At 60.0% G+C, this 53,908-nt stretch carries 56 protein-coding genes (1 of these 56 running past the window's edge); 30 read left to right on the top strand and 26 right to left on the bottom strand.

Annotated features, from left to right (window positions below):
- The 7 genes from rplO to rplQ all read left to right on the top strand — a co-directional run.
- Positions 1–114: the 3' portion of a 50S ribosomal protein L15 gene (gene rplO / locus AC2YI2_RS09905; protein WP_487386292.1), read on the top strand. 369 nt of this gene lie to the left of the window's left edge; only the last 114 of its 483 coding nucleotides appear in the window; its start codon lies off the left edge, out of view; the stop codon is at positions 112–114.
- A gap of 223 nt (positions 115–337) precedes the next feature.
- Positions 338–1,675 (top strand): preprotein translocase subunit SecY, encoded by a 1,338-nt coding sequence (secY, locus tag AC2YI2_RS09910; protein ID WP_487386293.1) that lies wholly within the window; start codon positions 338–340, stop codon positions 1,673–1,675.
- The gene (locus AC2YI2_RS09915; RefSeq protein WP_487386294.1) at positions 1,675–2,331 is read left to right on the top strand and encodes an adenylate kinase; all 657 of its coding nucleotides are present in this window, start codon (positions 1,675–1,677) and stop codon (positions 2,329–2,331) included. Before secY ends, AC2YI2_RS09915 begins: the two co-directional genes overlap by 1 nt.
- A 232-nt stretch (positions 2,332–2,563) precedes the next feature.
- Entirely contained in the window at positions 2,564–2,932 is a 369-nt protein-coding gene (rpsM, locus tag AC2YI2_RS09920; protein ID WP_487386295.1) for a 30S ribosomal protein S13, read from the top strand.
- A gap of 191 nt (positions 2,933–3,123) precedes the next feature.
- Positions 3,124–3,513 carry a 30S ribosomal protein S11 gene (gene rpsK, locus AC2YI2_RS09925; protein ID WP_487386296.1) on the top strand — a complete coding sequence of 130 codons (390 nt, stop codon included), beginning with the start codon at positions 3,124–3,126 and terminating at the stop codon, positions 3,511–3,513.
- Between the two features lie 85 nt (positions 3,514–3,598).
- Positions 3,599–4,609 (top strand): DNA-directed RNA polymerase subunit alpha, encoded by a 1,011-nt coding sequence (locus tag AC2YI2_RS09930; protein WP_487386297.1) that lies wholly within the window; start codon positions 3,599–3,601, stop codon positions 4,607–4,609.
- Between the two features lie 117 nt (positions 4,610–4,726).
- Positions 4,727–5,149, top strand: coding sequence for a 50S ribosomal protein L17 (gene rplQ, locus AC2YI2_RS09935; RefSeq protein ID WP_487386298.1), 423 nt, complete (start codon positions 4,727–4,729; stop codon positions 5,147–5,149).
- Positions 5,150–5,274: 125 nt separating this feature from the next.
- Here the strand turns inward: rplQ and AC2YI2_RS09940 are convergent, their stop codons facing one another.
- Positions 5,275–5,973 (bottom strand): hypothetical protein, encoded by a 699-nt coding sequence (locus AC2YI2_RS09940; RefSeq protein WP_487386299.1) that lies wholly within the window; start codon positions 5,971–5,973, stop codon positions 5,275–5,277.
- 62 nt (positions 5,974–6,035) lie between these two features.
- Positions 6,036–7,163: an S-(hydroxymethyl)glutathione dehydrogenase/class III alcohol dehydrogenase gene (locus AC2YI2_RS09945; protein ID WP_487386300.1), complete on the bottom strand. Its 1,128-nt coding sequence runs from the start codon at positions 7,161–7,163 to the stop codon at positions 6,036–6,038.
- Between the two features lie 200 nt (positions 7,164–7,363).
- Here AC2YI2_RS09945 and AC2YI2_RS09950 point away from each other — a divergent pair, with 200 nt between their 5' ends.
- Positions 7,364–8,245, top strand: a complete 882-nt coding sequence (locus AC2YI2_RS09950; protein WP_487386301.1) for a DMT family transporter — start codon at positions 7,364–7,366, stop codon at positions 8,243–8,245.
- A 5-nt stretch (positions 8,246–8,250) separates the two neighbouring features.
- Here the strand turns inward: AC2YI2_RS09950 and AC2YI2_RS09955 are convergent, their stop codons facing one another.
- Genes AC2YI2_RS09955 through AC2YI2_RS09965 form a run of 3 tightly spaced genes read right to left on the bottom strand, consistent with a single transcriptional unit; the run spans position 8,251 to position 11,029 of the window.
- Positions 8,251–9,516, bottom strand: coding sequence for a HAMP domain-containing sensor histidine kinase (locus AC2YI2_RS09955; protein WP_487386302.1), 1,266 nt, complete (start codon positions 9,514–9,516; stop codon positions 8,251–8,253).
- Positions 9,513–10,220: a response regulator gene (locus AC2YI2_RS09960; protein WP_487386303.1), complete on the bottom strand. Its 708-nt coding sequence runs from the start codon at positions 10,218–10,220 to the stop codon at positions 9,513–9,515. The genes AC2YI2_RS09955 and AC2YI2_RS09960 overlap by 4 nt, the downstream gene beginning before the upstream one ends.
- Before the next feature lie 17 nt (positions 10,221–10,237).
- Positions 10,238–11,029: a Spy/CpxP family protein refolding chaperone gene (locus AC2YI2_RS09965; protein WP_487386304.1), complete on the bottom strand. Its 792-nt coding sequence runs from the start codon at positions 11,027–11,029 to the stop codon at positions 10,238–10,240.
- A gap of 66 nt (positions 11,030–11,095) precedes the next feature.
- On the opposite strand from AC2YI2_RS09965, the gene mgtE reads away from it, so the two are divergent.
- Both mgtE and AC2YI2_RS09975 read left to right on the top strand, forming a co-directional pair.
- On the top strand, positions 11,096–12,520 hold the full coding sequence (gene mgtE / locus AC2YI2_RS09970) for a magnesium transporter (protein ID WP_487386305.1): 1,425 nt from the start codon (positions 11,096–11,098) through the stop codon (positions 12,518–12,520).
- A 79-nt stretch (positions 12,521–12,599) separates the two neighbouring features.
- On the top strand, positions 12,600–12,986 hold the full coding sequence (locus AC2YI2_RS09975) for a MerR family transcriptional regulator (RefSeq protein WP_487386306.1): 387 nt from the start codon (positions 12,600–12,602) through the stop codon (positions 12,984–12,986).
- Position 12,987: 1 nt separating this feature from the next.
- Here AC2YI2_RS09975 and AC2YI2_RS09980 read toward each other — a convergent pair whose 3' ends face one another.
- Genes AC2YI2_RS09980 through AC2YI2_RS09990 form a run of 3 tightly spaced genes read right to left on the bottom strand, consistent with a single transcriptional unit; the run spans position 12,988 to position 15,187 of the window.
- Entirely contained in the window at positions 12,988–13,461 is a 474-nt protein-coding gene (locus tag AC2YI2_RS09980; protein WP_487386307.1) for a methyltransferase family protein, read from the bottom strand.
- A 16-nt stretch (positions 13,462–13,477) separates the two neighbouring features.
- Positions 13,478–14,458 carry a heparan-alpha-glucosaminide N-acetyltransferase gene (locus AC2YI2_RS09985; protein ID WP_487386308.1) on the bottom strand — a complete coding sequence of 327 codons (981 nt, stop codon included), beginning with the start codon at positions 14,456–14,458 and terminating at the stop codon, positions 13,478–13,480.
- 30 nt (positions 14,459–14,488) lie between these two features.
- A complete protein-coding gene (locus AC2YI2_RS09990; protein WP_487386309.1) occupies positions 14,489–15,187 on the bottom strand; it encodes a DUF599 domain-containing protein in 699 nt (232 codons plus the stop codon).
- 168 nt (positions 15,188–15,355) lie between these two features.
- On the opposite strand from AC2YI2_RS09990, the gene AC2YI2_RS09995 reads away from it, so the two are divergent.
- Both AC2YI2_RS09995 and AC2YI2_RS10000 read left to right on the top strand, forming a co-directional pair.
- Positions 15,356–16,753 carry an L-serine ammonia-lyase gene (locus tag AC2YI2_RS09995; protein WP_487386310.1) on the top strand — a complete coding sequence of 466 codons (1,398 nt, stop codon included), beginning with the start codon at positions 15,356–15,358 and terminating at the stop codon, positions 16,751–16,753.
- 50 nt (positions 16,754–16,803) lie between these two features.
- Positions 16,804–17,241 (top strand): DUF1489 family protein, encoded by a 438-nt coding sequence (locus AC2YI2_RS10000; protein ID WP_487386311.1) that lies wholly within the window; start codon positions 16,804–16,806, stop codon positions 17,239–17,241.
- Between the two features lie 27 nt (positions 17,242–17,268).
- Here the strand turns inward: AC2YI2_RS10000 and AC2YI2_RS10005 are convergent, their stop codons facing one another.
- Together AC2YI2_RS10005 and AC2YI2_RS10010 are read right to left on the bottom strand one after the other, a co-directional pair.
- Positions 17,269–17,529, bottom strand: a complete 261-nt coding sequence (locus AC2YI2_RS10005) for a hypothetical protein (RefSeq protein ID WP_487386312.1) — start codon at positions 17,527–17,529, stop codon at positions 17,269–17,271.
- A 113-nt stretch (positions 17,530–17,642) separates the two neighbouring features.
- Complete coding sequence (locus AC2YI2_RS10010; protein WP_487386363.1) at positions 17,643–19,079, bottom strand: SPOR domain-containing protein; 1,437 nt, start codon at positions 19,077–19,079, stop codon at positions 17,643–17,645.
- Positions 19,080–19,208: 129 nt separating this feature from the next.
- Here AC2YI2_RS10010 and AC2YI2_RS10015 point away from each other — a divergent pair, with 129 nt between their 5' ends.
- Entirely contained in the window at positions 19,209–19,346 is a 138-nt protein-coding gene (locus tag AC2YI2_RS10015; protein WP_487386313.1) for a hypothetical protein, read from the top strand.
- On the opposite strand, the gene AC2YI2_RS10020 is transcribed toward AC2YI2_RS10015, so the two are convergent.
- On the bottom strand, positions 19,336–20,061 hold the full coding sequence (locus AC2YI2_RS10020; RefSeq protein WP_487386314.1) for a hypothetical protein: 726 nt from the start codon (positions 20,059–20,061) through the stop codon (positions 19,336–19,338). The two genes, AC2YI2_RS10015 and AC2YI2_RS10020, sit on opposite strands and share 11 nt — an antisense overlap.
- 164 nt (positions 20,062–20,225) lie before the next feature.
- On the opposite strand from AC2YI2_RS10020, the gene AC2YI2_RS10025 reads away from it, so the two are divergent.
- Entirely contained in the window at positions 20,226–20,504 is a 279-nt protein-coding gene (locus AC2YI2_RS10025; RefSeq protein ID WP_487386315.1) for a hypothetical protein, read from the top strand.
- Positions 20,505–20,596: 92 nt separating this feature from the next.
- On the opposite strand, the gene AC2YI2_RS10030 is transcribed toward AC2YI2_RS10025, so the two are convergent.
- From AC2YI2_RS10030 to parE, 3 genes are all read right to left on the bottom strand, one after another.
- A complete protein-coding gene (locus AC2YI2_RS10030; RefSeq protein ID WP_487386316.1) occupies positions 20,597–21,196 on the bottom strand; it encodes a transglutaminase-like cysteine peptidase in 600 nt (199 codons plus the stop codon).
- Positions 21,197–21,730: 534 nt separating this feature from the next.
- Positions 21,731–22,345 carry a PilZ domain-containing protein gene (locus tag AC2YI2_RS10035; RefSeq protein ID WP_487386317.1) on the bottom strand — a complete coding sequence of 205 codons (615 nt, stop codon included), beginning with the start codon at positions 22,343–22,345 and terminating at the stop codon, positions 21,731–21,733.
- Between the two features lie 105 nt (positions 22,346–22,450).
- Positions 22,451–24,487 (bottom strand): DNA topoisomerase IV subunit B, encoded by a 2,037-nt coding sequence (gene parE / locus AC2YI2_RS10040; protein ID WP_487386318.1) that lies wholly within the window; start codon positions 24,485–24,487, stop codon positions 22,451–22,453.
- A gap of 142 nt (positions 24,488–24,629) precedes the next feature.
- On the opposite strand from parE, the gene AC2YI2_RS10045 reads away from it, so the two are divergent.
- Positions 24,630–25,508 (top strand): alpha/beta hydrolase family protein, encoded by an 879-nt coding sequence (locus tag AC2YI2_RS10045; protein WP_487386319.1) that lies wholly within the window; start codon positions 24,630–24,632, stop codon positions 25,506–25,508.
- Between the two features lie 3 nt (positions 25,509–25,511).
- Here the strand turns inward: AC2YI2_RS10045 and AC2YI2_RS10050 are convergent, their stop codons facing one another.
- Together AC2YI2_RS10050 and AC2YI2_RS10055 are read right to left on the bottom strand one after the other, a co-directional pair.
- Positions 25,512–26,246, bottom strand: coding sequence for a hypothetical protein (locus AC2YI2_RS10050; RefSeq protein ID WP_487386320.1), 735 nt, complete (start codon positions 26,244–26,246; stop codon positions 25,512–25,514).
- A gap of 10 nt (positions 26,247–26,256) precedes the next feature.
- On the bottom strand, positions 26,257–27,786 hold the full coding sequence (locus tag AC2YI2_RS10055; protein WP_487386321.1) for a caspase family protein: 1,530 nt from the start codon (positions 27,784–27,786) through the stop codon (positions 26,257–26,259).
- Between the two features lie 199 nt (positions 27,787–27,985).
- Between AC2YI2_RS10055 and tpiA the strand changes: the two genes are divergently transcribed.
- The 3 genes from tpiA (at position 27,986) to pyrG (ending at position 31,151) form a co-directional block, all read left to right on the top strand.
- The gene (tpiA, locus tag AC2YI2_RS10060; protein WP_487386322.1) at positions 27,986–28,756 is read left to right on the top strand and encodes a triose-phosphate isomerase; all 771 of its coding nucleotides are present in this window, start codon (positions 27,986–27,988) and stop codon (positions 28,754–28,756) included.
- A gap of 119 nt (positions 28,757–28,875) precedes the next feature.
- Positions 28,876–29,379, top strand: a complete 504-nt coding sequence (gene secG / locus AC2YI2_RS10065; protein ID WP_487386323.1) for a preprotein translocase subunit SecG — start codon at positions 28,876–28,878, stop codon at positions 29,377–29,379.
- Positions 29,380–29,522: 143 nt separating this feature from the next.
- Positions 29,523–31,151 (top strand): CTP synthase, encoded by a 1,629-nt coding sequence (gene pyrG / locus AC2YI2_RS10070; RefSeq protein WP_487386324.1) that lies wholly within the window; start codon positions 29,523–29,525, stop codon positions 31,149–31,151.
- 12 nt (positions 31,152–31,163) lie between these two features.
- Here pyrG and AC2YI2_RS10075 read toward each other — a convergent pair whose 3' ends face one another.
- The 5 genes from AC2YI2_RS10075 to phaC form a co-directional block, all read right to left on the bottom strand.
- Complete coding sequence (locus tag AC2YI2_RS10075; protein ID WP_487386325.1) at positions 31,164–32,336, bottom strand: calcium-binding protein; 1,173 nt, start codon at positions 32,334–32,336, stop codon at positions 31,164–31,166.
- 111 nt (positions 32,337–32,447) lie between these two features.
- Positions 32,448–33,584, bottom strand: a complete 1,137-nt coding sequence (locus tag AC2YI2_RS10080) for an NADH:flavin oxidoreductase/NADH oxidase (protein WP_487386326.1) — start codon at positions 33,582–33,584, stop codon at positions 32,448–32,450.
- Positions 33,585–33,696: 112 nt separating this feature from the next.
- Complete coding sequence (gene radC / locus AC2YI2_RS10085) at positions 33,697–34,482, bottom strand: RadC family protein (RefSeq protein WP_487386364.1); 786 nt, start codon at positions 34,480–34,482, stop codon at positions 33,697–33,699.
- Between the two features lie 40 nt (positions 34,483–34,522).
- Positions 34,523–35,350 carry a type I methionyl aminopeptidase gene (gene map, locus AC2YI2_RS10090; protein ID WP_487386327.1) on the bottom strand — a complete coding sequence of 276 codons (828 nt, stop codon included), beginning with the start codon at positions 35,348–35,350 and terminating at the stop codon, positions 34,523–34,525.
- 84 nt (positions 35,351–35,434) lie between these two features.
- Entirely contained in the window at positions 35,435–37,276 is a 1,842-nt protein-coding gene (gene phaC / locus AC2YI2_RS10095; protein ID WP_487386328.1) for a class I poly(R)-hydroxyalkanoic acid synthase, read from the bottom strand.
- Between the two features lie 134 nt (positions 37,277–37,410).
- Here phaC and AC2YI2_RS10100 point away from each other — a divergent pair, with 134 nt between their 5' ends.
- The 8 genes from AC2YI2_RS10100 (at position 37,411) to AC2YI2_RS10135 (ending at position 46,235) form a co-directional block, all read left to right on the top strand.
- The gene (locus tag AC2YI2_RS10100; protein WP_487386329.1) at positions 37,411–37,731 is read left to right on the top strand and encodes a hypothetical protein; all 321 of its coding nucleotides are present in this window, start codon (positions 37,411–37,413) and stop codon (positions 37,729–37,731) included.
- Positions 37,732–37,733: 2 nt separating this feature from the next.
- Positions 37,734–38,366 carry a LysE family translocator gene (locus tag AC2YI2_RS10105; RefSeq protein ID WP_487386330.1) on the top strand — a complete coding sequence of 211 codons (633 nt, stop codon included), beginning with the start codon at positions 37,734–37,736 and terminating at the stop codon, positions 38,364–38,366.
- A gap of 105 nt (positions 38,367–38,471) precedes the next feature.
- Entirely contained in the window at positions 38,472–40,010 is a 1,539-nt protein-coding gene (locus tag AC2YI2_RS10110; RefSeq protein ID WP_487386331.1) for a glycosyltransferase family 39 protein, read from the top strand.
- 35 nt (positions 40,011–40,045) lie between these two features.
- The gene (locus tag AC2YI2_RS10115) at positions 40,046–41,269 is read left to right on the top strand and encodes a glycosyltransferase (RefSeq protein ID WP_487386332.1); all 1,224 of its coding nucleotides are present in this window, start codon (positions 40,046–40,048) and stop codon (positions 41,267–41,269) included.
- A gap of 166 nt (positions 41,270–41,435) precedes the next feature.
- Entirely contained in the window at positions 41,436–42,659 is a 1,224-nt protein-coding gene (locus AC2YI2_RS10120) for an LL-diaminopimelate aminotransferase (protein WP_487386333.1), read from the top strand.
- Between the two features lie 26 nt (positions 42,660–42,685).
- Complete coding sequence (locus AC2YI2_RS10125; protein ID WP_487386334.1) at positions 42,686–44,008, top strand: homoserine dehydrogenase; 1,323 nt, start codon at positions 42,686–42,688, stop codon at positions 44,006–44,008.
- A gap of 56 nt (positions 44,009–44,064) precedes the next feature.
- On the top strand, positions 44,065–45,867 hold the full coding sequence (gene recJ, locus AC2YI2_RS10130) for a single-stranded-DNA-specific exonuclease RecJ (protein ID WP_487386335.1): 1,803 nt from the start codon (positions 44,065–44,067) through the stop codon (positions 45,865–45,867).
- Between the two features lie 98 nt (positions 45,868–45,965).
- A complete protein-coding gene (locus AC2YI2_RS10135) occupies positions 45,966–46,235 on the top strand; it encodes a YMGG-like glycine zipper-containing protein (RefSeq protein ID WP_487386336.1) in 270 nt (89 codons plus the stop codon).
- Between the two features lie 136 nt (positions 46,236–46,371).
- Here AC2YI2_RS10135 and AC2YI2_RS10140 read toward each other — a convergent pair whose 3' ends face one another.
- Complete coding sequence (locus tag AC2YI2_RS10140; RefSeq protein ID WP_487386337.1) at positions 46,372–46,605, bottom strand: hypothetical protein; 234 nt, start codon at positions 46,603–46,605, stop codon at positions 46,372–46,374.
- Between the two features lie 524 nt (positions 46,606–47,129).
- On the opposite strand from AC2YI2_RS10140, the gene AC2YI2_RS10145 reads away from it, so the two are divergent.
- The gene (locus AC2YI2_RS10145) at positions 47,130–47,312 is read left to right on the top strand and encodes a hypothetical protein (RefSeq protein WP_487386338.1); all 183 of its coding nucleotides are present in this window, start codon (positions 47,130–47,132) and stop codon (positions 47,310–47,312) included.
- Between the two features lie 70 nt (positions 47,313–47,382).
- Here AC2YI2_RS10145 and AC2YI2_RS10150 read toward each other — a convergent pair whose 3' ends face one another.
- Positions 47,383–48,405, bottom strand: coding sequence for an LLM class flavin-dependent oxidoreductase (locus AC2YI2_RS10150; protein ID WP_487386339.1), 1,023 nt, complete (start codon positions 48,403–48,405; stop codon positions 47,383–47,385).
- Between the two features lie 189 nt (positions 48,406–48,594).
- Here AC2YI2_RS10150 and AC2YI2_RS10155 point away from each other — a divergent pair, with 189 nt between their 5' ends.
- Entirely contained in the window at positions 48,595–48,834 is a 240-nt protein-coding gene (locus AC2YI2_RS10155) for a hypothetical protein (protein ID WP_487386340.1), read from the top strand.
- Positions 48,835–48,886: 52 nt separating this feature from the next.
- Here the strand turns inward: AC2YI2_RS10155 and AC2YI2_RS10160 are convergent, their stop codons facing one another.
- Entirely contained in the window at positions 48,887–49,987 is a 1,101-nt protein-coding gene (locus AC2YI2_RS10160) for a hypothetical protein (protein ID WP_487386341.1), read from the bottom strand.
- 579 nt (positions 49,988–50,566) lie between these two features.
- Here AC2YI2_RS10160 and AC2YI2_RS10165 point away from each other — a divergent pair.
- Positions 50,567–50,914 carry a hypothetical protein gene (locus AC2YI2_RS10165; RefSeq protein WP_487386342.1) on the top strand — a complete coding sequence of 116 codons (348 nt, stop codon included), beginning with the start codon at positions 50,567–50,569 and terminating at the stop codon, positions 50,912–50,914.
- 575 nt (positions 50,915–51,489) lie between these two features.
- The gene (locus tag AC2YI2_RS10170; RefSeq protein ID WP_487386343.1) at positions 51,490–53,118 is read left to right on the top strand and encodes a site-specific integrase; all 1,629 of its coding nucleotides are present in this window, start codon (positions 51,490–51,492) and stop codon (positions 53,116–53,118) included.
- 144 nt (positions 53,119–53,262) lie between these two features.
- On the opposite strand, the gene AC2YI2_RS10175 is transcribed toward AC2YI2_RS10170, so the two are convergent.
- Positions 53,263–53,448, bottom strand: coding sequence for a hypothetical protein (locus AC2YI2_RS10175; RefSeq protein WP_487386344.1), 186 nt, complete (start codon positions 53,446–53,448; stop codon positions 53,263–53,265).
- Positions 53,445–53,765, bottom strand: coding sequence for a hypothetical protein (locus AC2YI2_RS10180; RefSeq protein WP_487386345.1), 321 nt, complete (start codon positions 53,763–53,765; stop codon positions 53,445–53,447). The genes AC2YI2_RS10175 and AC2YI2_RS10180 overlap by 4 nt, the downstream gene beginning before the upstream one ends.
- Between the last annotated feature and the right edge of the window lie 143 nt (positions 53,766–53,908).

Genomic DNA, 53,908 nt, shown 5'->3' on the forward strand with positions numbered 1-53,908 from the left:
GCCAAGCTCACGATCGAAGTTGCCGGCGCTTCCAAGCCTGCTGTCGAGAAAATCGAGAAGGCCGGCGGCACTGTAAAGCTGCTGGCTGCCAAGGTCGAAGCGGCCGCCGAATAAGGCTGACAAATTGACGCCCGGTGCTTCACACCGGGCGTTTTCTCTCCTATATGAGGGCCTCACATCGGGCAGTCCGGGCATTTGCGGGCAACGGTGACGCGAAATCCAGGGTGAGGCCGGCGACGTTGTTCCTTGCTGCCTGCCCGATGATTTCTTTGACAATTCAGACTTGCCGTTCCGGTTACGGATTTTCTCCTCCGGCCTCGGTATTGCGGAGAAATTCATGGCTTCTGCTGCGGAACAACTTGCTTCCAACCTGAGCTTTTCGACCTTTGCCAAGGCTGAGGATCTCAAGAAGCGCCTCTGGTTCACACTCGGCGCTCTCCTCGTATACCGGCTCGGCACCTATATTCCGCTTCCCGGCATCGATCCGGCTGCCTTTGCCAATGCGTTCAAGACGCAGTCCGGCGGTATTCTCGGCATCTTCAACATGTTTTCCGGCGGCGCTGTCGAGCGCATGGCGATCTTCGCGCTTGGAATCATGCCCTATATCTCCGCTTCGATCATCGTGCAGCTGATGACCTCGGTCGTCCCTTCGCTCGAGAACCTCAAGAAGGAGGGCGAACAGGGCCGCAAGATCATCAACCAATATACCCGTTACGGCACCGTGATTCTCGGAGCGCTGCAGGCCTATGGTATTGCGGTCTCGATGGAGTCGGGGCAGGGGATCGTGACCGATCCAGGCTGGTTCTTCCGCGTTTCCACCGTCGTCACACTGCTCGGCGGCACGATGTTCCTGATGTGGCTCGGTGAGCAGATCACTTCGCGCGGCATCGGCAACGGTATTTCGCTGATCATCTTTGCCGGTATCGTTGCGGCTCTTCCGAGCGCGCTTGCCGGCACGCTGGAACTCGGTCGTACGGGTGCGCTCTCGACTGCCATCATTCTGGTGGTGATCGTGGTGGCAATTGTGGCGATCGCCACGATCGTCTTCTTCGAACGTGCCCAGCGCCGGCTGTTGATCCAGTATCCAAAACGGCAAGTGGGCATGAAGATGTTCCAGGGCGACACGTCGCACCTGCCGCTCAAGCTGAACACGTCGGGCGTCATCCCAGCGATCTTTGCCTCGTCACTGCTGCTTCTGCCGGCGACGATCGCAGGCTTCTCGGGCAATACGGGCCTTCCAGAATGGGCCTCGACCATCGTCGCCGCGCTTGGCCACGGCCAGCCGCTCTACATGCTGTTCTACGCGGGTCTGATCGGCTTCTTCGCCTTTTTCTATACGGCGATCGTCTTCAATCCGAAGGACACGGCCGATAATCTGAAGAAGCAGGGCGGATTCATCCCGGGCATTCGACCCGGTGAGCGGACGGCTGAATATATCGATTACGTGCTGACCCGTATCACTGTGGTCGGTGCGCTCTACCTCATTCTCGTCTGCATCCTTCCGGAGATTTTGATTTCCCAGACCGGTGTGCCGTTCTACCTTGGTGGTACGTCGCTTTTGATTGTTGTCAGCGTGACCCTTGATACTGTAGCACAGATTCAGGGGCATCTGATCGCAACCCAATATGAGGGTCTGATCAAGAAGTCGAAACTTCGGGGAGGAAAGAGGGGATAATGCGTTTGATCTTGTTGGGGCCGCCGGGCGCGGGGAAGGGCACCCAGGCCCAGCGGATTGTCGAGAAGCATGGCATTCCGCAGCTTTCGACCGGAGACATGCTGCGCGCAGCGGTCTCCGCCGGAACTGAGGTCGGCAAGCGTGCCAAAGCGGTCATGGATGCCGGCAATCTCGTATCCGACGAGATCGTGAATGCGATTGTCTCCGAGCGCATCGATCAGCCCGATTGCGTCAAGGGTTTCATTCTCGACGGCTATCCCCGCACGCTGGTGCAGGCGGACGCGGTGGGAGAGATGCTCAAGTCCAAGGGCACTGCGCTTGATGTCGTGATCGAACTGGAAGTCGATGACGCCGTGCTCGTCGATCGCATTTCCGGTCGCTACACCTGCGCCAAGTGCGGTACAGGTTACCATGACCGGAATCACAAGCCTAAGGTCGATGGAGTCTGCGACAAATGCGGCTCGACCGAGTTCAAGCGCCGGGCCGACGACAACGCCGAAACCGTCGCGACGCGTCTTCAGGACTATTACAAGAAGACCTCTCCGCTTATTGGCTACTATCACGCCAAAGGTCTGCTCAAGTCGGTTGACGGCATGGCGGATATGGACAATGTAACCGCTGAGATCGAGGCGATTCTCGCCAAGGTCAAAGGCTAAAAAACTTTCGGGCGCTCTGTTGCATTTTCAGGGCGATTCCGCTATTGACGCGCCAACTCGCGACATAACAGTCGATCGACGCGGCTTTCCCTTCGAAAGACGGGGAACCGGTTCGGTCGTTTTTGACGTGAAAGCGAACCGCTAGATTTGAAACTTGTGGCCGGGTCTTCCGGTCGCGCAACGAAGAAAAGCCGATTGCCGTGACGGCAACCGGATTGTGAAGGAGAACAGCGTGGCTCGTATCGCTGGTGTCAACATCCCGACTCAGAAGCGCGTTGTGATCGCGCTGACCTATATTCACGGGATCGGTCCTAAGTTTGCATCGGAAATCGTCGAGAAGGTTGGTATCCCGGCCGAGCGCCGCGTGCACCAGCTGACCGATGCCGAAGTACTGCAGATCCGTGAAACCATCGACCGTGACTATCAGGTCGAAGGCGACCTGCGTCGCGAGACTTCGATGAACATCAAGCGCCTGATGGACCTCGGCTGCTACCGCGGCCTGCGCCATCGCCGTTCGTTGCCGGTTCGTGGTCAGCGTACGCACACCAACGCCCGCACCCGCAAGGGTCCGGCGAAGGCGATTGCCGGCAAGAAGAAGTAGTTTCCGCGTCAGTCGGAAACACGAGAGGCCGGCGCTTTCCGCGCGGGCCTCTTTTCTCAGTTTCAGAGGCTCGCCTCTGATCGCATGCGGTCTCCCTGGGGAGGCCGAAATACAGGGTAGGGACTTTTCAATCCTTTCCCGGTGGAGCCGCTGGAATTACGGCGGTGTTGAGATCAACGAAAGGAATACATATGGCCAAGGAAGCCGCACGCGTCCGCCGTCGCGAACGCAAGAACATTTCGTCGGGTGTCGCTCACGTCAACTCGACCTTCAACAACACCATGATCACCATCACGGACGCACAGGGCAACACGATTGCCTGGTCCTCTGCCGGTGCCAAGAACTTCAAGGGTTCGCGCAAGTCCACGCCGTTCGCGGCGCAGGTTGCTGCTGAAGACGCCGCGAAGAAGGCCCAGGAACACGGCATGAAGTCGCTGGAAGTGGAAGTCTGCGGTCCGGGTTCCGGCCGTGAATCCGCACTCCGTGCGCTGCAGGCTGCGGGCTTCATGATCACCTCGATCCGTGACGTGACCCCGATCCCGCACAACGGCTGCCGTCCGCGCAAGAAGCGCCGCGTCTGATCATACCCGCTCACCGGCTTCGGCCGGTCTCCTCGACGTCGATTGCCACGATTGGATGGTGGCACGAATGGAAGGCAAAACACACATGATTCAGAAGAACTGGCAGGAACTCATCAAGCCGAACAAGGTCGAGTTCTCGTCTTCGAGCCGCATCAAGGCGACGCTGATCGCCGAGCCGCTCGAGCGGGGCTTTGGCCTCACCCTCGGCAATGCGCTCCGTCGTATTCTGCTCTCCTCGCTGCGCGGTGCTGCCGTGACGGCGGTGCAGATCGACGGCGTGCTGCACGAATTCTCCTCCATCCCCGGCGTCCGGGAAGATGTGACGGATATCGTGCTCAACATCAAGGAAATCGCCATCAAGATGGACGGCGATGATTCCAAGCGTATGGTCGTACGCAAGCAGGGCCCGGGCCAGGTGACCGCCGGCGACATTCAGACTGTCGGCGACATCGAGATCCTGAACCCGAACCATGTCATCTGCACCCTCGACGAGGGCGCGGAAATCCGCATGGAATTCACGGTCGCCAACGGCAAGGGCTATGTCCCGGCCGACCGCAACCGTTCGGAAGACGCGCCGATCGGCCTCATCCCGGTCGACAGCCTGTTCTCGCCGGTCAAGAAAGTGTCCTACAAGGTGGAAAACACCCGCGAAGGCCAGGTTCTCGACTACGACAAGCTGACGATGACCATCGAGACCGACGGTTCCGTTACGGGCGAAGATGCGGTGGCTTTCGCTGCTCGTATCCTTCAGGACCAGCTGTCCGTGTTCGTCAACTTCGACGAGCCGCAGAAGGAAACCGAAGAAGAGGCCATCACCGAGCTCGCCTTCAACCCGGCGCTGCTCAAGAAGGTGGACGAGCTCGAGCTTTCGGTCCGTTCGGCCAACTGCCTGAAGAACGACAACATCGTCTATATCGGCGACCTCATTCAGAAGACCGAGGCAGAAATGCTTCGTACGCCGAATTTCGGTCGCAAGTCGCTCAACGAGATCAAGGAAGTTCTCGCGTCCATGGGCCTCCATCTTGGTATGGAAGTTCCCGCCTGGCCGCCCGAGAACATCGAAGAACTCGCCAAGCGATACGAAGACCAATACTAACAATAGTAAAGGCAGGATGCTGCCTTTCCCCGTCAAACAGCAGATTTCTATCTGCATGTGCCAGGAAACGGCAGGCCCGACACAGTTAGGGTAACCTGCGATAAAAGGAGAATAGCAATGCGCCATGGTATGGTCGGCCGCAAGCTCAACAGAACCGCAAGCCATCGCAAGGCGATGTTTGCAAATATGGCAGCCTCGCTCATCGAACACGAGCAGATTGTCACCACTTTGCCGAAGGCAAAGGAAATCCGCCCGATCGTCGAAAAGCTCGTGACGCTCGGCAAGAAGGGCAGCCTTCATGCGCGTCGCCAGGCGATCTCGCAGATCGGCTCCGCCGAACTGGTTGCCAAGCTGTTCTCGGCAATCGCACCGCGCTACATCAACCGCAACGGTGGCTATATCCGCATCATGAAGGCCGGCTTCCGCCACGGCGACAACGCCCCGCTCGCCGTCGTCGAGTTCGTCGACCGCGACGTCTCGGCCAAGGGTGCCGCGGACCACGCACGCGTCGAAGCCGAGAAGGCTGCCGAAGCGGCTTGATCGATCAGGATCGAATGAATTGAAGAAGCCGGGTGATGAGCCCGGCTTTCTTGCGTTGTGTCATTGTCGCGCGTCATAGGCTCGTGCCATGATAAACAACGCGTCTCCTGGGACCGCTGGGTTACTCACACGCCGGGAGAGAGATCGTCGTCGCTCGAACGGCTGTTGCCGCTGCGAAACTGCTCCGCTACCGTTCCGTCCTTGCCCAAGGCGTTGTGGAGAGCAAATTCGAAAGCGAAATGCTGCTTCAGTCGCTCCAGCACATCGGGTGTCAATGACAGATCCATCTTCGGTGACACATTGGCGGTCTTCGTCTCGATCGGCTTGCCTGTTTTGTCGATGATATAGTCGAAGAAGGAATCGAGCGCCTCATAGGGAAAGAGCCGGTCGACGCCGATCGTCTCCTTCCCGCCCAGCGCCACCCAGGAGGGGGTCTTGATCCGCGCATGCTGCGGCTGTTCCGCGCCTGGCCGGCACACATCGCGGATGAAGTCATCAAAGCTCATATTGCCGGTGAAATTGACTGAGCGCGGATTGTCCGGCTTCTTCAACTCGTCGCGGGTCCGGTAGCGATACCAGCTTCCGAGCCAATCGACCGGTTCGCGCATGACGGCGGCAACCTCGTAGTCCGAACGGTCGAGCCCAGTCTGCGCCTCGATGAGCGGCGCCACGAATTTCATGAAACCGCGATAGGACATGTGCTTCAGTTCAGGCGGTTTGCTGACGGAGATCGACGCTTTCGGCGACAGCACCGCCTCCAGCGCTGTCGTACCTGTCTTGGGCTGGCTCAGGATCACCAGCCGGGCTTTGTGGAGGAAGATCATTCAACGTCCTGCCTGGAGGCGTATCGGAGGCGCCACCACACGGCGCGCCTCCGCCTGCATCATCAATAGACCACCACGCCGCGGACGCTCTCGCCGGAATGCATCAGCTCGAAACCCCTATTGATGTCTTCGAGCGGCATCGTATGGGTGATCATCGGATCGATCTGGATCTTGCCATCCATATACCAGTCGACGATCTTCGGCACGTCGGTGCGGCCGCGCGCGCCGCCGAAGGCGGTGCCCATCCAAGTGCGGCCGGTCACCAACTGGAACGGACGGGTGGAGATTTCCTGGCCAGCGCCGGCAACGCCGATGATGACCGACTTGCCCCAGCCGCGATGGCTGGCTTCGAGCGCCTGGCGCATGACCTTGGTATTGCCTGTGCAATCGAACGTGTAGTCGGCGCCGCCGATCTGGTCCGCACCGCGCTTGGTCATGTTGACGAGATGGGGAACAATATCGTCGCCGACTTCCTTCGGATTGACGAAGTGGGTCATGCCGAAGCGCTCGCCCCAAGCCTTCTTGTCATTGTTGATGTCGACGCCGATGATCATGTCGGCACCGGCGAGTCTGAGACCCTGGATGACGTTGAGGCCGATGCCTCCAAGGCCAAACACAATGGCCGTCGCGCCGATCTCCACCTTGGCGGTGTTGATCACGGCGCCGATGCCTGTTGTCACGCCGCAACCGATGTAGCAGATCTTGTCGAAGGGCGCGTCTTCGCGCACTTTGGCCACGGCGATCTCTGGCAGCACCGTGTAATTGGCGAAGGTCGAGCAGCCCATATAGTGGTGGATCTTGTCCTTGCCGATCGAGAAGCGGCTTGTGCCGTCGGGCATCAGGCCCTGGCCCTGGGTGGCGCGGATCGCGGTGCAGAGATTGGTCTTGCGTGACAGGCAGGACGGGCAGGAGCGGCATTCCGGCGTGTAAAGCGGAATGACATGGTCGCCCTTCTTGACCGAGGTCACGCCCGGGCCGACATCGACCACAATGCCAGCGCCTTCATGGCCGAGAATCGCCGGAAACAGGCCTTCCGGGTCAGCACCCGAGAGGGTGAAGTCGTCGGTATGGCAGATGCCGGTCGCCTTCACTTCGACCAGAACCTCGCCGGCGCGCGGGCCTTCCAACTGTACTGTCATGATTTCAAGCGGCTTGCCGGCCTGAACGGCCACGGCGGCGCGAACGTCCATAGTGTCTCTCCCTTTGTTCTAATGTCCCGAGTCTTCAATCACACTGGTCTATCACGGCGCAAGGGGCCAAATTATTTCACTTGCGACGGTGCGCTTCGGCTGCCGATTGCCTATCATTGCAGCCTTCGTCCTGTCGAATCGTATTCATGTCTTCATCCCCCATGACTGAACAACAAAGCCTTGTGAAAGGCCTCGCTCTCATGGCGTTTGCCATGATGATCCTGCCCTGCATGGATGGTATCGCCAAGTATCTCTCGACCGTGCAATCGATGTCGCCGGGGCAGGTGGCCTTCTACCGGTTTTTCTTCCAGCTGCTCCTCACGCTGCCGCTGCTCTTGACCGTGGAAGGCGCGAGCGCATTTCGTGCCAAGCGGCCCTGGATGAATTTGCTGCGTGGCGCGCTCCACGCCGCGGCGACGCTGCTGTTCTTTGCCGCAGTCAAATACATGCCGCTCGCCGACGTCTTCGCGATCTATTTCGTCGAGCCCTTCATGCTGGTGGCGCTGATGGCCATTTTCCTGAAGGAGAAGGTCGGATGGGGTCGGTGGGTCGCCATTGTCATCGGCTTTGGCGGAGCAATGATCGTGATCCAGCCAAGCTTCGAGATCTTTGGATTGACCTCGCTGCTGCCCGTGCTCTGCGCTTTCCTTTTTGCGATCTATCTCTTCATGAACCGCGCAATCGGCGATGCAGATCCGCCGCTCACAATGCAGACAATTTCGGGTCTCGGTGGCACCTTGTTCATGGGCATCGTGCTGATCGGCGGCGATACGGCAGGCATTCCGGATTTCGAAATGTCGCTGCCGCCCACCATATTCATTCTCGGGCTGCTGCTGATGCTCGGTGCGCTCTCGGCTTATGGGCACCTGCTCGTGCTCCGCGCTTTCCGGCTGGCGCCGATCTCGATCCTCGCGCCCTTCCAGTATTTCGAGATCATCTCGGCGACGATCCTGGGCTTCACCATTTTCGGCGAATTCCCGACACCCTCGAAATGGACCGGTATCGCCATCATCGTCGGCTCGGGCCTCTACGTCATCTGGCGTGAGCGGCGCTTGCAAATCCAGGAAGGTGGAGTCCCGTAAAGGCCTTAGACCGACTTCTTCTGAGGTTGAGTCAGCGGAAGCTCGACGGTGAAGCAGGCGCCGCCGGTATCGAGCGAACTGTACCACGCGCGGCCGCCGTGGAGACGAACGATTTCCGCGACCAGCGCCAGACCAAGCCCCCAGCCGCCCGCGGACTCGCTGCGGCCTGCGGGGCGATAGAAGGGCTCGAAGACGCGCGCGGCTTCTTCCGGCGTAATGCCGTCGCCCTGGTCGCAGACTGCGATGCGTGCCTGTCCCGCATGGGCGTTGACATAGACGGTGACGGGTGGCTTGCCGTGGCGGGCGGCATTCTGCACCAGATTGCGGATCACCCGGCGCAGCAGCCGCTCATTGCCCTGCACAGTCAGCGGCTCGCCGTCGACTTCGGCGCCGACGGCAGCCGCTTCTTCGGCTGCGACCGGCAGCAGGTCGACGAGCTGGTCGAGCTCCATCTTCTGGTCGCTGTCGAGACGGCTCTTGAGCAGGATTTCATCCACGAGTTCATCGAGTTCGGTGAGGTTCTGGACAATTTCCACGCGCAAGCTGTCGCTGGGGGAGGCTTCGAACATTTCCGCTGCCATGCGCAGCCGGGCGAGCGGTGACCGCAGTTCGTGGCTGGCATTGGCCAGCAGCGATTTCTGCGACTTGATGAGATGCTCGACACGGTCGGCGGCTTTGTTGAAGCTCCTTGCGACGAGCGCAATTTCGTCATGACCGCAAACCTCGACACGCGAGGAGAGGGCGCCTTCGCCCCAATTCTCGACGCCGTTACGAAGATCCTCGAGCCGGCGCGTCAGATAGCGCACCGCCGGCAAAGAGGCCACGCCGATGGCGATCGCGACGATCAGGATAGCGAGAAGGAATTTTCCCTTCGCTTCGCTGAAATGACTCTCCATGAAGACGCGCACCTGGCCGCCACCGGGCAGCGCGGCCTCGAACTCCCGCTTATGGCGTGGCCCGTTCTCGCCGAGATAGGCTTGGGTCGCCGCCTTTGTTGTGAGCGCCCCGGCGCCCTGAACATAATTTCCGGCCTTGTCGAAGATCGCCACATCGGCGTTGAGGCCATGGGCCAGGCGCTCCAGCATGTCCTGGCGCTGTTCTGTGGTCATGTCGGAACTGAGCAGCGCACTCGCGAAGCGATCAAGTTTGCCGGTGAAACCGTGATCCTCGTCGTCGGCGAGCATCGCGAACGTGCCGAGCGACATCGCGACGAGCAGCAGCCCACAGAGCACCGTCAGATACATCTTGATATAGAGACGGCTGCGGATCATTGGCTGGAATCGTCCTGGTTGCGGGCGAAGATATAGCCCGAACCTCGCAGGGTGATGATCCGGCGCGGATGCTTGGGATCGGTTTCGATCGCCGCGCGGATACGGGAAATATGAACGTCGATGGAACGATCGAAGGCCTCGAGTTCTTCGCCCTTGGTCAGTTCCATCAGGCGTTCGCGGGACAGTACGCGGCCGGCATTCTCCGCCATGGTAAGGAGCAGGGCGAACTGGTAGCCGGTGAGGGGCCGTTCGCCGCCGTCGAGGCGGGCGCAGCGCTGACCGCGATCGATCTCAAGGCGCCCGAAGCGCAGCACGTCATTGGGGGAAATGGCGGCCGAACCCTGGGTACGCCTCAAGATCGCCTTCAGCCGCGCGGCTAGCTCACGCGGGCTGAAGGGTTTCGGAAGATAGTCATCCGCGCCGAGTTCCAGTCCCACGATCCGATCGGTTTCCTCGCCCTTGGCGGTGAGCATGAGGATCGGGAGACTAGAGCTGGCGCGGATACGGCGGCATATTTCGAATCCGTCGTGATCAGGGAGCATCACGTCCAGAATAACAGCATCGGGCGCCTTACGGGTGATCTCCTGGAGGCCGGAGAGGCCCGTGGCCGCGCTGCGGGTCGAAAAGCCAGCCGATCTGAGATAGTCAGAGAGCATGGCGGCGAGACGTGTGTCGTCGTCTATGATCAGCACTTCCGCCGCCATGCTTTCTCCCATCTACCTTACCAGCGACCGTGAGGCCCGAATTCCTTCATTTCCTCGACCAGCTTCTTGCGCTGATCGGGAGTGAGGATTTCTGCCGCATCGGCCACCGCTTTGGCAATGGCCTTCGACCGCTCTTCGAACTGGGCCATCTGTTTGGCGCGCAGAGCCTCGATCGCGTTACGGTCGATGGTGGGAGCTTCAATCAACTTGATAATTTCGTCGCGCATGGCTTTCCGTGCCTCCCCGTCCGGACGAACTTCGTCAAACGTCGTGGTGACGATCGATTTGACCTTGGACTTCTGGTCGTCAGATGCGCCGGCGTCGGTGAGCATCTGGTCGAGGCGATATTCCATGAAGCCGCGCATGAACTTGTGGCGGCCACCCCAGTCGTCGCCCTTGGCGAATGCGTATGCGCCTGCTCCGGCAACCACAGCGACTGCAACCGTACCGATGAGAAACTTGCGGCTCCAGCCGGGTTTTTCCGGAGGGAGGATTTCCATTTCTGGCTGTCTGATGTCTTCACTCATGAGCCTGTTCCTTCCTGCGTTGAATGACTTTCGATGACCAGAAGATAGCGCGGCTCTGTTTCCCCCTGATGTGGCTGGTGTAAAGTAATGTAAAGGCGCCGGCGGCTTCCGCGACGTTGCGGAAAGGCCATGCAGGCATTTGATTTTGCTGAATTTAATATTGCCGAGGGCTTTTGAAGCACGGGTCGTGTTTTTTGTTGGACCGCGCTCGGAAATTCGTCTAGCACCAAGTCGGCCAGAAAATCCGGCCGGAAAGAGAAATCGCTCATGTAACAATGCCATAGGCGGCCAAACCGCACATGCGGACGGCCGAACGGGCAAGAACTTCAGGACTAGGGGGGCTCGGCTATGAACGATAGCTTCGAAGAACTCGACACAGCCCCGGAGCCTGAAGACAAGGCCGAGCACGCGGACATCTATACCGAGGATGGCGCGGTGCGTGGCGATTTCCTGGCCATGGTCGGCGCGGCCATCGCCGACCGCGACGTTCTCTGGCTTCGCCGCAATGTCGGCAATCTGCACATTTCCGAACTGGGTGACGTGCTCGAGGCAATCATGCCCGAGCAGCGCAATGCGCTCGTCAACCTGCTCGGCGAAGACTTTGACCTCGCGGCGCTCACCGAAGTCGACGAGGCGATCCGTCTCGAGATCGTCGACCAAATGTCCAACGAGGCGATCGCGGCGGCATTGACCGATCTCGATTCCGACGACGCCGTCTACATTCTCGAAGACCTCGACCAGGAGGATCGCGAAGAGATCCTGGCGCAGCTGCCCTTCACGGAGCGGGTCCGGCTTCGTCGTGCTCTCGACTATCCCGAAAGCTCGGCCGGCCGGCGCATGCGGTCGGAATTCGTGGCCGTGCCGCCATTCTGGTCGGTCGGACAGTGCATCGACTATATGCGCGAGGAGCAAGAGCTCCCGGAAAGCTTTACCGAAATCTTTGTCATCGACCCGACCTTCAAGCTTATGGGCGTCGTCGATCTCGACAAGATCCTGCGCACCAAGCGCGCGGTCAAGGTCGAGGACATCATGCGGGAGACCAATCATCCCATCCCCGCCGAGATGGATCAGGAAGAGGCGGCGCAGCTGTTCGAACAGTACGACCTTCTCTCCGCCGCCGTCGTTGATGAGAACGGCCGCTTGGTCGGCGTGCTCACCATCGACGACGTCGTCGACGTCATCCATGAAGAAGCGGATGAGGATATAAAGCGCCTCGCCGGTGTCGGCGACGAAGAACTGTCAGATAATGTCATGTCGACCGTCCGGTCGCGCTTCCTCTGGCTCTTCATCAATCTCGGCACCGCCTTCCTGTCGTCGACCGTCATCGGCTTCTTCGATGCGACGATCCAGGAGATGGTGGCCCTTGCCGTGCTGATGCCGATCGTCGCCTCGATGGGCGGCAATGCCGGCACACAGACCATGACGGTGACCGTGCGCGCTCTCGCCACCCGCGAGCTCGACATTTACAATGCCGGCCGCATCGTTCGCCGTGAACTCGGCGTCGGTTCGACCAACGGGCTGATCTTTGCCTGTCTCCTGGGCATCGTCGTGACGATCATTTTCCATGACTGGCATCTCGGCGTCGTCATTGCGCTCGCGCTTTTCGTGAATTTCATGATGGCGGCACTGGCGGGCAATCTGGTGCCGATGCTGCTCAACCGCTTCGGAGTGGATCCAGCCGTTGCGTCATCGGTCTTCGTGACGATGATGACCGACTTGACGGGTTTCTTCGGTTTTCTTGGCCTGGCGACGCTGTGGTTCGGGCTAAGATAGGACGACAGTCACAAATTTGACTTTTACGTAAGAATTTCTAGGCTAACTGATTTGCTATCCAGATAGCCGGAGTGCCGCCGTGACCAAGCTCTACAGCATCACCGAGATGACCCGCGAATTCGACATCTCGACGCGCACCCTCCGATTCTACGAGGACGAGGGGCTGATCCACCCCGAGCGGCGGGGCCGGACGCGTCTCTACCGCACAGCGGACCGGCATCTGATCGCACAGATCCTGCGCGGCCGCCGCATCGGCTTCACCATCGCCGAGATCCGCGAGATCATCCAGGTCTACAATGAGCCGCCGGGCGAGGTCGGGCAGCTCAAGCTGTTGATGAAGAAGGTCGAGGAAAGGCGCGACAGCTTGCGCCAGAAGCGCAAGGACATCGACGAGACGATTGGCGAGCTGGATTCGATCGAGGAAGCCTGTCTCAACCGCATGGCTGAGATCGGCGTGACGACCTGAGTCAAAGCCAGGCGCGCGTGCGCCGGCAATAGCATTCGAATTCGAAGCCGAAACGGGCGAGGAGATGCTTTTCCTCGCTGCGGATGATCCAGGCATGGGTGATGATCGCCGTGAATGCCGCGATGATCGCCATCCAGAAATTGCCGAGAAAGAGGCCGGCGCCGAGCATGGCCAGCGTATAGCCGAGATAGACCGGATTGCGCGTGAAGCGGTAGGGACCTGACGTTACCAGATGCGTCGTCGGAGAGCTCGAAAGTAGCGCGGTGCGGTAGCGGAGAAGCTTGGCATAACCCCAGCCGACGAGCCAGATGCCAGCGGCGGCGCTCAGGATACCGACTGTCTGCAGCAGCATGAACCAACCTGATTCGATCTCCAGGGGATTGACCCTGTGGAGGACCAGAGCCAGCAGGACGGCAACCAGATACACAACAGGCGTCCAGGGGAATTTCAGCGGTTTCACGCGATAGGCATTCATCAGTCAATTTCCATTCTCATCCAGGGCCGGCGGAGGCCTCGGCGGTGCATTGGCTTCTGATCTTATCGATTTCCCCACGATAGGCTTCCGGCATTGTGCCAGACTGAAGCGGGGCGAGCAGTTCCTGCCCCTCCAGTCCCTTCAGCGCGCAATCGCAATAGCGCTTGCAGAATGCCTCGTTCGCATCCGGCAGGCATGTCGCAACACAACTCCGGATGAAAGCATCCGGATGGCCGGGCGCCGGATAGGCTAGAGAAACCCCGTAGAGAATCGAGATCAGGACGGGCTGGTGCACGAGATAGAAGACGAGACTGTGACGACCAAGAAAGGCGAGGGCCGATTTGAGGCGCCCAAGTGGCTTTTCCCCAGATTCAAATTGTCGCAGGTAGCTAACTACGAAGGGAAGTCGGGCCACGGCGATGCCCGAAAGCACGGCGGCAAGCCAGGGCAGGAGAGGCACGTAATCAAAGCTCTGTCGTGGCTGGGTCGAAAGTCCGATCCACCAAAACCACGGCTCGTTGAAGGCATCGGAGCGAAGGAATTGCGGCGCGACGAAGACAGCGATGGCCACTACGAACGTCGCAGGCCAGGGGATGCGAAGGAAGATCAAGCCAATGAGGCTTGCCGCGGCAATGGCATGAAGAATGCCGAAATGGATGAGCCCCTGTGGGATAGCAAAATAGCTCGCCACGGTCACGAGAAGGGCTGCTCCGACGATGATGATCCAGCGTTTCCAGAAGCCTTGCCAGCGAATCCGGTCGCCATGTGCCAGAACCAGCGAGAAGCCGACGAGGAAGAGGAAGGTCGAGGCGATCACCCGGGCGTAGATCCGCGGCCAGCCGGTCGAGGGAAAGCCGGGTTCGAGATAGCCGAAGGTCGTGAGGTCCCACATGAAGTGGTAGCTCGCCATCGCCAGCAACGCCAAGCCGCGCGCTATGTCGAGCCAGGCGAGGCGCCGGCGGGCGCGGGGCTTTTCGGATTCCGTCTGTTCCGTCATCGGCGGCTCCACCGCGAATGCGGCATCAGGTCAGGGCTGCTCTTCGATGTCCGTGAGAATCGCCTCGCGCGCCTCCGAAAAGAACTGGCGGCGGACAAGGACGAAGAACACGAAGACGGTCATCGCCATAAAGACATATGCGTTCACAAACCAGCCCAGATAGCCGATCGACAGGAAAATCGCCCGAAGCCCCGCATTGAAATGCTTGGCAGCAATGATGTTGAGCTTGATGACGCGATCGGCAGCCCTGACCGCGTGTTCGGGATCCTTCAGCGCCTCACCATGCATCGGCAGGCCACCGAACAGAATCGAGCAGTAATTGAACAGGCGGTAGGACCAGCCGAACTTGAAGAAGGAATAGGCGAATATCACGGCGAGGCCGCCGACCTTGAGCTCAAACCCCTGGCGACCGCCCTGCAGCATAATCGGCAGGTCCTTGAAGATCGCTTCAACCTGATCCGTTGCGCCGAGCAGCGCAAAGCAACCGCCCAGGGCGAAGATCGAGGTCGAAGCAAAGAAGCCCGTGCCGTTCTGCAATCCCGCCATGATCTGGGTGTCGATCATCTTCAGGTCGCGGGTCATCGAATTGCGAATCCAGCGCGCGCGGTGGATCGCCATCGCGCGTGTGATGCTCACATAGGACGACGTCCGGTCGACACTGGTCAGCCAGTTGAACAGGGCCCAGGTGGCGATGAAGAAGGCGAGGGCAAAGTAATCGGTATGCGTCATGCCATTACCCATCCAGCGATTCGTCACTATATGAAAGGGCGCGGCTCCCAAGCGCAGCATCAATGTCGCGAGCGTACCAGCGCGTGGCGGAAAGTCCACCGCGCGGCGACGCGCGAATTGTCATAACATGTGCCTGCAATTCATTGCGCGGCGACGAGGCGGTCATCCATGTTCCTTTCGGTGTTCGACGTTTTCAAGATTGGTATCGGGCCCTCCAGTTCGCATACGATGGGACCGATGACGGCGGCCAACGCCTTCCTCGCGCTGATCCTGTCGCCTGACTGGCCGCGGCCGTCGGGCGCACGCGTGGCGTCCATCAAGGTCAGCCTGCACGGTTCGCTCGCCTATACCGGCATCGGTCACGGTTCCGACCGCGCCGTGATTCTCGGGCTGACCGGCGAGACTGCGGAAAGTGTCGATCCCGATCGGATGGAGGAAATTGTCACCGCCGTCGAGAAGTCCGGCCGAATCCATCCGCCCGGCCATCCGGAATATGACTTCCAGCCAAAGACCGACCTTGCGCTAGACAAGAAAACGCCTCTGACGGGCCACGCCAACGGCATGCTGTTTTCGGCCTTCGACGCGGCCGGACGGCTGCTGCTTCGCCAGATCTACTATTCGATCGGCGGCGGCTTCGTCGTGACCGACACGGAGCTGGAGAAGATGCGATCGGCGAAGAAGGCGGAGAGCCAGAAGGTTCCTTATCCATTCGCCAGTGCCAAGCAGATGCTCGACATGGCGCACCGCTCGGGTCTTTCGATCGCGCAGATGAAGCGGGCGAACGAAGAATCGACGATGTCGCGCGAGGAGCTGGACGCCAAGCTCGACCGCATCTGGGATGCGATGCGCAGCTGCATCGATCGTGGCCTTGCGGTCGACGGCATCATGCCGGGCGGCCTCAAGGTGCGCAGGCGCGCCCGCCAGATCCATGACAAGTTGCAGGAGGAGTGGCGCTCGAACAGGCCGAACCCGCTGCTCGCCAATGACTGGTTGTCGGTCTATGCCATGGCGGTCAACGAGGAGAATGCCGGCGGCGGCCGCATCGTGACCGCGCCGACCAATGGTGCGGCGGGTGTGATACCGGCGACGATCCGCTACTACGAGCATTTCCATGAGGACTGGGACCAGAACGGTATCCGCGACTATCTGCTGACCGCGGCTGCCGTCGGCGGCATCATCAAGCACAATGCCTCGATTTCGGGCGCCGAAGTCGGCTGTCAGGGCGAAGTCGGCTCGGCTTCGGCGATGGCCGCGGCCGGTCTCGCTGCAGTCATGGGCGGCACGCCGGAGCAGATCGAGAATGCGGCGGAAATCGCACTGGAGCATCATCTCGGCATGACCTGCGACCCGATCGCCGGCCTCGTTCAGGTGCCCTGCATCGAGCGCAACGCGCTCGGCGCGGTCAAAGCGGTCACGGCTGCATCGCTCGCCATGAAGGGCGACGGCCAGCATTTCGTGCCGCTGGACGCCTGCATCGAGACGATGCGCCAGACCGGCAACGACATGAGCGAGAAATACAAGGAAACATCGACCGGCGGTCTCGCCGTCAATGTCGTCGAGTGTTGATATCGGCCAAATCCGGTTGACGGCCCAGCGCCGTTGGCCGAAGAAAGGTCATGGCACTGCATCTCATCAAACTCTGCGTCGGCTGCGAATCGATCGACGACCTGCGTGAATGGGTCACCGAGCGCTCGCTGATTGCGATTGCGTCGGGGCAAGAGCCGCACTCCTCGCATGTCACCCGTATGTCGCCGAAGCGGGCGCGCGAACTGCTCGATGGCGGGTCTCTCTACTGGGTGATCAAGGGACAGCTCTCGGCGCGGCAGCCGCTGCTCGACATTGTCGAGTTCACCGACACGGATGGTATCGGCCGCTGCCGGCTCGTATTGGGACCTGAGGTCATCGAGACCATGCCGCAGCCCAAGAGGCCGTTCCAGGGATGGCGCTATCTCGAAGCGAAGGATGCGCCGCGAGATCTGTTCGAGCGGGGGCAGTCTGAGATGGATATGCCGGCGGAACTCAAGCGGGAACTGGCCGAACTCGGTTTGCTGTAGGCGCGGCCGACCCGGTCGAATTCTGGATCAGCGCAAGCGGAGCCGGATCGGGTGCGCGCCTTTCGGCGTGATCACATGGAGGTGCAGTTGCACTTCCGGCTGGCTTGCGCGCCAGGCGCGGGCGCCGTGGCCAAGCAGCATCGCGACGAGATCGCGGGTCTTGGTCTGAGAGCGGCTCAGGCCCATGCCGGCCAGTTTGAGGGCGGCTTCATGAAGCGGGTGCAGGCCGGTGGTCTTGGCCGGGCTGCCCTGGTTTGCGGTTTCCGAAACGTTGCCGTTCTTGGCCATAGTCGTCCTCGTACAATCTACAAATCGAGGCTACGGAATGCGCTATTCGCGCGTGTAAAAGTATTGGGCGTTTGCCCGGTGGAGGGCCCGCGAACGGGCCCGTCCTCGCGTCCTTACTGCAGGCTGGCCCAGCAGCCCATGCCCTGCTTCTTCAGCACCTTGCAGGCGCGAACCGCGGCATCCTGGTCGGCGAAGCCGCCAAACCGAGCGCGGAAGAGCTGTTCCTCGCCCTTGACATAGGCGACGGTGAAAGGCGTGGCGGAACGCAATACCCTTCCGCCCTTGTCCTGCGCCTTCTGCAGGAGATCCATTGCCATCTCCTTCTCAGGAGCGGCGCCGACCTGAATGACCCAACCGGACATGTCGGTGGAGGTGGAGGCCGTGGTTACGCTGTCAACGACCGGCTCTTCCTTGCGCACGGGTGTCGAGTCGGTGATGTCTTCCTCGGCGACATCTTCCTGCGGAACCGGCACGATTTCAGCACGCTTGGCCTTGGTGATCTTGATCGTCTTGGTGCGGACGACGGGAACCAGCGTTTCGTCAGCGGACGCGACCTGTTCGGTGACTTCTGCAGGCTCTTCGCTCGCCTCATAGCGTGCTTCCGGCATCGGACCATTGTCGGGCAGTTCAAGGGCGCGGCTGAGTTCGGTATCCTGTTCCGGCTCGGCGTAAGCAGTCTCGACGGTCTTCTCGACCGGCTTCATGGCAGCGATAAGGTCGGTTGCCGTCCGTTTGCGCGATGCTTTTGGCAGATAGGCCTCGACGAGCTTGCGCATCTTGGCGTCGCGCGAGCCGCCGGTCCGTCCGCCCATGACGACAGCCACGATCGAACGGCCGTCGGCAGTCGCCGAAGTCACGAGGTTGAAGCCCGAAGCGCGCGTGAATCCGGTCTTGATACCGTCAACGCCGTAAACATTGCCGAGCAGGCGATTATGGTTGCCGATGACCTGGCGGCCATATTTGAACGAACGGGTGGAGAAATAGCCGTAATACTGCGGGAAATCGCGGCGGAGCGCGACGCCGAGGCGAGCCTGGTCACGCGCGGTGGTGACCTGGCGTGCATCGGGCAGGCCATGCGCATTGTAATACACCGTGCGGGTCATGCCGAGCTGGCGAGCCTTGGCGGTCATCATCTTGCCGAAACGTGCTTCCGTGCCGCCGAGGAATTCGCCGAAGGCGGTTGCGCAGTCGTTTGCCGAACGGGTCACGAGAGCCATGATGCCCTGTTCAACGGTAAAGGACGTGCCCTTGCGGACGCCGAGCTTGGAGGGTTGCTCAGCCGCCGCATTTGCCGAAACCGGCACGCGGGTATTGAGCTTGATGCGGCCCGATTCGAGCGCTTCGAACACAAGATACAGGGTCATCATCTTGGTGAGCGACGCCGGATAACGCAGGCCATCCGGATCTTCGGAGTTCAGGACCTTGCCCGCCTTGACGTCGATGACGATGCTCGACTGGCGCGCGGCCGCTGTTGCCTGGGAAGGTGCCGTGGCGCCGATACTGGCGGCGAGGGCAAGGGATCCAATGACCTTGAAGAGGGATCGGGGCATGCCCTTTGCGAGGGCGGACACGAATGTGAAGTTGGACACAATGCTACTCTTTGTTTTCGTTTCGACGCGCCGTTGGGAGGGCCGGCTGACTAGAGAAAAATGTACCGAGTTAGCGTTACCAATCTCTTTATGCTGAACGATCTCTTTCCGCATATCTGTGCGATCTCAGGAAAATTCGTCTTAGGGTTAATTCAGGCGCTGTCCGCCGATGCATCTGAACTCACCATATTTTCAGGCTTCAAACGCCTGCTGCTGATCACTGTGTGATGTGTCTTGCGGCAAAATTGCGTACATTCCGATCAATCTCCTGCCATTGCGGCAGCAGCGCGGAAGAAAAGCGGTAGAGCAATGTCAGGTCGCGACCGACTGCGACGTCCCTCAGGCAGTCCGCCGAGGTTGACGCTTGGTCGCCGACGGGCAGCAGGCAGCGGACGGCATAGATACTCCCATCAGTCAGTTTGCCGGTGAGCAACCGCTCATCGCCGAATCCAGACTTTTTCGACAGGCTGTGAATCGTTAGACCCGCCGGCCCCGCCGTTGGCTCGCCTGCAAAAAGCTTCGAATAGATTGGCTCGACGCGCCCGGACATGTCTCGTGACATCACACTTTGAGAGAATTCAGCGAAGATCAGGCGATCGGATCGATGCGGGTCCGAGAAGATGGACGCGGTGTCTCGGCTATAGCCTTCAAGATTGGGCCAGGAAAGATAGATGCTGACCGACTCGGCGCTGCCGCTTTTCCTCTGCGTTTCGAAACGGATCATATTGGCGGGGAGGGTGAGCGTATCCTGGCCGACAATAATGTGATGGATTTCGCGCGACTCGGTATTGCCGCCGAGCACCAGTTCTTCACCGAGTTGTTTGCCGACGACACTGAGCGCGGAGGCGATTGCGGCGAGCAGGCCGATCACCACGGTGATGCGGAACAGCAACCGGTTGGAAATCAGTGGCTCGGGAGCTTCATCATCTGCGGCGGATGTCATCTCTATCCCCGGATATAGCGCGGCCCAAAAGATGCCCGCGCTGCCCTGTGTCAGACTGACGCAACAGTGGATGGCATGGTCCTTGCTCTTGTCGGTTCAATCAAACCGGTTAGGGTTAAGCGATGGTTAACGCGGGTGATCTTTTCGTATGTGTGGTGGCTGGCTTGGCGATGCCGCTTGCTATGCTGGATGGCTTCAAGGCGTTTGCGGGGTCGGCGCTTCCCAGCCAGGGCGTTGGGTTTCAGTTCGAACGGCGACCGCTGGTCTGGCTTCTGGCGCTCCTGCTCGGTCCGGGTCTGTTCGCCGACCGCATGCTTTCGGCCTGGCGGGAGGGGGAATTGTCGCTAGCCGATTGCGTCAACGCCTTCTTGATCACGCTTGGATGGGCGGCGATCTACGGCTTCGTCGTCCTCAGTCTCGTGAAGACATTGTTACCGGCATAAAAATGCCGGTCCCGGGGGATACGGGACCGGCAAGAGGGGCTCAGCCGGGGACGGGATTGCGGGGATAGGCCGAGCCCGCAGGGAACTTTGACTTAGTCGACGCTACCGACGACCGGCGTACGATCGTCTTCGATCTTCACCCACTGGGCAGCATTCTTCGACGACTGGCGCTTGAGGAATGTGTATTCGGTATCCGACCAAAGCAGGACCTTGTTGCGCATATTGTCCAACACGAAGTCGCCTCGATCGGTGCGGACGACCAGGACGGCATGGCCGTCGCCATTCGGCTGCAAGACGACGGTGATCAACAAATCTGACGGCGAGAATCCTCGCTGGACCAACATCTTCTGCTTGAGAAGCACATAGTCCTCGCAGTCACCGACGGTGGTGGGCATCACCCAGCGCTCTTCGACACCATAGATTTCCTGGTCGGTCAGCGGCTCGATCGTGCTGTTGGCGGTATAGTTCACCTTGAGCAGTGTCTTCCACCTGGTTTCCGTGAGCTGGATCGGACCATCGTCGCTTATCGCTCCGCAGCTCCTGGGATTGGACTTGCAGTATTCATAGTGGCCGATCGGCGGATTGGTCTTGCCTAGGGTCAGCATGTTGGCCGGTGTTGCCGCGAGCGCTGCGGTCTGTGCAGCGGCAAAAAACGTGGCCGTCAGTAGTCCCGTCAGGTAAGTCTTTGTCATTGGTTGTTTCCCCGTTGTGAGGAAACAATGGCACACAGTTTTTTATGTGCGCCAAAAATGGATAGTACAAATAAGTATTGTTTTGAGTACTATAAGAATAAATCTTGAGGTTTATTTGATTATATATTTATTACACTTTTCGATCAATTGGACTTTGTTTTTATTCAAATTTTAGCAGCCGGGAATGCCGGACCGGGTGTGGCTCCGCGGCCTCATTTCCAGTTGATTGAAATCATTATGAAATCCGTGGAGACGATCGCGGGTGGTGAAGGTGAAAGCGTGGCGCCGGCAGTGCCGATCAAGCCTGCGGCGTCGCCCCGACGAGGTCCTGGACCTATGAAAAAGCTCGACGATGCCGCCTGACAGACGTCAGATCGGATGCGCGTCGGTGCAGTTCAAGGCGAAAATGAGGCCTGAAATGGTGCGAACTACGGCAAGTTATGATGAACGGAGTATTGCCGGTACGGTCTGTCAACGGCCTGGAGACAAAAAAGCCGGCGCAAGGCCGGCTCTTCGTTCGATAATGAGGCTGCTTCACATCAGAAGCTGCAGGCCTTCTTTCGACAGGACGTTGGCAAACTCGATTGCAACGCCTTCCTGGAAGTGACGGACGACACGGCCGCGCATATTGCCCAGGCGAACGGGGGTACCGAGCGCGGGACGGACATCGATCTCGACGGCGGCGCCGGACATGGAGAGGTCGATGATCTTGCAGGGATAGGCGCGGCCATCGTCGAGATTGAGTTCGGAGCGAGCGTTGCGCGGCGCGATGCGCTCGTGGCGGCGATCTTCCGGCAGATTGAATTTGTGCTTGTTGGACAGCCAGGTCAGCTGTGCGGAAAGCTTCTCGCGCTTGCGGTCGGTGACGTGCAGCTTGCAGACGAAGCCGTGGTCGACATGGCGGACAACCGTGCATTCCAGCCGGCCGATATGATCGACATAGGCAACCACACGCTCGCCGAGGGGCGGGAAGGCGGTGCACTGGAACGCAACGTCGGCGGGCGACATGTCGACTGCCTTGCAATCGTATTCGATCTGGCTCGTGAGAAGCATCAGCCTGCCACTGAGGTTGACCGTCACGCGTTGCGTGGCGCCATCGTTGACCTGGGTGCGAGATGACGTCGATGCTGCACTGGAAAAGGCCGACATTATAGAAGAATCCAATTCTGCTTGTGCCGAAAAGGATAGACTCTCTGGGTTAACGCGGGGTTTATTTCTGGCGCCAGAGGGCCTCCAACGGGGCCCACAGGACTGTCAGATATCGAGATTCTCAACGAATACCGCCCGCTCCTGAATAAAGCGGAAGCGAGCCTCGGGTTTGGTGCCCATAAGGCCATCGACGGCTTCGCGCGTTCCCTCGAAATCCACCTCGTCAATGTCGACGCGGAGCAGCGTCCGGCTGCCAGGATCCATCGTGGTTTCCTTGAGCTGCTGCGTCGACATTTCGCCCAGGCCCTTGAAACGGCCGATCTCGACCTTGCGGCCCTTGAACTCCGATTCCATCAGTTCCGCCCGGTGCGCATCATCGCGGGCATAGAGCGTCTTGGCGCCCTGACTGATGCGATAGAGCGGCGGGACTGCCAGAAACAGGTGGCCCTTGCGCACCATCTCGGGCATCTCCTGATAGAAGAAGGTAATGAGCAGCGAGGCAATATGTGCGCCGTCGACATCGGCGTCGGTCATGATGACCACGCGCTCGTAGCGCAGGTCTTCCTCGCGATATTTGGAGCGCGTGCCGCAACCCAGCGCCTGAATCAGGTCCGAGATCTGCTGGTTGGCGCCGAGTTTCTCGCGGCCGGCCGAGGCGACGTTGAGGATCTTTCCGCGCAGTGGCAAAATCGCCTGATTGGAGCGGTTGCGCGCCTGTTTCGCTGTGCCACCGGCCGAGTCACCTTCGACGATGAAGAGTTCGGCGCCGTCGGCCGAGTTCTGCGAACAGTCAGCGAGCTTGCCCGGTAGACGTAGCTTGCGAACCGCCGACTTGCGGTTGACTTCCTTTTCCTTACGCCGACGCATGCGCTCTTCTGAGCGTTCGATTACCCATTCGAGCAGCTTGCTGGCTTCGTTGGGATTGTCGGCGAGGTAGTGGTCGAAGGGGTCGCGGAGGACGTTTTCGACAATGCGCTGCGCTTCGGCGCTTGCCAGCCTGTCCTTGGTCTGGCCGACAAATTCGGGTTCGCGGATGAAAACAGACATCATGCCCGCTGCGGAGATCATCACATCATCAGTGGTGATGTTGGCGGCGCGCTTATTGCCGGTCAGATCGGCATAGGCCTTGAGACCCTTGGTCAGCGCGATGCGGAAACCGGCCTCATGCGTGCCACCTTCGGGTGTCGGAATCGTGTTGCAGTACGAATGCAGCATCATGTCGCCGCCGTACCAGGTCACGGCCCATTCGACCGAACCATGGCCGCCACGTTCCGTCTTGCCGGCGAAGATCTCGCGGGTGACAGTGAATTCCTTGCCGATCTGCGCCGCGAGGTAATCCTTGAGGCCGCCGGGGAAATGGAAGACGGCTTTTTCAGGCGTCTCTGTGCCTTCGACCAGTGACGGATCGCAGCTCCAACGAATTTCGACGCCGCCGAACAGATAGGCTTTCGACCGCGACATGCGGAAGATGCGGCCCGGGTCAAATTTGGCATGAGCGCCAAAGATCTGCGGATCGGGATGGAAGCGCGTGCGTGTGCCGCGGCGATTGTGGACGTCGCCCAGTTCTTCGAGCGGACCTTGCGGCACGCCGCGCGAGAAGCGCTGGCGGTAGAGGCGCTTGTTGCGGGCAACTTCCACTTCGACAAAATCCGAAAGCGCGTTGACGACAGATACGCCGACGCCGTGCAGGCCTCCCGATGTCTCATACGCCTTGCCGTCGAACTTGCCGCCGGCATGGAGCTTGGTCATGATGACTTCGAGCGTCGACTTTCCGGGCACCTGGGGATGGTTTTCGACCGGAATGCCGCGGCCGTTGTCGGTCACGGTGAGAAAACCCTCGGCATCGAGGCTGACTTCAATGAAGTCGGCATAGCCGGCGACCGCTTCGTCCATCGAGTTGTCGATGACCTCGGCGAAAAGGTGGTGCAGCGCCTTTTCATCAGTGCCGCCGATATACATGCCCGGCCGCATGCGGACCGGCTCGAGGCCTTCCAGCACACGGATCGAGGACGCGCCATAGTCATCGCCAGCCTTGGCGGGCGGTGATGGAACAGGTGCCACAGCCGGGGCGGGCGTCGCCGCCTTGGGCTCCGGCTTGGGTTTCTCGGGCATGTCATCGAAAAGATTCAGTGCTTGGCTCATATGTACATTGGCGTCTTTTTGAGTGCCGCGAATCGCGGAGAGTTACCATTGTTAGCGCTATAATACGCGAACATATAGAGAATGGCGTGTGCGGCGCTGGCGTGGCAAGATGCCAGAGCGCTCAAGCAAGCCCGGAGGTATGATGTCCACAGAACGTTTCGCGTATCGGCTTGTCGCTACGATCCTCATGGCCATCGTAATGACCGCGCCCGGCGCTATGGCCACCGAAATAGGCGGTTTCAAGGACGATCTGTTTGCCTATCCCGGGATTCTGGAAGAGGCCGACAATGGCGCCTTCCTCAAGATCGACTACGACAAGATGCGCGACATCCACAAGCGCGACGACGATCCCGAGCGGCGCGTGAAGGGCAAATATGTCTCCACAGGCGTCCGCTGGTATCAGAATTTCGAGACGATCGAGACCGGTGGCCGGTCTGTTGATGTCTTCGAGGTCGGAAAGCTGAAGAACGCCCGGTTTGCCGTGATTTTTGTGCATGGCCGGGGCGGGGACCGCAAGCTCGGCGCCAATGATTATTCCTTCGGGGGCAATTTCAACCGGCTCAAGAACCTGGCCTACAAGAACAACGGGGTCTATTTCGCACCGTCGGCCCGAGATTTCGGTGACCGGGGGGCGGCGGATGTCGAAGCGCTGATCGGATATGTCAAAGCGTCGGCTCCGCAGGCGAAAATCGTTTTGACCTGTGCCTCCATGGGCAGCTTCATTTGCTGGAAGATCACGGAGAGCGCGCAAATATCGAGCATGCTGTCAGGCATGATGATATTTGGCGGCCCGGCCAATCCCGATTTCCTCAAGAGCCCTGCGCATGCGGCGAAGTTGCCGATGTTCTTCAGCCACGGCTCCGACGACACCGTCTACCCCTGGGCCAATCAGTACGGGCTCTACAGGACGCTGATCGCGAAGGGTTACCCGACGCGGTTCGTGCTCTTCAACACGGGTTCGCACGGCACGCCAATCCGCATGACGGACTGGCGCCTGACGTTGAACTGGATCCTCAACTGACAATCAGCCCGAACGCAGCAGAGTCTTGGTCGAATCCACCGCTGCCGAAATCTGCTGGTAGTGCGCGTAGCGGCGCTCGGAATTCTCAGCCGACCGCAGCAGCTGGGTTGCGGCTTCCTCGACCACGGCATTGGCTTTCGCCATTGCGTTGGGCAGGGCAGCGCGCTTGACCGCGCGATAGGTCCTGCGAGTCCTGAAACGGGGATTGGCGCTGCGCGGAACTTCGAGACGGGGCGCTGAGCGGTCCTCATATGTCGACACGATGCTGGCCAACTGGCGGCTGGCGCGGCGCAGGATCCGCTTGGCGTCGCGATTTTCCGGCCTGTCCGCCATGCGGGCGATGGTCATGTCGATGCCCTGCCGCAAGCAATCGATCCGATAGACCTCGTCGTACTTGCGGCATTCGCGGCGGATCGACTGCAGATCCCGAACGATACGATCGGTGTCGAGTCGCTCGTTCTGTGTCATGCGCTCCGGGTGATTGAGGCCAGACGGACCGTTGCGGTCGGGCCGACCGCCATTATTACCGCCGTCGTTCCCGCCATCGGTGCCGCCGTCCGTATCGGGGTCACCGGGATCGACGGACTGGATTTTCAGGAGCAGGCTCGAAATCGCCGCATCATCGAGCGCGACACGGGGGGCCGGAATGCCGGCATAGACCGGTGTGACGCCTGAGAAGGCCAAGCTTGCGGCCAGTATGACCCTCGGTATGATCGTCGCGTCCATTTGCCCCAGCATTCCTATCTCCTCATTGCACCGTTTCACCAAAGGCGACACGCATGCTGCGCTGCGTACCCTTGCCTATGGCACCGTCGATCTTGCCCGCATAAAGTTTGTTCTTGGCAAGTTCCGCCTGCAGCGCCTTGCGTGTCGCCGGCTTGAATTGATTGGGGTTGGTCTCGAGCTGATCGAGCACATCCTTCACACCCGTGCGGAGCGCAGCATAGAGATAGCGGCCGGCATCGTCGGGTGTCTTGCCCTCGACCGCACCGTCATCGATCAGCGCAGCGACATTGTACATGGCCTGTGGATGGCGCAGGTCGGCGGCCTTGAGGAAGAGCTCGACGGCCTTCTTCTTGTCCTGCTTTTGGCCGACGGCACCCTGATAGTAGAGGAAGCCGAGGTCGTTGATTGCGTCGGCAAAGCCGAGCTCGGCAGCCTTCTGATAGAGCGATACCGCCTTGGTCACGTCCTGGTTGGTGCCGATGCCCTTCTCATAGAGCTTGGCCAGTTCGAACATCGCTTCCGGATCGCCCTTGTCGGCTGCCTCGGTGAACATCGCGAAAGCGCGTTCCGGCTTGAAGCGCGCCTTGTCATTGGCCGAAAGCGACATATAGCCCAGGCCGAGCATGGCGCGCACATTGCCGTCGCTCGCAAGCGAGGCGAGCTGCAGTTCCTGGTCAGGTGCGAGCGAACCCCAGGCCGTCTTGCGGTCGGTCAGGGAGGCGACATTCTGGTCGGTGCCCGCAAGGAAGAAGGGTACGCCCGATAACGAGCCGTAGAAATGCGGTTCTTGCTTGTTCTTCGTATCGCGGAGCACGGCGTCGCGGACCTGGCGGAACATCATGCCGATCTCGACATTGCGGGCCGGCAGCTGCTCGATGAGCGCCTTGGCAAAGGGGCTATGGATGCCGCCTTCACCATCGAGCGCGGCTTCGCCGTCTTTTGCGGCGTAGACGACGAGTGTGCCCTTGTCGACGGAGGGTTCGGCAAGGCCCTGCTTGAGAAGCGAGCGGGTTTCAACCGAGTCGAAATCTTCCGTACCAGCCTTGGCGACTTCCTGAACCGGCCAATCGGCGAAGGGATTGTTGCGGCAGGAATCGAGGATCACGATCCGGAGTTTGCGTGAATTCTCCACCGCAGTGAGAAGCTGCTTGAGGGTGATAGCCTGGGCGCCCACATCGGACGGCTTGATGATCTTCACGTCGACGGGAATGAGGAAGTTCTGGCCGTTCAACTCGACGCCGTGACCCGCATAATAGATGAGGGCGATGTCCGATGTCTCCGACTTGAAGGAGAAGGTCGAGACGGTCTTTATAAGGTCCTTGAGCGGCAGGTCGATCGCGCGATCGACCTCGAAGCCCAGACCTTCGAGCTTTTCGGCAATCGCTGTTGCGTCATTGACGGTATTGGCAAGTGTCGGGATCGTCTTGTACTGCGACATGCCGATGACCAGAGCGACACGGTTCGCCGCTTCGGCGCCACAGGCAGTCAGCGCCAGCATCACGATCGCAAGGAGCGTGATCATTCTGTGGTCGTTGCGTTTCGTAACGGACATTCCTGATGCCTCTTACCCGCCTGACAGAATAGCCCAGTCTGCGGATTTCTTGAAGTCGCCGAGTTTGTGACGCGCCGACCGCGCTCTTTATTCTGGCCTGCAATTGTTGCGCCACCGCGTCACGGCCAATTTCGCTTGCGGATTTTCGGCTCCATCTGTTAGGTCGCTGTCGAAACATTTCCGGACTTGGGGGAGAGACATGACGACACCTGGGATCAAGCCGCTGGTTGCCGGCAATTGGAAGATGAATGGCGTCAGGGATTCGCTCACCGAGCTCAAGGCGATTGCCGCAGGCGTAGAGCCATTGGCCGGCAAGATCGATACACTGATCTGCCCGCCGGCGACGCTGCTTTACGTCTCGACCGCGCTCGTCACCGACAGTCAGCTCCGCATCGGCGCCCAAGACTGCCACACCGCGCAATCAGGAGCCTATACCGGCGACATCTCCGCCGCCATGATCGCCGACAGTTTTGGCACTTTCGCCATTGTCGGCCATTCCGAGCGCCGCACGCTGCACAAGGAAGACGACGCACTGGTGCGCGCCAAGGCCGAGGCCGCCATTGCTGCCGATCTCACCGCAATCGTCTGCATCGGCGAGACTGAGGCCGAGCGGAAGTCTGGGGCAACACTCGACGTCCTGAAGCGCCAGCTCGCCGGCTCGGTGCCGGACGGCGCGACAGCGAAGACCGTCGTGGTCGCCTATGAACCGGTCTGGGCTATCGGCACTGGGCTCACCCCCACGTCGGCCGATGTCGAGGAGGCGCACGCCTTCCTGCGCGCCGAGCTCCAGGGCCGGTTCGGCGGGGAAGGCGGCAAGATGCGTATCCTCTATGGTGGCTCGGTGAAGCCTTCCAACGCCAAGGAATTGATGTCTATCGCAAATGTCGATGGCGCACTGATCGGCGGCGCCAGCTTGAAATCGGCAGACTTCCTCGCCATTTGTCAGGTCTATGGCGAACTCATCGCCTGACGGACTTTTCTGACCGTGCATAAGACGCACGGAAAAGGTCTTTCAAATCCATCTGGGCTCGTGTAATAGCGCGCCAACTCTTGAAATTTGTCCGCCGCCCGGCGGGCGGGATTGGATAAATGCAGACCGTTCTCATCGTAATTCATCTGATGATCGTTCTGGCGCTCGTCGGCGTCGTACTGATCCAGCGTTCGGAAGGCGGCGGCCTCGGCATCGGCGGCGGCTCCGGCTTCATGAGCGCCCGCGGTACCGCCAATGCGCTGACTCGCACGACGGCGATCCTGGCGGGACTTTTCTTTCTCACCTCGCTCGGCCTTGCGGTATGGGCGCGCTATGAATCGAAGCCGACCGATATCCTCGATCGGCTGCCGACGGCGATCACCACCGATGACATGAACAACGCGCTCGGACCGAAGAAGACCGAGGAGAAGAAACCGGCTGATCCAAACGCGATCCCGCTCGGTGACGATTCCAGTGCGACGACCCCGGCTGTCGACACCAAGCCCGCGACCACGACGGCGACCGAAGACAAGCCTGCCGACCCGATCACGGCCACCGACAGCAAGCCTGCGGACGCAGAGACCAAGACGACGACCGAGGAAAAGCCGGCCCAGCCGCAATAACCTCGTCCACATCACAATCATGAGCCGGCAGGACAAACCCTGCCGGTTTTTTGTTGGACCATCCGGCATCGGCTTTGGAAAAGCGGTGTGGGACGAAATTTCTTGTGGCGGAATCATCCGCGAAGCAGTAGGGGGTAAAGCCCATGGCGCGATATGTTTTCATTACCGGCGGTGTGGTTTCTTCTCTCGGGAAAGGCATCGCATCCGCAGCTCTGGGTGCACTTCTTCAGGCCCGAGGCTATCGGGTTCGGCTCCGCAAGCTCGATCCCTATCTCAATGTCGATCCCGGCACGATGAGCCCGACGCAGCACGGCGAGGTCTTCGTGACCGACGACGGCGCTGAAACGGATCTCGATCTCGGTCACTACGAGCGCTTTACCGGCCGCTCGGCGACCAAGACCGACAACATCACCACCGGCCGCATCTACAAGAACATCATCGACAAGGAACGGCGCGGCGACTATCTCGGCGCAACCGTCCAGGTCATTCCGCACGTCACCAATGAAATCAAGAATTTCGTGACCGAAGGCAATGACAGCTACGATTTCGTGCTCTGCGAGATCGGCGGCACCGTCGGTGATATCGAGGCGATGCCCTTCATCGAGGCGATCCGCCAGCTCGGCAATGAGTTGCCACGCAATTCGGCCGTCTACATTCATCTCACATTGATGCCCTATATCCCGACCGCTGGCGAGCTTAAGACCAAGCCGACCCAGCATTCGGTCAAGGAACTGCAGGCGATGGGTATCCACCCCAACATCCTGCTGGTGCGGGCCGACCGCGAGATTCCGGAAGCGGAACGCCGCAAGCTGTCGCTTTTCTGTAATGTGCGGCCCTCGGCCGTCATCCAGGCGCTCGACGCCGCCAACATCTATGACGTGCCAATCGCATACCATAAGGAAGGCCTGGACGACGAAGTGCTGGCCGCCTTCGGCATCGAGCCGGCGCCGCAGCCGCGCATGGAGAAGTGGGAGGAGGTCTCGCGCCGCATCCACAATCCGGAGGGCGAGGTCACGATCGCCATCGTCGGCAAATATACCGGCCTCAAGGATGCCTATAAGTCGCTGATCGAGGCGCTCTACCACGGCGGCATCGCTAATCAGGTGAAGGTCAAACTCGACTGGATCGAGTCGGAAATCTTCGAAAAGGAAGATCCATCTCCCTATCTCGAAAAGGTCCACGGCATTCTCGTGCCGGGCGGTTTCGGGGAACGCGGTTCGGAAGGCAAGATCCAGGCGGCCAAGTTCGCCCGCGAGCGCAAGGTGCCCTATTTCGGTATCTGCTTCGGCATGCAGATGGCGGTCGTCGAGGCGGCGCGCAATCTCGCCGGCGTGGAGAAGGCATCCTCCACCGAGTTCGGCAAGACCGCAGAGCCTGTGGTTGGCCTGATGACCGAATGGGTCAGCGGCAACGAGCTCCAGAAGCGCACGGCGAGTGGCGATCTCGGTGGCACCATGCGGCTCGGCGCCTACAGGGCGGTTCTCAACAGGGAAACCAAGATCGCCGAGATCTACGGCTCGACCGACATTTCCGAGCGCCATCGCCACCGCTACGAAGTGAATGTCGACTACAAGGACCGGCTGGAAGAATGTGGCCTGGTCTTTTCGGGGATGTCGCCGGATGGCGTTCTGCCCGAGACGGTCGAATATGCCGACCATCCCTGGTTCATCGGCGTTCAGTATCATCCGGAGCTGAAGAGCCGGCCCTTCGATCCGCATCCGCTTTTCGCGAGTTTCATCGAGGCGGCGCTCGTGCAGAGCCGGTTCGTTTGAACGGTTCCGAGATCAGGCAGCGTAGTCCGCGTCAGCGACGCGGGCTCCGTTATCGGGCTCAAATACCCCCGTGCTGATATCGAGAACGCCGTCGGCAAAGACCGCGAACTCAACATCGACGAGATGGTCTGTCCCTTCTTCCGCGCCCGAAATCGTGCCGTCGGCCTGGTTGAAGACATAAGTGTCGTAGTCATAGCTGTAGACTGCCTGGTCGTTGGCACCGTCGCCCCCGTTGAGATCGTCATCGCCGCCGTAGCCGATGAGCGTGTCGTCGCCGTCTCGCCCTTCGAGGACATTGTCCTCGCCGTCGCCGCTTAGCTCGTCGGTGTAATCCGAACCGATGAGGCCCTCGATGGAGAGGAATGTGTCTCCGGCCGCAGACGCCGTGTTGCGGGAGGAATCCGCGAGATCGGCGATCACGGCGGCCGAAGCAATCTTGTAGCTCGCGTAATCGAGACCTTCGCCGCCATCGAGCACATCGGCGCCATCACCGCCATTCAAGCGGTCCGAGCCCGCTCCCCCGACCAATTCGTCGTCGCCGGCGAGGCCATAGATAAAGTCGTCACCACGCCCGGTTTCCAGCACATTGGCATCTGCGCTGCCGATGACAAGATCGTCGTAGGCTTTGGTGAACTTGCCGTTGTGCGTGGTGTCGTAGTCGTTTGGCAGGTCGGCCCATTTCTTGACCCAGGCGCTGTCGATCCGCGCACCGTCGGTATAGTCCACGCCGCGCTCGATGACGTCGCCGCTCGCGTCATAGGCCATGTAGGCGAGCTGCTCCGTATAGCCCGCTTGCCTGTATATCCTGTTGGCGAAGATCTGGTTTTCGCCCGCTGGCTCTTCTGACGTCCAATTGTCGAGCCGCGCGGTGAGCGCGTGGCCGAGCTCGTGGATGATCGCCGTGAACGGATAGTCCTGGACGGCGTTGCCGTGCTTGTCGATATAGCTTGCATTGTCGAGCTCGCGCATGTCGAGCCAGACCTTGCCGTTCCAGGCGCTGAAATCGCCCTCATTGTAGATGAAATTGATGTCGCGCCCTTTGTCGTCCACCCAGCGATCGAACATGTTTCGCGCGATCGACGATTCGCGATAGGCCTCCCTGATCACGCCGAGAATTGCGTTCTTGTCACTCTTGGAGAACGCTTCGTCGATGTTGGTGGCTTTTGCTATGTCTTTGTAGGACATGGAAATTCCTCTGATTGTCAGCTTTGGCGAAGCAAGGCATACCTATCAGAGCGTATAAAAAAGGAAGGTCAAGACCTTGACCTTCCCAATTGCTGCACACGGATGGTGGCGTCAGGCCTCGGCGAAGGCGCGCTTCTTGAGAGCGCGATCCTTGTTACGGATTGCGTAGCCGGCCTGCAGCGGCCAATCGGCATATGCGCTCTCGCTATTCTCGAGAATGTGGCGGGCATGAAGCGGCCAATTGGGGTCGTCTAGCGCCGCCCGGGCCAGGGCCACGAGATCGGCATCGCCGTTCTCGACAATCGCCTCGGCCTCGAGTGGCGTCGTGATCAGGCCGACGGCCACGGTCGGGATATCAGCATCCTTCCGCACCTTGGTGGAAAGCGGGAGTTGATAGAGCGCCTTGGGATTGAAAGCTGCGCCGTCGAATCCACCGGACGAGACATGGACGGCGTCGACGCCGAGCGCCTTGAGCTTTCTCGCGAGAACGATGCTGTCTTCAACAGTCCAGCCATCCGGATGATTGTCCGAGCCGGATATGCGGACGAACAGCGGCTTTCCCGCCGGCCAGGCGGCACGGGTCTCCTCCGTCACCTCCAGCAGCAGGCGCATGCGATTGTCCCGGCTGCCGCCATAGTCGTCCTGGCGCTTGTTGGCGATCGGAGAGAGGAATTCGTTGAGCAGATAGCCATGGGCCGAATGGATTTCGATGATATCGAAGCCAGCCTTTTCAGAGCGATAGACTGCTTCGATGAAAGATTGCTTGAAGCGACGGATGTCATCGAGCGTCATCTCGCGCGGGATTTTGTAGCCCGGCTGTTTTTCCGAATGGATGATCGCGCTTGGGGCGATGGGCTGCCAATCCTCGTAACCAACTGCGACTTTCTCCGCATCGGTCGGGTTCGGACGGAAGGGAACGGGTGACGAGGCCTTGCGGCCGGCATGTGCGAGCTGCATCGCGGCCGCCGCGCCCTGCGAATGCACGAAATCGACGATTCGGCGGAAAGGCTCGATCTGCTCATCGCTCCACAGGCCGGTGTCGGCATAGGAGATGCGTCCCTCCGGCGACACCGCCGTCGCCTCGACAGTCACAAGGCCGAAGCCGCCGATGGCAAAGCGGGCGAGGTGGGCGAAGTGCCAGTCATTGGCGACGCCATGGCGCGCCGAATACTGGCACATCGGCGCGACGACGAGCCGATTCTTGAGGGTGAGATCACGGAGGGTGAGTGGGGTGAATAGCTGGCTCATGGAGCGGACCTGTCTGATTGTGTGTGCAAACACCGCATGGCGGCAGCGAAGTCCGGGGAAGACCTACCCGTACAACTTAGGTAATCAATTTCATGATTGCGAGGACTTGGTCCTAAATCAGTCTCAAGCCCTTGAAACTGGCATGCCCGTCCTTGCCGATGATGATGTGATCATGCACGGCGATCCCCAGCGGTTTGGCCGTGCTGATGATCGTATGCGTCATGTCGATATCGGCACGCGATGGCGTGGGGTCACCCGACGGATGATTGTGCACGAGGACGATCGCGGTGGCTGAGAGCTCCAGCGCGCGTTTCACCACCTCGCGCGGATAGACCGGCGTGTGGTCGACCGTTCCACGCTGCTGCACCTCGTCAGCGATCAACTGGTTGCGCTTGTCGAGGAACAGAATGCGGAACTGTTCCTTCGTCTCGAAGGCCATGGCAGCGTGGCAGTATTCGATCACCGACGCCCATGACCCGAGCACCGTGCGGCCCGTCAGCCCACTCTTCAGCGATCGGTGTCCGACGGCGGCTATGAGCTTGAGATCTGTGGCGACCGTTTCGCCGACACCTTTGACTTCCTGGAGAAGGCCGGTCGGAGCGCCGAGCACGGCAGCGAGCGACCCGAAACGTTCTATCAGTGCCTTCGCGATCGGCTTGGTGTCACGCCGCGGGATGAGCCGGAAGAGAAGGAGTTCGAGCAGTTCGTAGTCGGCAAGCGCGGTATCGCCCAACTCGCGGAACTTGCTACGAAGCCGCTCGCGATGGCCGTGATAATGCGCGTGGGGAGAATCCGGCTCCGACCCCTTTCGTCTGGCGGCAACAGTCTTGCGCGGCATGGTCTCGGAAAAGAAGCCGCGCTCATCGGCCAATTCGTCCTCCGCTCCGGCCTGATCCATATTGTCTTGAGGATCCTGGGGCGAAGCGGTCATCGGTGCCTCAGAGCTTGATGCCGGGCGTGTCGAGCCCGCCAGGCGACAGTGTGAAGATTTCGCAGCCATTGGCGGTTACGCCCACCGTATGCTCATACTGCGCCGACAGCGAACGGTCGCGGGTCACCGCCGTCCAGCCGTCGGAGAGCACCTTCACATGAGGCCGACCGAGATTGATCATCGGCTCGATGGTGAAGATCATGCCTTCCTTGAGCTCCGGCCCTTCATTGGCCTGGCCGTAATGCAGGATGTTCGGTGCATCATGGAACAGCCGCCCGACGCCATGACCGCAGAAGTCGCGCACCACGGAGCAGCGTTCGGCCTCGGCAAAGGTCTGGATGGCATGACCGATGGCACCGGTGCGGGCACCGGGGCGAACGGCTTTGACGCCGCGCATCAGGCATTCGTAGGTAACTTCGAGCAGGCGCTCGGCTGCGCGCTTGATCTCTCCGACCGGATACATGCGGCTCGAATCGCCGTGCCAGCCATCGAGGATGTAGGTCACGTCGATATTGACGATCTCGCCCTCCCGCAGCGGCTTGTCATCGGGGATGCCGTGGCAGACGACGTGGTTGATCGAGGTGCAGGAGCTCTTGCGGTAGCCGCGATAGTTCAGCGTCGCGGGCAGGCCATTGTGCTTCTCGCCGAATTCGAAGACGAAGCGGTCGATCTCGTTCGTTGTCACGCCCGGCTTCACCAGATCGGCAAGTTCGTCCAGGCAGCGGGCTGTGAGCTGGCAGGCCTTGCGCATGCCCTCGAACGCGTCGGCGCCATAGAGACGAATGGCGCCGGTATTCTTCATCGGCGCGGAGAGGGCTTCGATATAGGTAACCATCAGTGGAAACAGGCTTTCGTCATAGTAGAAGTTGCATCTATCCCGACTCTATGCCGGGGAAAATCGGCCCGATCAAGGTCTAGCTCACACCCGCACCTTCACATAGCTGCCCGGTGCTTCCTCGATCGGGTTCAGCTTGTTGCCACCCGGTATGCGCGCCGGCACCTTGCGGTCGCTCTGAGCCTCGATCCAGCCATGCCAGTTCGGCCACCAGGAGCCGTCGGTCATCTCAGCGTTCGCGACCCAATCCTCGAATTCGCCCTTCACCGGACCATTGTGCCAGTACTGATATTTCTTCTTGTCAGGCGGATTGACGACTCCGGCGATGTGGCCGGAGCCGGACATGATGTAGGTCACGGGCCCGCCGAACAGCTTCGAGCCGACAAAGACGGACTTGGCCGGCGCGATGTGGTCTTCGCGGGTGGCGAGATTGTAGATCGGGATCTTCACGGCCTTGAGATCAAGTGTCTTGCCGGCCAGCACCATCTTGCCTTGCGAGAGATTGTTCTCGAGATAGCAGTTGCGCAGATAATAGGAGTGGTTGGCAGCTGCCATGCGGGTGGAGTCGGCGTTCCAGTAGAGCAGGTCGAAAGCCGTCGGATCCTGGCCCTTGAGATATGCATTGACGAAATACGGCCAGATCAGTTCCTGCGAACGCAGCATGTTGAACGCCATCGCCATCTTCGACCCATCGAGATAGCCGTCCTCGTTCATACTCTTTTCGATCATGCGGATCTGGCTCTCGTCGGCAAACACCTTGAGGTCGCCGGCAAAAGTGAAGTCCACCTGTGTGGTGAACAGCGTGCAGGACCGGATGCGCTTGTCGCCTTCCTGGGCGTGAAGCGCCAGCGTCGCGGCAAGCAGGGTGCCGCCGACGCAGTAGCCGATGGCATTCACTTCCTTCTCGCTGGTCGCCTTGGTGATCGTGTCGAGCGCGAAGCCGACGCCTTCATGGGCGTAGTCCTCCCAATCCTTGTGGGCATGGCGCTCATCGGGATTGACCCAGGAGATCACGAACACGGTGTGGCCCTGGTCGACGCACCACTTGATGAAGCTCTTCTGCGGATTGAGGTCGAGAACATAGAACTTGTTGATCCAAGGCGGCACAATGAGAAGAGGGCGCTTCAGCACGCTTTCCGTCGTCGCATCATATTGCAGGATCTGGCAGATATCGTTCTCGGCAACCACCTTGCCGGGCGTAATCGCGAGGTTCTCGCCGACCTTGAATTTGCTCATGTCGGTCTGGCGGATGCGAAGGTCGCCGCGACCGGCCTTGATGTCCTCGGCGAGCTTCTTCATGCCCTCGACGAGATTGGCGCCGTTCTTGGCCACTGTCTCCTTGTAGAGCTCCGGATTGGTGAGCACGAAATTGGAGGGCGACAGTGCGGATGTCACCTGCCGGACATAGAACTGCGCCTTGTGCCTTGTGTGCGGATCGAGGCCGCCCGCCTCGGTGGCGAGTTTCTCCGCCCAGTCCGACGTGACGAGATAGATCTGGCGCAGGAAGTCGAAGAAGGGCGTCTCAGTCCAGTCGGTGCCGCTAAAGCGTTTGTCGCTTCGAATCTCCGGCGCCGCGACTGGCTTGCCTGCGGCCTTGTTCAGCGAATTCATCCAGACGCCGAAATAGGACGTCATCAGATGCGTCTGTGCTTCCAGCGTGCGCGACGGGTCGGCCACCCAATATTCCACCACTTTGGAGATGGTTGCGACCAGATCGGTCAACGGCTCGATCTCGGCATTCTTCTTCTCGCCGGTTTCGCGCGGCTGCAGCCACTCCGTCGCCGCCTTGCCGAGATTTTCCAGCGACCGGGCGATGTTGAGCGAGAGGGCCTCGGGGTTCTTGACGACGAAGGGCTCGAGCTTGGCGGGATCGAAAGCGGGGATCGACTGCCCTGTCCCGGCCTGGCTTGTGTCACTGTCGGCCATATCTTGTCTCACTCCCGGGCATGCATTTCTTAATTTGAATCATTGCATGAAACGCATTGCAAATTCCACCATTTGGGTGTCAGAAAAAGGTCCGACGGCGGAAGCCTGTTCATATTTTCAGTGATGGGAGCATCATGCCTTCTGCCGGTCATCACCTTCGCCTGTTTGCCGCAGTGCTGCCGTTGGTTGCGGCCTTGCTGGGCGGCTGCAGTTCCACGAGCACATCGAGCGAAGTCTTGACCACCGAGCGCGTGCGGCCGGCGCCGGCCGAGAAGTACCCCGATTTCTCCCAGCCGCTCGATTCGGCTATGGCGCAGATGACGGATGAAGAGGCCGCGCGACAGGAAACGCAGCTTTCGTCGCTCGCCCGACAACGACAGGCCGGCACCATTTCATCCGCGGAATATCGTCGTCGTGTGGAAGCCCTTCGGCTTCTTGGCCAGCAGACGGAGTAACAATGCCCGATCTCGGAACGTTCGCTGCCTTTTCGCTTATCGCGCTGGGCATGGTCCTGACACCCGGGCCAAATATGGTTTATCTCGTGTCGCGCTCGATCAGCCAGGGCCGCGGTGCTGCTTTCCTGTCGCTGGTTGGTGTAGGGACTGGGTTCCTGTTCTACATGGTGTGCGCGGCGCTCGGCATTACCTCGCTGCTGATGGCCGTGCCCTACGCCTATGACGCGCTTCGCTTTGCCGGTGCACTCTATCTTCTCTATCTCGCTTGGCAAACGCTGAAGCCGGGCGGCCGCTCGCCTTTCCATGTCCGCAATCTTCCCCCGGATGGACCGCGGAAGCTTCTGCTGATGGGACTGCTGACCAATCTGCTCAACCCGAAAGTGGCGGTGATGTATCTGTCGCTGCTGCCGCAGTTCATCCATCCGGAACAGGGCAGCGTGCTGACGCAGGCCGTGGCGCTCGGCTTCATGCAGATCGCGATCAGCCTCAGCGTGAACTCGATCCTGATCGTCGTCGCAGGTTCGCTTGCCGCGGTGCTCGCGTCGCGCCCGACCTGGCTCACGATCCAGCGTTGGGTGATGGGCACGGTGCTTGCTGCTTTCGCGGTCAGGATGGCCACTGAAGCGCAGCGCTAGGCGACCCTATCTCTGTCATCATGGCGGCATGCTTTTTATGCAACCCGTGGCCGGGTTTCAGCATTAACTGCATGAAGCAAATCCTTTTCGCTCGATAAGGTGTCGATGAAGAAATCGCAGGATGACATCGGCGCGTTCAGCGAGCGCCATTTCTGGACGATTGTCGCTCTCATCCTTGTCGTCGCTCTCCTGTTCCGCCTGCCGGGATTGGCGACGCGCTCGCTCTGGATTGACGAACTCTTCACCGAATGGTTTGCTTCACGCTCCTTTGCCGATCTTTGGAGCGACGTGCCGCAGTTCGAGACGCATCCTCCCTTCTACTATTCGGTCCTCAGGCTTTGGACCTTTCTGTTCGGCAATTCGGAATTTGGTCTGCGCAGCCTGTCCGTCATCTTCAGCCTTGCGACGGTGCTCGCCGTCGCGCTCGCCGGTCGTCTGCTCAACGCGGGTTGGCAGGGTAGGGCGGCCGGACTTCTCGGCGCCGCCCTCCTGGCCGTGAACTATGCCAGCATCCGAGAGGCACAAAACGCAAGACCTTATGCGCTGCAGGGGTTTGTCTGCACGCTTGCCATCCTCGCCGCACTCATGCTCGTGACGCGCCTTAAGCAGACAACGGATAATGTGGGCCGCAACGAAGGTTGGCTGATACCCGCAATCATCCTCGGTCTAACCGCGGGCGTCGGTCTCTGGATCCACAATACCGGCTTCTTCATCGCGTTCGGCATCTGGCTCGGCCTGGCACTGACACTCATTTTCACGCCGCAGGGGACTCGTCTCCGCAACTTCCTGATATTCCTCGGCGCTGGCCTGCTGGCGCTTCTGGTCTGGGCGCCTTACCTGCCGATCTTCCTCGATCAGTCGCGCAAGTTCATGGGCCTGGCCTTCTGGCTGACGCCGAAACTGCGCGATCTCTACAGCACCTGGCTGCTTGTCGTGGGCGACACCTGGCTACTGGCGGTGTTGCCTCTTGGGCTGTGGCTCTACGGGCTGTTCCGTTTCTTCCGCTGCGCGCCACTTTTGGCGCTTGTCGCCGCGATCGTGCTTCTCGTGCCACTCTATTCCGTGCTTGCCGTGAGCTTTGCCATCAAGCCGATCTACATCCAACGGCTCTTCGCCTGGATGGTACCCACAGCGCTCGCGATCATCGCGCTCGGCGTGGTCTCGGCAACACCATGGAAATTGGTACGCCTGCTGCTCGGCCTCGCAGTCATCGGTCTCGCCACGATCAGGACCATGGACGACTATGACCGGCCGATCGATGACTGGAAGGCGATAGTCGCCGAAATCGCTCGCAACGCTGAGCCCGGCGACGTCGTCATCGCTGTGCCGGCCGAGGGCAGCATCGCGGTAGACTATTACGCCAGCCGCTATTCCAGCTTCCCGCCGATCGTCTGCGTGCCGGGTTGCTATCCCCAGCGCGATCTGCCGCGGACCTATATGAGCAACTTCGGTGCACCGGTCATCATTCCCGCCGACGCAGCGATCGTCGACCGTGCACTGGCCACGCACGGTCGAGTCTGGTTGGTCCAGGTTTCGATATCGCTCTACGATCCCAAGGCCATTGTGAGGTCGCGAATTGCTGCAGCGCGAAAATTTGTGCGATACACAGGAAATTCACTGGCTAAGGTGGAACTCTTCGAGTGAACTGGCGTTCTCGGGGTTCCGGTTGGAGGTGAACCATGCAGATCGACAGTCAGAGTGAATTTCTCGATCTTCGCGGTGCAGCAACAGCGGATGAGCTTGCTGCCGAGACGCTGCCAAAATCCACTCTGGATATCTCTCCCCGGGCTGCGGTAAAGCGCGCCGATCTGGTACGCCCCGCGCCGGAACTGACCGTAGTCGTCCCGACCTATTCCGAGCGCGACAATATCGGCGAAGTCGTCCGCCGGCTGACAGAGACGCTGGATGGCGTCGAATGGGAAGTCGTTTTCGTCGACGACAACAGCCCCGATGGCACCTCTGTGGTGGCGAAATCGATCGGATCGCGCGACGGCCGCGTGCGCTGTATCCGCCGTGTCGGCCGGCGTGGCCTCTCGGGCGCCTGCATCGAGGGCATTCTTTCTTCATCTGCACCATTCGTCGCCGTGATGGACGCCGATCTCCAGCATGACGAAACCATCCTGCCACAGATGCTCGACGCAATCCGTTCAGGTTCGGACCTCGCGGTCGCCACCCGCTACACTGCGGGTGGATCAGCAACCGAGGGGCTTTCCCCAATCCGCAAGTGGGGGAGCGAGCTAGCCACACGCATGGCCGGTTCCTTCATCGGCACACAAGTGTCCGACCCGATGTCCGGCTTCTTCATGATCCGCCGTGAGATCGTCGAGAAGCACGCCGTGTCGCTGGCCGGCGAGGGCTACAAGGTCCTGATGGATATCCTGTGGACCGCAGGCAAGTCGCTCAAGGTCTCCGAAGTTTCCTATCGCTTCCGCGAGCGCCATGCCGGGGAGAGCAAGCTCGATACGCTGGTCACCTTCGACTACCTTGGACTGCTGTTCTCGAAGATGTTCGGTGGTGTGCTGCCAGTGCGTTTCCTGATGTTCGGCGCGGTCGGTGTGTCCGGCATCGTGGTCCATCTGCTCACGCTGCAATATGCCATTTCGATCCTGCATCTGCCGTTCGCCGGGGCGCAGTTCGCCGCCGTCATGGTCGCCATGACGTGGAATTTTGTGATCAACAACAGGCTGACTTATCGCGACGCACGCCTGACCGGTTGGCGCAGGGTGACCGGTCTTTTGATGTTCTATGCCGCCTGTTCGATCGGCTCGGTCGGCAATGTTGGCGTTGCAAGCTGGATCTACTCCTTCCACGCTACCGCCTGGGTGGCCGGCCTTGCCGGCGCGCTCATGGGTGCGGTGTTCAATTATGCCATCAGCTCGGCCCTGATCTGGAAGCGGAGGTAGCAGCAGCATTCCGCGTGTCCCCGAGGGCACGCCGGCCAATCCTCGTCGACTCCCGCCAGCCGACTGCACCCGATAGGTAGTTTTTGCCCTTGCCTTTCCGGCTATTTGGTCGCAAAGCGTGATTTGCGGCATGATGGTGCCGCTTCTGGTTCTCACGAGGCTCGAGATGGAAGAATTTCACAAGGTCCGGCGGCTACCGCCCTATGTTTTCGAACAGGTCAATCGTTTGAAGGCACAGGCACGAGCCGCGGGCGCCGACATCATCGACCTCGGCATGGGAAATCCCGATCTGCCGACCAACAAATTCATCGTCGACAAGCTGGTCGAGTCGGTGCAACGCCCCGATACGCATGGCTATTCGTCTTCCAAGGGCATTCCCGGCCTGCGCCGCGCCCAGGCCGCTTATTATGCCCGCCGCTTCGATGTGAAGCTCAATCCCGATACCCAGGTCGTTGCGACGCTCGGCTCGAAGGAAGGCTTCGCCAACATGGCCCAGGCGATCACCGCGCCCGGCGATGTCGTGCTGTGCCCGAATCCGTCCTATCCGATCCATGCTTTCGGCTTCCTGATGGTCGGTGGCGTCATCCGCTCGATCCCGGTCGAGCCGGATGCGGAATTCTTCCGTGCGCTTGAACGCGCCGTGGCCCATTCGATCCCTAAGCCGATCGCGATGGTCCTCTGCTATCCGTCGAACCCGACAGCCACGGTCGTTGAGCTCGATTTCTACAAGGATGTCGTGGCCTTCGCCAAGAAGCACGGCATTTATGTTCTTTCGGATCTCGCCTATTCCGAGATCTATTTCGATGGCAACCCACCGCCCTCGCTCCTGCAGGTGCCCGGAGCGATGGATGTCGCGGTCGAATTCACCTCGATGTCAAAGACCTTCTCCATGGCCGGCTGGCGCATGGGCTTTGCCGTCGGCAACGAGCGGCTGATCTCGGCGCTGACGCGTGTGAAATCCTACCTCGATTATGGTGCCTTTACGCCGATACAGGTGGCTGCCAGCGCCGCGCTCAACGATCCCGACGCAGACAAGCATATCGACGAGGTGCGCCAGGTCTACAAGAAGCGCCGTGATGTGATGGTTGAGAGTTTTGGCCGGGCCGGCTGGGATATTCCCGCGCCGAAGGCATCGATGTTTGCCTGGGTCCCTGTGCCGGAAAAATTCCGCCATCTCGGCAGTCTGGAATTCTCCAAGCTGTTGATCGAGAAGGCGGATGTGGCGGTCGCCCCGGGCATCGGCTTCGGCGAGCACGGCGACGATTATGTCCGCATCGCGCTGGTTGAGAACGAGCATCGCCTGCGCCAGGCCGCCCGCAACATCAAGAAGTTCTTCGGCACGGCAGACGAGACATTGCATAACGTCGTCGCCTTGAAATCCGCCCGCTGAATTCAGAAAAAGACAGGAAGTTTGATATGGCTGATGCCCTTAAGATCGGCATTGCAGGTCTCGGAACCGTTGGTGCCTCGCTCGTCAAGATTCTGACGACCCGCAGCAACATGCTGACCGTCGCTTGCGGCCGCCCGATCCATGTCACGGCGGTGTCGGCACGCGACCGCAGTCGTGACCGTGGCATCGACACCAGCCGCATGCATTGGTTCGACGATGCCGTCGAGCTCGCCCGCTCAGCCGACATCGAGGTCTTCGTCGAGCTGATGGGCGGGGCAGGCGAGCCCGCCTATTCGGCGGTCAAGGCGGCCCTGTCGCGCGGTCTCCATGTGGTGACAGCCAACAAGGCGCTTCTCGCACGCCATGGCGTCGAACTCGCGGCACTCGCCGAGGAGCAGGGTGTCATTCTCAACTTCGAAGCCTCCGTCGCCGGCGGCATTCCCGTCATCAAGGCGCTGCGCGAGTCGCTTACCGGTAATACGGTCAGCCGCGTCTACGGTATCATGAACGGCACCTGCAACTACATCTTGACCCGGATGGAGAAGGAAGGCCTGACCTTCGAAGCCTGCCTCAAGGAAGCCCAGCGCCTGGGTTATGCAGAAGCCGACCCGGCCTTTGACATCGAAGGCAACGACACGGCCCACAAGCTGTCGATCCTGACGACGCTTGCCTTCGGCACCCAGATCGCGGCCGACGACATCTATCTCGAAGGCATCACCAATATCTCGCTCGAGGATATCCGGGCCGCCGCCGATCTCGGCTACCGCATCAAGCTCCTCGGCGTGGCGCAGAAGACCGCCTCGGGCATCGAGCAGCGCGTCCATCCCACCATGGTGCCGCAGGATTCCGTCATCGCCCAGGTCGACGGTGTCACCAACGCGGTAGCGATCGAATCGGACGTGCTCGGCGAGCTTCTCATGGTCGGCCCCGGCGCCGGCGGCAACGCCACGGCCTCCGCCGTCATGGGCGACATCGCCGACATTGCCAAGGCACGTCCCGGCGCCCAACTCGTCCCGAGCCTCGGCCGTCCCGCCAGGCAGCTTGACACCTACAAGCGCGGCGAAATGCAGAGCCATGAAGGCGGCTATTTCATCCGCCTGACGGTGCAGGACCGCACCGGCGTCTTCGCCTCGGTCGCGACCCGCATGGCCGAGAACGCCATTTCGCTCGAGTCGATCGTGCAACGCCCAAAGGTGCATGACGACAAGGCCGCGCAGCAGACGATCATCCTCGTGACCCATGCCACGACCGAGCAATCGGTCCGCAAGGCGGTGGCCGCCATCGAGACCGAGGGCTATCTCATCGGCAAGGCGCAGGTCATCCGCATCGAGCGGCCGAAGAACGCCTGACGCTTTTGACTTCCGCACCACAAGTGCCTACTTCTCGGCCTTTGCAGGGAAGTGAGATGGAAGAACGCGTAGATCCGGTGGAGAGGGCCTTTCTCGGCGTCGAGCGTTCGGCCAGCGGCCAGCGGTGGGAGCAGCGGCTCGACCAGGCCGGCCTCAACCGCGCGCTCGCCATGGCGCAGATCCATGGTGTTTCCGAATTGATCGCCCGCGTGCTGGTCGGCCGCGGCGTCGCAGTTCCTGACGCACTCACCTTCCTCGATCCGACAATCCGCGACCTGATGCCCAATCCGTACACGATGACGGATTGCGAGAAGGCGGCTGAGCGGATTGCGCGTGCCATCGATCTCGGCGAGCATGTCGCGATCTTCGGCGACTACGACGTCGACGGCGCCTCTTCGGCCGCATTGCTCTATCGCTTCCTCTTCCATTTCGGCATTGACGCCCGGATCTACATTCCGGATCGCATTTTCGAGGGCTATGGCCCTAACCCTGCGGCGATCGGCCAGTTGATCGACGACGGCGCGCAACTCCTTGTCACCGTCGACTGCGGCTCGACCAGCCTTGAAGCGCTCGCCGTTGCGGCCGAGCGCAAGATCGACGTGGTGGTCATCGACCACCACCAGGTCGGCCACGCGCTGCCCGAGGCGCTCGCCATCGTCAATCCGAACCGCGAGGATGATCTGTCAGGGCAGGGGCATCTCTGCGCAGCCGGCGTCGTCTTCCTCGTGCTGGTCGCGCTGCACCGCCTTATGCGCCAGCGCGGCGATCCCCGCGCCGCAAGCCTCGACCTGCTTGGGATGCTCGATCTCGTGGCCCTGGCGACGGTGTGCGATGTCGTACCGCTCAGGGGCCTCAACCGCGCTTATGTCGTCAAGGGCCTGATCGCCGCCCGCCATATGACCAATCCCGGCCTTGCGGCACTCTTCACGAAGGCGGGCATCGGCGGACCCGTGACGCCTTACCATCTGGGTTTCCTTGTCGGCCCACGCATCAATGCTGGTGGTCGGATCAGCGACGCCGCGCTCGGTTCGCGGCTGCTGACGCTCGACGATCCCGGCAAGGCGCAGGAGATCGCGTCAAAGCTGGACGACCTCAACCGCGACCGGCAGGAAATGGAGCGCGTGATGCTGGCCGAGGCCGAGGCGGAAGCGCTTGCCGAATATGGCACCGGCGAGCATGTGCCCGTTATCGTCACTGCGCGCGACAAATGGCACCCAGGCATTGTCGGGCTGATCGCCGCCCGGCTGAAAGAGAAATTCCGCCGTCCGGCCTTTGCAATCGCTTTTGACCCATCCGGCAAGGGCACTGGCTCAGGTCGGTCTATCGCCGGCTTCGACATGGGGCGGATGGTGCGGGCCGCCGTGGATGCCGGCATTCTCGTCAAGGGCGGTGGCCACGCCATGGCGGCGGGCCTGACCGTCGAGCGCAGCAATCTCGGCCAACTGCGGGCTTTCTTCGAGGAAGCGGCAAAGACCCAAGTCGCCGCATTGGTCGAGGATCAGGTGCTGGAAATCGACGGTGCGCTCGGCGCCTCGGGCGCGACCTTCGCCCTGATCGACCAGCTCGAGAAAGCCGGCCCTTACGGATCGGGCCATCCTCAGCCGGTTTTCGCCCTGCCGCTACATCGTGTGCTGGAATGCCGCTACGTCGGTACCAATCACCTCCGTGTATCCCTGCAGGCCATGGACGGCGCCCGTCTCGAGGCCATGGCCTTCCGCGCCATCGATACCGATCTCGGCCGCTTCCTGCTGTCCTCGCGCGGCGATCAGATCCACGTGGCAGGCACGCTCAATGCCGACTATTGGCAGGGCTCCCGTCGGATTCAGTTCCGCATTTCCGACGCCGCGCGCGCCGGCTGAGGCTCCTCGCTCCAATTTGTTCCAATGATATTGGCGGGAACCTTCCCGAAAACCGGGCATTAGCCGGGTATCCGATCAACGGAATATGGAGAAAGACAATGATGAAGACCGCTGTTATCGCTGCCGCCCTTCTGACCGGCGCCACCTTCGCCACCTCGGTCCAGGCCGAAGAGCCGGATGCCACCACAACCGGTACGGTCGCAGGCGCCACAACGGGTGCACTGGTCGGTGGCCCCGTGGGTGCCGTTGTTGGTGGCGCCATGGGCATGACCACGGGCGCAATCATTGACGATGCTCAGAAGCCTAAAGATGAAACGATTATCATCAAGAAGAAGCGTCAGCCGGATACCGTCGTGATTGAAGAATAGGCGTTAGTCGTCGTGAATTAGTGACGAAAACCTTGCCAGCTTGGCCAATTGCAAACGCCCCGTCATCGAATGCGGGGCGTTTCATATTGATGCGAAAACGGCCAAGGCGAGCGCGACGTAGAAAGGGCCGGCTTGGTTAGATTGCTGCCGATCCTTGGCCCTTTTCGGCGCCAAAATCGGTTTCCGCCTCAGCGTTTGCCGCCAGCGCCTGTATCTCGACCTGAAGGGCCAGTTCGAGTGCGGCCACCACATCCTGGCGCGAAAAGCCTTCTTCCGCGGCGGTTGCCATTATGTCCTTCATTTCAAGCGACACCAGTTCCTGAAGCTCTTCGAAAAGGCGGTTGTCGGTCGTTCCGGGCTCGACTTCCATTCACGTACTCCTTTTCGACAACAACGAGCCTGACGAGAAAGCGTTGCTTCGATGGGTGCACAAAATCCGCTCAAAGAAAAACCGGCTGCTAAGCCGGTTTAATAAGCGGACTTGGGAGGTAAGTCCGCGGGAGGGGAACATGGCCTCAACGCGCGGTGCGGCAAGAGGTTCCACATCACCGACAAAATTTCTGAAGCCGCATACTTCCGAGTGCTCGAGTAACCTTTGTGACTGCTGGGACTCTGTCTGCGGGATAAATCTGCTGCATCAGTTCGTTCCACCAGACCGACCACGGATGGCAATCATGTCCCGCTACATCTTGGCAACGCTTTTTGTTTTCGGCATTTACGGCGTATCCGCCTTCATGACCGCGATGAATTCGCTGCCACCTGTCGGCTGATTCAGGTAATTGAGCGTCCGCGGCAAACGAAGATGAACAGGTCGGCCCATCTACATTTAGCGCCGACCGGCCAAAACTTGCCACATTCCGATGAGAGCTTGTCAATTCGCCGGAGGACAACGCCATGACTGCTGAACCACCGTTCCGTGTCGAAATCGACGAAAGCAAGGCGCCAACCTATTTTGTGGTGACCGTCGACGAACCCGAATGCATGACTTTGCAATGGCAGTTTTTCGACCGCTGGCATGCCGAGCGCAAGGCAGGTGCCGAGCGCAAGCGACTTCGAGAACTGTTCGTCGCAGCCTAGTGCCGGACCGTACAATGGCTGGCGGCCAGAAACTTTGGGTACGCCGATTTTCGTGGGATTTAGATCACCCTCAACGCCAGCCAAGCGCAGGCGCAACATGTTTCAATATCGCCTCGATCACATGGGCGTTGTAGTCGACGCCGAGCTGGTTCGGAACGGTCAATAGCAGCGTGTCCGCTTCGGCAAATGCTTCGTCTTCCTTCAATTGCTTTATCAGTGCATCTGGCTCGGCCGCATAGGAGCGGCCGAAGATGGCCCGCGTGTTTTCATCGATGAAGCCGATCGAATCCTCTTCCTTGCCGCCGCGGCCGAAATAAGCGCGGTCTCGGTCGTCAACCAGAGCGAAGATGCTGCGGCTCACCGAAACGCGCGGCGTGCGACTGTGGCCAGCCTCTTTCCAGGCTTCACGATAGGCCCGGATCTGCGCGGCTTGCTGGACATGAAAAGGCTCGCCGGTCTCGTCGTCCTTGAGGGTCGAGCTCTGCAGGTTCACGCCGAGCTTGGCCGCCCAGACCGCTGTCGCATTCGAGCCGGCGCCCCACCAGATGCGCTCGCGCAGTCCCTCCGAATGGGGCTCCAGACGCAGAAGACCGGGCGGGTTTGGAAACATCGGGCGCGGATTGGGTTTGGCAAAGCCTTCGCCCTTGAGAATATCGAGAAAAACCTCGGCGTGGCGACGACCCATATCGGCGTCGGTCATGCCTTCCTGCGGCTGGTAGCCGAAATAGCGCCAGCCATCGATGACCTGCTCTGGCGAGCCCCGGCTGATGCCGAGCTGCAGACGCCCGCGCGAGATCAAGTCGGCCGCACTGGCGTCCTCGGCCATATAGAGCGGGTTCTCGTAGCGCATGTCGATCACGGCGGTGCCGATCTCGATGCGGCTCGTTCTGGCACCGACGGCGGCGAGCAGTGGGAAAGGCGAGGCAAGTTGTCGCGCGAAGTGATGGACACGGAAATAGGCGCCATCAGCGCCAAGTTCCTCCGCCGCGACGGCAAGATCAATCGATTGCAACAGGGTGTCTCCTGCCGAACGCGTCTGCGATTGCGCAGAGGGCGTCCAATGCCCGAACGAAAGGAACCCGATTTTCTTCATGATCTCGCTGCCTGCAACTCGTATTGCTGTGCCTGTGTGCCATATCTCGGCATTGAGCGACAGTTTTGAAAGCCTGTTGAACAAAGTGTTCATCTAGCTGCGACACGCTCTAGAGGCTGCGCCAATACCGTATGGTGGTTGGCGGCGACTCCACGCTGTTGTAGACTCGATTCACGCATCGAGGTCGCCATGCCCTTCATCCTTCAACCCAACGACTTTGAAATTGTGCAGGCTGTCTTCAAGTCACTGCTCAATGCGGACTGGTTCGATCGCACTGAGGCCAATGAGAAGGCCTGCGCCCAGCTCGTCCTGGTCCTTTACGGCACCGGCGGGCTCACCATCTCCGAATTGCATGGCAAGTGCATCGACACGGCGCAGGAACTCTTCAGCAAGACAGTCACGAGGGAAATAGGCAGGCGGGGGCAGTAGCTGGGCAGCCAGCCGTGGCGATGCAGCGGTTCCGCAGTTGCCGGCGCTCGTCTTATCCGCCCGTGTTGGCCGATTTGCTCGCGAGCAACTCCCTGATCTTCGCAGCATAGTCATCTGGCGAGGCAGAATAGAAGACCGAGCGCGTCGGCGCCAGCAGCACCGTTGAACCCAGAATACCTCGATAGGGCAAACGTGCTTCGAGGGAGGCTGGCACGGTGCCGATGAGGGCATGGCTCATACGGGCAATGCCGATGGTAACCGCTTCGCTGTCTTTGCCAAATGTAGTATGAAACCAGCTGCTGTAGCGGTTGTATTTTTCGGTCTGCAGCTTCACGCTATCGATCGCCGCCATGTCACCCTCATTGGCTTGAGCGACGATAGTCCAACTGCTTTTCGGAAGCCGTGCAGCCGCTACGCCGCAGTCTTTCGCTGTCTTGCCCGTCAGCGCGGTTACGGGAACCGAAGGATCAAGATTTGCAATGCCCGCATTGTCGCCTCCGATGATGGCGACGTGCGAAATCACACTGTTCGGCGCCTTCTCGATATTCCAGACAATGTCATTGCCGCCGGCAAGCACCAGATAGATTGGTCCTCGAGTGTCGGTGACCACAACATCGACGACTTTCATTGCCGCGCGCTGCCTCGCTGCTGACGGATCCTGCAGTTCCTCTTCCGACAACGCTTGCACTTGCGCGTCCGACAAGGCGACGATGCCGGTCGGCAGACCGGACTCACTGGTCTGGACCTGCACAAGCGTCTCGTTCGCCGAGGGGCGCGGGAAGCTACATTTCTTCGCAATCTCGAGTCGACCGATCTTCGCCGGCGCCTGGCCATCGGGCACGGTCGAGCCTGACACCAGGGCCTTGAACCAGACGAGCGTGGCGCCTTCTCCGATCGCCAGAGCAGGGGCGGCTTGATAGCCGACCGCCGATGCTTCGATGAAGTTTCCAGGATCCTCGCTGGACGGCGCATCACTGTCCGAGCAGGAAGACAGGAACAGCGTGACGAGACCGACCGAAATGAAGCGCATCATTGAGCGAATACCCATAAGCACAATTGCTGAGGCGCACGCTAAGGCAAAACCCGTTGCCATCCCGTGAATCGAGGGAAGCCAAAATGTCGTGGGATGTGCGCATTGAAGAAAATGGAGCATGATGACTCCGCAGCAGCAACCAACTGACGTCACTGCGCAACGACGCCGAATGCGGGTCGGCAGACATTCACTTCCCAACAAGATTCATCACAAAATCTGCGCGTGCATCCTAAAGGACGGTGGTGAGGTTCGGGCCCCGGTCGTCATCTGGAGTGAAGTTCTGTGGCGCTCGCATCGGTCGCTGAACGGACGAAGAAGCGCAGGGATGAGGATTGGTCGAAATGCGCTCCCGCGGCAACAACTTGTGTAAGAATCTGTACCGAAGCGCTCGAGTTTACGTTGTGGTGCGGACAGGCCCGCTCCTGTTAGTCCTGCTATCGTGCGTCCAGTGATTTGAAAGTGGAGTTCAAAATGGCCGCCCAGTCGAAAATCGTACAGAACAGGACAACTATTTTCGAACCTTACGATCTTGAATATTTCCTGCAAAAGCACCCGGTTTCAAGGAAAGATGCGATCCGAATCCTGCAATTGCACCGGAGCGACCGGGATGCATGCGACCGCGCGGCCTTCAGCCTCAAGTGGAATAGTTAATTTCGCGCACAGGCGAATTTGGTTCGCCGGCGATCAATCGGAGGGGTCATGCTGAATGGCAGGGCGAGAAAAATTTTCGAGATGCACGGCGTTGCAGACTTCCGGAAATGCGTTGCCTCATACGATCTGATCGTCTGTCCGCGCGATCCTGTAAAGGTTCGGGTCGTCATCTTTGAAATCGCGAACGGCACGTTCTCGTACCGCAACAGTCACCATATCACCATACCGGGACATGGGGCCTATCTCTCCAGTTCAATGCAAAACCCAGCGGTCACGCCGGAGCAGGCATTGGACTTTGCCCTGAACGAACTTCTGTTCCACTATGAAGACGCGATCGAAAAGGGGCACACGCCGTCCTCCAAGTGGTTTTCAAGAACACCCGGCTTCGACTCGTGACAGAAAGCCGGCCGCCAACTGGCTGGGTCGGGACTATGCTCCAGAAATCATTGTCCATGGTCGTTCTCAACGAAGCGGCCCGCCAACAACGATGGTGGCCATATGCGGCGCCTGAAACGCCTACTTGTTGAGAAGGATAGAGCGGATCCTTTGCGCGCGCCGTTGCGCGGGTGACATCGATTCCATGTGCCATATGCCCGACAGATGGGCAAAACCCCACATTTCGGCGCAAAAGTCCGTCACGTGAGACACATGCGGCGCCTTAGGAAAAGATACGATGTATTGATTCTGCTTTTCTTTTCCGTGGTGAGAGCGATGGGATTCGAACCAATGACCTACTGATTAAAAGGAAGGGACTTTTCTGTACGGCGTGTCAATCCGTATCTGAAGAGAATTTTTGCCAGCTGGGATTGAGTGCTTCAATCCATTGAAATTAAACAATATTCTGCACATTTGTCTTCTCTGTTGGTCTTGCTAACCCATGCGTCATCATGTTCCGTATTAGATGTTGCTTTTTGGGTGCCTGACCCTATTCTGACCCGAAGTTTCAGGCGGGTCAACTTTCGGGTCAGGGAATGGCAGTCGTACACATCGATCACGACATTTGGAAACAAGCTCAAAAGGATGCGGTAGAAGCGCGCGACATCGACTATCGAGACAAACAAACTCGGGGGATGGCCATCCGTGTGCGCGGGGGCAAGGCGGCCTGGTACGTCATGACCGACGCTTACAAGAAACGTGTGAGCGGTCTGGAGATGTTCGTTCCGGACAAGGTCTACAAGAAGACCACCGAGAAGGGGAACCTCGACGAACTCAAGAAGCTGGTCGTGCAAATACGCGAGTTTGTCGACGCGGGCGATGAGGCCCGCGTGAACGAAATCCTTTCGGAGATCAACAAAGGCGCACAAGGCGTCAGAAAGGCGCGTGACCGTGTCGCTCTCAACAGGGGCGAGGTGTGGACGTGGGAGCAACTCCGCGATGCCTATCTGGAGTACGTGGAGCAGAACCTGTCGTTCAAATCTTGGCAGGCCATGTGTTCGGCGCTGGGCGCTGCGGGCGGCGTTGTGGGTGCAGATTTCGAGCATCTGTCCGGTATGGCCGCGCACGCTGTTGGCGTCGCTGAGATCAACAAGGTGTTGGACAACATGAAGGCCCGATGCCTGACCAAAGAGGGGGCGACGCAGAATACTGGGCTGTCCCAACGAACGAAGGTCGTGCAATACTTCCGGACGATGTTCGAGTGGGCATCGGAACACGACAGCGAGCAGAGGCGGATGAGCGGCATTGAGACGAACGTCGCTCGTCTCGTGAAGAAGCCCAAGCCAGTAAGCGTGACCTCTGGCAAGGACCGGGGAAAGCGGGGCAGGGCACGTCGACAAGCGGCGGCGACGTTCACGCCCCAGTACGCCAGCCCCGCACAGCTGGGCATGTTCGGTCTGTCTCAGCTCTGGTATGACGTCGTTGCGCCGGAGCCCGCAAAGATCGCTCTTCTGCTCCAATTGATGACGGGACAACGCATCTCGTCCGTGTTGACGGCCTGCTCTATCGAATTCGTTCGCGTTCCGGCCGACAAGGGTACACCGTGGAAATACGTGTGGGCCTTGGGTCCAGATAAGATGGGCGCGTACAGATTGCTTCCCCTTCCGGACGTCGCCGCGTGGTGCGTCTTTATGATGAAGAAGAGCCATGCCCGCGACGGCAACGATTTCTTGTTTCCCCAACTCCGCAGAAGCAAGGGCGTCGATGGCAAGCCGGGCGATCATACTTTTACGATGCACTACACGACCGTGAAGGAGGCACTTCAGAAGGCGCTGAAGCTCGAAGAGGGACTCCCGTCCTCATTCAAGGGGACACACGATTCACGTCGCTGCCTGATCACGCATTTGTCGGAGTGGAAAGACCTCGGGTTCGACGACCACATGTCCGTCGAGCGGGTTACCCATAAAAACGAGGGCAAGCAGACAGTCAGGCAGAAAATCTATGACATGAATCCATCGTTGAGGGACAAGTTCAAGGTTCTGCAGACGTGGGAGGACATGCTTTTAGACGCGTTCGATGATCCTGTCTCAGCTGGCACGCGCTTTTCTTTTCAAGACGCCGAGGATCGCCGCAACGATGTCCGGACGGAAGATATGTGGGCTAAGATGGACGCCCTCAAAGACTCACTGAACATGGGCGGGTACGACGAGGAAGAGGAAGACTGATGAGTCCACTTCGAAGACGTCGTCGGCATCGGCGGCGCTGGCCCCGCAACAAGGCGTCGTCTTCGCGGAGGAGCAGTGTCGGTGGTGGAGTTCGGGGACGTTTTACCATGCCCCGAATTGGAGCACGGTAGGCTTAAAATCCCGTTAGGCCCTACGGCTCCAAACCCCCTCGAACACCCTCCTGACGACATCATACGACACCGTCTTCGAGGCCTGCTTGGCGAAGCCGTAGAGCAACGTCGCCTTGGTTTCGCCCGGCCGCGTCGCGATCCAGGCCGCGATCTGACAGCGCAGCGCGGCGTCGGGGTCGAGGGGGCGGAGGCGGGTCAACTCTTCAACTCCGAGGCCGCCCGGCGAAGCTTCTCAATGGCTTCCCTTGTCGTCCGCTGGCTCTTGGCGAGCTTCGTTTCCAGGCGGTCGCAGAAGCGCGAGACACCCTTGCCGCCTCCAAAAAAGGCAATGGTCATCTTGCTGACGTAGAACCAAACGTACTCGATGATGGTGCGGGCTGAGCCGAACAGGATCGGCGCGGCCACGGTGACCCACTCCCAATCGAGCTGGCCGTAGTGCTTGAGCGCCGCGAACAGCAGTGACAGCGTGATCAGCTTGATCTTGAGTGGGAAGGTGATGACGGACAGGTAGGGCATGAACGTCTCCCGGCACCGGAATGGTGGTGCCAGAGACAATTATGTGTCGCCGAGATGCTGGTCCGGCCGCCGCCGGCTAAAAATGAAGAGTCGTCTAGCGGTTCAGAACGAACTCTTGGTAGGCCAGCATTCGCATCAGCGAC

This window comes from Rhizobium sp. SRI_017 (assembly GCF_057586295.1).

Excerpts from the sequence above, each read along its gene's own strand:
- secY (WP_487386293.1), top strand. The coding sequence starts at position 338 with ATGGCTTCTGCTGCGGAACAACTTGCTTCCAACCTGAGCTTTTCGACC.
- AC2YI2_RS09915 (WP_487386294.1), top strand. The coding sequence starts at position 1,675 with ATGCGTTTGATCTTGTTGGGGCCGCCGGGCGCGGGGAAGGGCACCCAG.
- rpsK (WP_487386296.1), top strand. The coding sequence starts at position 3,124 with ATGGCCAAGGAAGCCGCACGCGTCCGCCGTCGCGAACGCAAGAACATT.
- AC2YI2_RS09930 (WP_487386297.1), top strand. The coding sequence starts at position 3,599 with ATGATTCAGAAGAACTGGCAGGAACTCATCAAGCCGAACAAGGTCGAG.
- rplQ (WP_487386298.1), top strand. The coding sequence starts at position 4,727 with ATGCGCCATGGTATGGTCGGCCGCAAGCTCAACAGAACCGCAAGCCAT.
- AC2YI2_RS09940 (WP_487386299.1), bottom strand. The coding sequence starts at position 5,973 with ATGATCTTCCTCCACAAAGCCCGGCTGGTGATCCTGAGCCAGCCCAAG.
- AC2YI2_RS09945 (WP_487386300.1), bottom strand. The coding sequence starts at position 7,163 with ATGGACGTTCGCGCCGCCGTGGCCGTTCAGGCCGGCAAGCCGCTTGAA.
- AC2YI2_RS09950 (WP_487386301.1), top strand. The coding sequence starts at position 7,364 with ATGGCGTTTGCCATGATGATCCTGCCCTGCATGGATGGTATCGCCAAG.
- AC2YI2_RS09955 (WP_487386302.1), bottom strand. The coding sequence starts at position 9,516 with ATGATCCGCAGCCGTCTCTATATCAAGATGTATCTGACGGTGCTCTGT.
- AC2YI2_RS09960 (WP_487386303.1), bottom strand. The coding sequence starts at position 10,220 with ATGGCGGCGGAAGTGCTGATCATAGACGACGACACACGTCTCGCCGCC.
- AC2YI2_RS09965 (WP_487386304.1), bottom strand. The coding sequence starts at position 11,029 with ATGGCATTGTTACATGAGCGATTTCTCTTTCCGGCCGGATTTTCTGGC.
- mgtE (WP_487386305.1), top strand. The coding sequence starts at position 11,096 with ATGAACGATAGCTTCGAAGAACTCGACACAGCCCCGGAGCCTGAAGAC.
- AC2YI2_RS09980 (WP_487386307.1), bottom strand. The coding sequence starts at position 13,461 with ATGAATGCCTATCGCGTGAAACCGCTGAAATTCCCCTGGACGCCTGTT.
- AC2YI2_RS09985 (WP_487386308.1), bottom strand. The coding sequence starts at position 14,458 with ATGACGGAACAGACGGAATCCGAAAAGCCCCGCGCCCGCCGGCGCCTC.
- AC2YI2_RS09990 (WP_487386309.1), bottom strand. The coding sequence starts at position 15,187 with ATGACGCATACCGATTACTTTGCCCTCGCCTTCTTCATCGCCACCTGG.
- AC2YI2_RS09995 (WP_487386310.1), top strand. The coding sequence starts at position 15,356 with ATGTTCCTTTCGGTGTTCGACGTTTTCAAGATTGGTATCGGGCCCTCC.
- AC2YI2_RS10000 (WP_487386311.1), top strand. The coding sequence starts at position 16,804 with ATGGCACTGCATCTCATCAAACTCTGCGTCGGCTGCGAATCGATCGAC.
- AC2YI2_RS10005 (WP_487386312.1), bottom strand. The coding sequence starts at position 17,529 with ATGGCCAAGAACGGCAACGTTTCGGAAACCGCAAACCAGGGCAGCCCG.
- AC2YI2_RS10010 (WP_487386363.1), bottom strand. The coding sequence starts at position 19,079 with ATGCCCCGATCCCTCTTCAAGGTCATTGGATCCCTTGCCCTCGCCGCC.
- AC2YI2_RS10015 (WP_487386313.1), top strand. The coding sequence starts at position 19,209 with ATGCTGAACGATCTCTTTCCGCATATCTGTGCGATCTCAGGAAAATTC.
- AC2YI2_RS10020 (WP_487386314.1), bottom strand. The coding sequence starts at position 20,061 with ATGACATCCGCCGCAGATGATGAAGCTCCCGAGCCACTGATTTCCAAC.
- AC2YI2_RS10030 (WP_487386316.1), bottom strand. The coding sequence starts at position 21,196 with ATGACAAAGACTTACCTGACGGGACTACTGACGGCCACGTTTTTTGCC.
- AC2YI2_RS10035 (WP_487386317.1), bottom strand. The coding sequence starts at position 22,345 with ATGTCGGCCTTTTCCAGTGCAGCATCGACGTCATCTCGCACCCAGGTC.
- parE (WP_487386318.1), bottom strand. The coding sequence starts at position 24,487 with ATGAGCCAAGCACTGAATCTTTTCGATGACATGCCCGAGAAACCCAAG.
- AC2YI2_RS10045 (WP_487386319.1), top strand. The coding sequence starts at position 24,630 with ATGTCCACAGAACGTTTCGCGTATCGGCTTGTCGCTACGATCCTCATG.
- AC2YI2_RS10050 (WP_487386320.1), bottom strand. The coding sequence starts at position 26,246 with ATGCTGGGGCAAATGGACGCGACGATCATACCGAGGGTCATACTGGCC.
- AC2YI2_RS10055 (WP_487386321.1), bottom strand. The coding sequence starts at position 27,786 with ATGTCCGTTACGAAACGCAACGACCACAGAATGATCACGCTCCTTGCG.
- tpiA (WP_487386322.1), top strand. The coding sequence starts at position 27,986 with ATGACGACACCTGGGATCAAGCCGCTGGTTGCCGGCAATTGGAAGATG.
- secG (WP_487386323.1), top strand. The coding sequence starts at position 28,876 with ATGCAGACCGTTCTCATCGTAATTCATCTGATGATCGTTCTGGCGCTC.
- pyrG (WP_487386324.1), top strand. The coding sequence starts at position 29,523 with ATGGCGCGATATGTTTTCATTACCGGCGGTGTGGTTTCTTCTCTCGGG.
- AC2YI2_RS10075 (WP_487386325.1), bottom strand. The coding sequence starts at position 32,336 with ATGTCCTACAAAGACATAGCAAAAGCCACCAACATCGACGAAGCGTTC.
- AC2YI2_RS10080 (WP_487386326.1), bottom strand. The coding sequence starts at position 33,584 with ATGAGCCAGCTATTCACCCCACTCACCCTCCGTGATCTCACCCTCAAG.
- radC (WP_487386364.1), bottom strand. The coding sequence starts at position 34,482 with ATGGATCAGGCCGGAGCGGAGGACGAATTGGCCGATGAGCGCGGCTTC.
- map (WP_487386327.1), bottom strand. The coding sequence starts at position 35,350 with ATGGTTACCTATATCGAAGCCCTCTCCGCGCCGATGAAGAATACCGGC.
- phaC (WP_487386328.1), bottom strand. The coding sequence starts at position 37,276 with ATGGCCGACAGTGACACAAGCCAGGCCGGGACAGGGCAGTCGATCCCC.
- AC2YI2_RS10100 (WP_487386329.1), top strand. The coding sequence starts at position 37,411 with ATGCCTTCTGCCGGTCATCACCTTCGCCTGTTTGCCGCAGTGCTGCCG.
- AC2YI2_RS10105 (WP_487386330.1), top strand. The coding sequence starts at position 37,734 with ATGCCCGATCTCGGAACGTTCGCTGCCTTTTCGCTTATCGCGCTGGGC.
- AC2YI2_RS10110 (WP_487386331.1), top strand. The coding sequence starts at position 38,472 with ATGAAGAAATCGCAGGATGACATCGGCGCGTTCAGCGAGCGCCATTTC.
- AC2YI2_RS10115 (WP_487386332.1), top strand. The coding sequence starts at position 40,046 with ATGCAGATCGACAGTCAGAGTGAATTTCTCGATCTTCGCGGTGCAGCA.
- AC2YI2_RS10120 (WP_487386333.1), top strand. The coding sequence starts at position 41,436 with ATGGAAGAATTTCACAAGGTCCGGCGGCTACCGCCCTATGTTTTCGAA.
- AC2YI2_RS10125 (WP_487386334.1), top strand. The coding sequence starts at position 42,686 with ATGGCTGATGCCCTTAAGATCGGCATTGCAGGTCTCGGAACCGTTGGT.
- recJ (WP_487386335.1), top strand. The coding sequence starts at position 44,065 with ATGGAAGAACGCGTAGATCCGGTGGAGAGGGCCTTTCTCGGCGTCGAG.
- AC2YI2_RS10135 (WP_487386336.1), top strand. The coding sequence starts at position 45,966 with ATGATGAAGACCGCTGTTATCGCTGCCGCCCTTCTGACCGGCGCCACC.
- AC2YI2_RS10140 (WP_487386337.1), bottom strand. The coding sequence starts at position 46,605 with ATGGAAGTCGAGCCCGGAACGACCGACAACCGCCTTTTCGAAGAGCTT.
- AC2YI2_RS10145 (WP_487386338.1), top strand. The coding sequence starts at position 47,130 with ATGACTGCTGAACCACCGTTCCGTGTCGAAATCGACGAAAGCAAGGCG.
- AC2YI2_RS10150 (WP_487386339.1), bottom strand. The coding sequence starts at position 48,405 with ATGAAGAAAATCGGGTTCCTTTCGTTCGGGCATTGGACGCCCTCTGCG.
- AC2YI2_RS10155 (WP_487386340.1), top strand. The coding sequence starts at position 48,595 with ATGCCCTTCATCCTTCAACCCAACGACTTTGAAATTGTGCAGGCTGTC.
- AC2YI2_RS10160 (WP_487386341.1), bottom strand. The coding sequence starts at position 49,987 with ATGCTCCATTTTCTTCAATGCGCACATCCCACGACATTTTGGCTTCCC.
- AC2YI2_RS10165 (WP_487386342.1), top strand. The coding sequence starts at position 50,567 with ATGCTGAATGGCAGGGCGAGAAAAATTTTCGAGATGCACGGCGTTGCA.
- AC2YI2_RS10170 (WP_487386343.1), top strand. The coding sequence starts at position 51,490 with ATGGCAGTCGTACACATCGATCACGACATTTGGAAACAAGCTCAAAAG.
- AC2YI2_RS10180 (WP_487386345.1), bottom strand. The coding sequence starts at position 53,765 with ATGCCCTACCTGTCCGTCATCACCTTCCCACTCAAGATCAAGCTGATC.